Origin of the sequence: Oceanobacillus massiliensis str. N'diop (assembly GCF_000285495.1) — a bacterium.
GTDB classification, from domain to species: Bacteria; Bacillota; Bacilli; order Bacillales; family Amphibacillaceae; genus Oceanobacillus; species Oceanobacillus massiliensis.
This window is the reverse complement of the sequence record NZ_HE610976.1, coordinates 1,129,934-1,179,355: the sequence shown is the minus strand read 5'-3', so window position 1 is coordinate 1,179,355 and position 49,422 is coordinate 1,129,934. Positions and strand designations below refer to the sequence as shown.

The following is a 49,422-nucleotide window of genomic DNA, read 5'->3' as shown; positions in this document are numbered from 1 at the left end:
AAAGCGAAGACGATAAGACCCCACAGAGAGCGAACTTTGCGAGCGAGGAGGCTTAGCGCGAGCCCGCGGAAAGCGTAGTGTATTTCCGGAGTGGAGATTACCACATCATAATTTCTAATTACAATACTTACGAAAGAGCCTTTACAGAAAAAGGGCAAAATAAAAGCAGCCTTAACTTAAGGCTGCTTTTATATGATAAATTATTTTTTATCCTCTGAATCGGAATCCGAATCTTTATCACCCATGATTGGGTCGTTGATATAGCTCTTTTCTTCTGAATCCGCCTTTTCTTTCGCTTCTTCATAGGAAAGAGATTCTACTTCCTCATCATCTTTAGAATGGATATTTACCTTCACATCATCTGAATTAGTAGTCGTCACTACAACCGGATCAGGCAACTTGCCTTCATCAAATAGAGATTTGATCTGTTTCGCATCAAGTGTCTCTACTTCAAGCAATGTCTGTGCGACAAGCTCCAGCTTATCTTTGTTCTCAGTAAGTATCTTCTTGGCTCTATCATAACAATAATTGATGAAGTTCTGCATTTCTTTATCGATTTCATGCGCAATTGCATCACTATATGTTTGATCGTTCTGAATATCGCGGCCAAGGAAGACATTGCCGCCTCCGCCACTGCTGAATTGTAGTGGTCCGATTTTATCACTCATACCATATTCAGTAATCATCTTATGGGCAATGCTAGTGGCGCGCTGGAAGTCATTGGATGCACCGGTGCTTACCTCGCCGAAGATAATCTCTTCAGCAACGCGGCCACCCAATAATCCGGTGATTTTATCAAAGAGTTCCGGCTTGGTCATAAAGTAACGATCCTCTTTCGGAAGCATTACTGCATATCCGCCAGCTTGACCACGCGGTACGATTGTCACCTTATGCACTACATCCGCATCATCGAGCACCATGCCGATAATGGTGTGTCCACTTTCATGATAAGCAACAATGTTTCTTTCTTTCTTCGATATTACCCTGCTTTTCTTGGCAGGTCCTGCAATTACACGGTCAATCGCTTCATCAATATCCAATTGATTCACTGCCTTGCGGTCGTCCCTTGCAGCAATCAATGCTGCCTCGTTCAGCAGGTTCTCAAGATCTGCACCTGAAAATCCTGGTGTACGCATAGCGATTACTTTAAGATCGACAGTATCGTCCAAAGGCTTATTCTTGGAATGAACCTGTAATACTGCTTCACGTCCCTTGACATCCGGACGGTCAACCATAATCTGTCTATCAAAGCGGCCCGGGCGCAATAACGCAGGATCAAGAATATCTGCACGGTTTGTCGCTGCAATTATAATGATGCCTTCGTTAGCACCGAAACCATCCATCTCAACAAGCAACTGGTTAAGTGTTTGTTCACGCTCATCGTGTCCACCGCCAAGTCCTGCTCCACGCTGACGTCCGACAGCGTCTATTTCATCAATGAAAATGATGCATGGTGCGTTTTTCTTCGCGTTTTCAAATAAATCACGAACACGGGAGGCACCTACACCAACAAACATCTCAACAAAATCCGATCCACTGATGGAGAAGAACGGAGTACCGGCTTCGCCTGCAACAGCACGCGCAAGCAATGTCTTACCAGTACCAGGAGGTCCTACGAGCAGCACCCCTTTAGGGATACGTGCACCGACCGCAGCGAATTTGCGAGGATCTTTGAGGAATTCAACAACTTCAACCAATTCCTGCTTCTCTTCATCTGCTCCTGCTACATCTTTAAAACGGACTTTTTTCTTATCTTCAGTGTACATTTTTGCCTTGCTTTTACCGAAGTTCATGACACGGCCGCCACCGCCGCCACCTTGTGCCTGACTTAGAATAAACAGGAAGAAAAGACCAATCAATAAGAACGGAACGATTCCTGTCAAGAAGGTAAGCCATGGACTCGGCTGCTCCTCTTCAGCAACGTTAAGCACACTTTGCTCTGTTGCTGTATCTGTAATTTCAGCAATAATTTCTGTATTATCAGGAACCTGTGCAACGAAGGTAGTTTCGCCATCTGCCAATGTACCATTAAAACGGACAATTCCATTCGCAGGCTGGTATGTCAACTCTTCAATCTCACCATTATTTAAGGCTTCCATAAATTTCTGTACATTATATTGTTCTGCTTCTTCACCTTGCCCGTTGAATACTCCTATTACACCAATGATGACAAAGAAAATGAGTATCCAAAACAGGACATTACGAAATATCTGACTCATTGCCAACCTCCTCCCAAGCGGGGAAAAACTATAGTACATCGTATCACACGAAAAAGTTGAAATACAACTGATATAACTTAAATTCAGGATTTATTTCACCCTTGGTACAAATATTCCTTCGAAAGAGGAATTTTCATCATTCTGCTTTGTTTTCCATGCTGTTTAAAGCAAATTATTCGCCGCCATAGACTTCCGGTTTCAAGACACCGATATAAGGAAGATTACGGTATCTTTCCGCATAATCCAATCCGTATCCGACAACGAATTCGTCCGGTACTTCAAAGCCAATCAGATCTGCCTTGATGGATGCTGTTCTGCCTGATGGCTTATCGAGTAATGTGACAATCTTGATGGATCTTGCTTTGCGGTATTTAAACAGATCAACCAGATAACTTAGTGTAAGGCCGCTGTCTATAATATCCTCAACAATGATCAGGTCTCTGCCTTCTACCTTTGTGTTCAGGTCTTTTACAATTTTCACTTCACCTGAAGACGTTGTTCCTCCGTCATAGCTGGATACATCCATAAAGTCCATTTCGAGATGGATTTCCGTATAGCGCAGCACATCGGACATAAACGGCATTGCGCCCTTTAATACACCAATCGCAAGCGGGAATTTACCATCGTATTCCTCAGAAAGCTGCTTGCCGATCTCCTGGCATTTTGCTTTTATTTCTTCTTCTGTCACTAATATATGGTCGATTTGACCATGCATGTTGTCCTGATGCATTGTATGTCCTCCTAAATGTTCCCTTTTTCAAAATATAGCCGGATGGCTGGTCCTTGTTTCTGTTGTGTGTTTGCCTGGCCCTTTTTCAGGCCGACAAGCCAGAGAATCTCTTCCTGAGCGTCTGTTACCAGCGGCCAGGTTTCCCTTTCACTTAAAGGTATTTTTGCATCTATAAAAATATCTTTCAGTTTTTTGCTTCCATTTAATCCCTTCCAGCTCATTCTATCGCCTGGTCTTCTTGTTCTGATATGTAATGGCAGCGTAACTTGCTCTGCTGGGATGGAATGGGAAAAGTCATCTGCTTCTGTATTGTGTTCTGCGAAGTTTGCTGTAATTGTAGATCCGTCTGGCAAAGCGACTTTGCCTGGAATAGTCAACGTGTAGTGATAGGAAAGGTTAGGTTTATTATCCGTGAAATAAAAATCATTTTTCCATAATTATTTTCCAATATTAATGAAGATGGAAAATCAATCCGGGTATTTCCTTCTTCACGCTGCAATAAGGCAAAAAACTGTTGTTCATGCGCATAGGATAAGTCCTTTGGCAAGACCTCGTATAGATAGTTTAATATTAGATGATAGGCACGTCTTTGTAAAGCGCGTGCGCGGTTTTTGAATAAATTCGTCTCAAATGCCGCCATACTGTTTCCAGCTTGGAAATCAACAACCTCATTTACCATCTTTTCTGCCTCATTTCTGAGGAAGGATTCATCCTCAGAAAGTGTTTCGCTTAAATGCTGAACGGTAATATGTATATTGTTATTTTTCTCCTTTATTAATGGAATAATTCGATTGCGGAAAAAATTACGTGTGTAGTCATTATCTTGATTAGTCGGATCCACCCTGGCAGCTATCTGATGTGTCCGGCAGTATGCTTCGAGTTCCCGCTTGTTTATACAAAGAAATGGCCGAATAATGCAGCCTGCAGAAAATTTTCGATATACGGGGATTCCGGTAAAAGCGCTTGAGGATGCAGCACGTGAAAGTTTCATCAGCATCGTCTCCACCTGATCATCTCCATGATGCCCTAGCGCCAGAAAATCTGCATCGAATTTCTCCATCTGTTCTTCAAAAAAGCTGTATCGGACCTCGCGGGCAGCAAGCTCTGTACCAATACCATGCTTTTCCTTATAGGCCGGGACATCCAGTGAAGCACCCGCAAACCTAACACCCCATTCCTTGCAAATGTTTTTGACATATTGCAGGTCCTCATAGGATTCATTTCCTCTCAGCTGATGGTCGACAGATACAGCTATCAGCTTTAAGTTCCATTCGGTTTTTATACCGCATAGAAAATGCAGCAGTGCCATCGAATCCGGACCGCCCGATACGGCTACCAATACCGTGGCATCTCTTTTGAGCAATTGATGCTTTTTTATAAATGCAAGGACTTTCTGTTCCATCCGCTTCCAACTCTTTCCAGAGATTTTTATATCTATACCCTATCATACAAGCAACAGCTAAAAAAGTAGAGAAAAAAGGTAGAAAATCAGAGCAAGTATCCCAATCCCGCCCGATTCCACCAAAAATAATCTTGATGATGCTCTCTGTTTCGTCCGATGATAGGATTGCCGTTTATTGACATCATTAAGGACTGCTACAAGATCCCTTTTCATTTCGGCACTGGATTGGTAGCTTCCTTTGATTGCCTTTTTCAATATATTTCGGTAGGAATACAGGTCCTTCACATTATCAATTTTCTTAGCTAATAGCTTCTCTGGCTGGTCGCCATTCTTAACAAAACGGTTCGGATAATAGATATTTAAAAATACCATTACAAATGCAAAGAGATCATAGCTTGGTTCAGCACGTCTTGTACCAATTCCCCAATATCCGCGGTCATAAAACTCCGTGTATTCCTTAATTGCCCTGCCCGTCCGGGTTGTCCCCCCAACGTCAACCCAACGTATTTTTGGAGGGGAGGATACCACTATCAGATTCTCTGTTTTCAGGTCCCCAAAGACCCAGCCGGCTTGATGCAGGCTCTCCAAATCCTCCAGCAATTGGAGCATAAAAACACCGATCCAGGCTTTGCCGTTTGTTCGAATAAATGTGGTCAGCGACTGTCCCTGAAGATACTCCATCACATAAAAGGAAAATATGTTGCCAGTTTGCGAGGTCCAGTCATCAACATCAAGCAAAGAAGGTCCAAGACGTTTTCCTTGGACCTTTTCCAATGACTTCAGCACATTAACTTCTACGGTCATCGATGAACCCTTTTCACTGATCTTCAGCGCAGCAGGTCTTCCTTCATATTCACATAAATAAACATCCCCGATTGCCCCCGCACCAAGTTTTCTCTGAATGGTATAGCTTTTATGATGCCATTTCCCATGTATGCGGGTTCCCGGTCTAAGTTCAATAGCCTGCTTCTTCCATACCGGATTCATCTTCATGCCTGAAGCTCCTTAGTAAGCTTTTTTTGCCGAACTGGTACATTGCTTCCCTGATTGCTGGTCCTGTAGGCGTAATTCCCCCACTCGTCAATTTCGGGAAAACGGTAGAGATGGAATCCAGTTTTGGTGACCAATCAAACACCTTTTCGATATCTTTGCGTTTTCCAGGAAAACTGTAAATGCTAAAACGATTTCGTCCAATTCGTGAATTCAAACTAATGGAAAGGTCAATCAGCGCCTCTTTCACTGTTGGCAGATTACTGTGCATACTCGCACTTGTATCAACAAGGACAAGCACTTCCAGATCACTCGTCTCGCCCATATCCTCAACCACTTCCATAATCTCACCGCGTTTTTCCGGATCGAGGTCTTCGAGACTTTTGTCCGATCCAAGTATCTGTCTCAACTCCTTATTGACAAATCCCTGCAAGGTCTGTGTCATTGCCTGCCTCGTTACCATCTGCACAGTTTGAGATAAGGAAGAACTATAAACGATCTGACTGACACCTCCACCAGACAACGCAATGTCTTCCACTTCCTGTAATCCATCCGGACTCTCCGTCTGGTCATCCTCGAGGATCCCGATGACATTCACCGTAATTCCCTGCTGATAGGCAAGGGCTGCCGTGGCAGAAGGATCTTCCCCTTTATTTGAACAACCATCCGTAAGTAATAATATTTGCTTCAACGTCCCATTTTTCAATGCCCAAACCTCCCTGTTTATTCCACTACCATCATCGCCAAAACAAAAAAAGAATATACATATTAAAAGTGGAGGCGACCGGTCTGAAACGCAGGCATAAGCAAAGGCACCAAAAGCGCATGCCTTTCCGCGCTTGAAGCGTGAATTGCTTATGTCCGGAGTTTCTGGGAGCCGAAACTAGACAAGAAAAGTGGAGGCGACTGGTCTGAAACGCAGGCATAAGCAAAGGCACCAAAAGTGGAGGCAGGGCGTTCCTTCTATAGAGCTTTATTCCCGTATACCGGTACTGCCGCCCATTCCGGACTGGTCTTGGCGATCTTGGCAACAAGGACGGTCATATCATCTTTTATTTCCCCGGACCTTGTCCGAATCACTTCTTCAAGCAACAAGTCTGCTACTTCCTGTGGGTCATCAGTATCCATTTCCCGTATTTTCCGTTTTAGCCATAGGTCTATGTTTTCAACGTGTTTCGGACCTTCAAAGATTCCATCGCTCATCATGATGAGCAAATCATCCGAGCTTAGCTGTTCACTTACAATCTCGACATCAAACTCCTGAATAATCCCCATTGGAAGATTGCTTGCTTCAATTTTTATCATCTTGTATCCCCGTTTAATGAAGCTCGGTGTAGATCCGATTTTAAGAAATCGGACAGAGGCATCATGCAAGTCCATCACCGCTAAATCAAGTGTTGCAAACATCTCTTCGGTCGTTCGCAATGACAGAATGGAGTTAATGCTCTTTATTGCCACCTTTTCCGGGATTCCCGTTTGAAGTATCTGCTGCAATAATCGGAGCGTTTCCATGCTCTCTTCCCTTGCCCGCTTTCCATTGCCCATTCCATCACTGATTGCCATGGCAAACTTACCTGCCCCAAGCTCAATCGTCGTGAAGCTGTCTCCAGAAACCAGGCCACCTCCTTTTGCAGCACTTGCTGCTCCCGTCTGTACCGTGAATTCTTTTGCAGAACCGAATGCCAAATAGCTATATCCATTAGGAAACGGTGATATCTCCTCATCTTTCACAATAACCATCTCATTTAAAATATCCGATAATACTGGGGCAATCAGTTTTGCTCCTTCCCCGCGGTATTCATAAAATGTTGCCGTCATTTCTATATCCACATTCCCCTTTTCCAATTGATAAATATCCAGTTTTTCCAAGTCAATTCCCATATGCTTCAATGCATTAATGATTTGGCTTTCCTGCAGTTCGTGATGCTGACGTTCTTTTAAAATTTCCTTTGCAAAGTCTTCCATCACCTCGGAAACTCCCTGCAATTGGTCAGCAACCAGGCGCTTGCTCTCCATTACCTGCTGCCTTAATTTTCGGTTTGCTTCAAAATACGTCATTTCCTCCTTCATTGCTTCCACTACTTTTCTCGATTTTACACAATGATTCTCAAACTCCCGCATCACCTTCCTATTTGGCTCTTCCCCTTCTGTAATGTCATCTTTCATCTCCTCCATAAGGGAATAGGTCTGCTGAAACTCTTTTTGCCAGCAGCGGTCCTTCATAAAGCAATTTTGACATGTTTTTTCTGTAACCTGGCTTAGGAAATAATCTGTCTCACGTCTTGTCTCTTGCTCATCTGCCGGGGATGTTTCAGATACTGAAAAGCTCTTTGATAGTGCCTGGAATACCCCGGAAAACTGTTCAACCCTCCTGGCCGTGACATTTCTAACCTTTTGCAGGTATTGCTCTTGTTCATGGGTGTATTCTTCTGTGCCTGGTATATAGCGCGAGATCCTGCTGAACCAGGAAGCAGGTGTTAATAAAAATAATAGAATTGCAATCGATGACTCTATAAGAGAAGGAACCAATGAAACAGCATCTCCGTATATACTAATCAAAAATGTACCGACAAGCAGACCTATGGCAGTTCCGGGCTTCTTTCCCTCTTTAAGAAGCCCTCCAAGCAAACCAGAAAATGCAAGCAGACTCATTTGATAGAGATTTGCAACACTTGCAAGGGACAATATCAAGCCAGCAACGACTCCAACCGTGGATCCGATGGCAGCGCCTCCAATATAAGCGAACAACAATACAAAATAACGGGAAAAGACTTGCTCAGCTGAGGCACCATAAAACTGCCAGCCAATCATACCGGTCAGAACGGAGGCAATGAGAATAATCATACAAACGATTTCTTCATTCTTTAATGCAGGTTTATATCTTTTAGGTGATAAGAGAGGAATACTTTGCATAAATATCAATACTAGAACTGTTCCCAGTACTCCTTCAACAATTAGCAAAAGCCATTCATACGGTGTAATGGTATCCCGTACCGAATAGAGAAACATTCTTGGAAGTGCAGTCGAGACAAATACAGCAAGTGGCAGAACGATTTGCTGATGCTTCCATTTCTTGCCAAGTGCTGCAAGCAGGAGAAAAACAGCCATTGCCAGTCCTATAAAAATAGAATGTGTCATCGAGTAGCTCAACGCCCCCGCCAGGACAGCAAGCATGGATTTGAAACTCTTCTCCCGATGAATGAACCACATGGAAGCAATGAATGCCACGGCAAATGGAGAAACAGCCGATAGAATGACAGCCCGTCCGAGTAAAAAGGCTGCGATATAATAAAGCCATCCGTACTCAAGTAGAATTAACTTCATTTTCATATAGATTCCTGTTCGTATCGTCCCCTTCTTTTCTGCTTTATTTCCTATGAAGTCTCCCGATCCCACCCTTGGAATTGATCCTATCATTTTTATCCACCCCTATCTTTCAATCTAGTAAACCATATTATTCCTTCTTTTTTTGTCAAAATAGCAGAGTGAAACCCATAAATCGTTCGACGCCATTCTAGATAAGAAGCAGATTTCAACAAGAACAAGCGTTGCTTTTTCTGCTGGACAGCCTTATGCAGATGACATCGGATGATATATACAATCGGAAAGACGCTGCCAATGTTTGCCGAATTCCAAAATGTTCTGACGAAAAAATAATACTTGCATATTATGCATCGCTTATTTATACTAGCTTTTAGGTTAAATTGTTCACACGTGAACTTTTCTTATAACGAAGGAGTTTCGAAATGGATAAAGGTGAAAAAGTCGATAAAATTATTTCCTCTTTTCATGAGGTAAACAAATTTTTCTATAAGCAGATGTGGCATCTGGCAAACGAACTTGGGGTTACAGTTTCGCAGCTGCAAATACTCAAACTTATTTCTCAGGAGCCTAATTTGGGGTTGCATGAGCTTACCAAGAAAATGAAGATTAATAAAAGTGCGGTCAGCAGCACGGTGGATCGTTTGGTAAAAGCTTCCTACCTGAAGAGAGAACAGTCCCAAACTGACCGGAGGGCCATCATTCTTAATCTTACCGAGCTGGGAGAAGAGAAGGAAAGAGAAGGTCAAAAATTATTTCGCGAACGTTTGCGACATTTAAATACGATTCGTGATGAAGATATCGAGATATTATTGGAGCTTCATCAATTGGTAAAAGAAAAGATCAAAGAAAATGGAGATGAACGAATTGAAAGATAGATCAGTTTTTGTTGAAGCGTCCGAAGTGCCAAAAGGTCCGATTATCTTTGTCATGGTGCTTGGTGCGTTTGTTGCGATATTAAATCAAACACTTTTAAATGTGGCACTTCCAGTTATGATTGTTGATATGGAGATGTCAGCGAATGCTGCCCAGTCCTTAACGACCATTTTTATGCTGGTAAATGGGATATTGATACCTATTACCGCTTTTTTAATGGAGAAATTTACAACAAGGCACTTATTCCTCACAGCAATGTCACTCTTTGCACTGGGGACCTTGATTTGCGGAATATCCTTTTCATTCCCAACACTTCTTATGGGAAGGGTAGTGCAAGCGGCAGGTGCTGGAATTATGATGCCTCTATTGATGAACGTTATTCTAAGTCTGTTCCCAATTGAAAAACGCGGATCAGCGATGGGTTATATCGGACTGGCAATGATGTTTGCTCCAGCGATTGGACCTACTCTGTCTGGGTTTATTGTCCAATCCTATTCATGGAGAGTATTATTTTTTATCGTCTTGCCCATTACAGTAATTGATATTATCCTTGCTTATTTCCTTCTGAGAAATGTAACCAAAGTATCGAAACCAAAAGTAGATTATAAATCCATCGTCTTATCTACCTTCGCTTTCGGAGGACTGCTGTATGGATTCAGCAGCGCCGGTGAAAAGGGATGGACAAGTATAGAAGTTCTTCTACCTCTAATTGCAGGGGCAGGAATCATGTTCTTCTTTGTAAGCCGCCAGCTCCGATTGAAGACACCGATGCTTGAGTTCAGAGTGTTCAAATACAATATGTTTACACTAACGACGATTATAAATGTTGTAGTTACCATGTCCATGTTCGCTGCCATGATCCTGATACCAATCTATTTACAGAATATCCGTGGGTTCTCCCCACTGGAATCAGGTCTGCTCTTATTGCCAGGTGCGATCATATCGGCCTTTATGTCTCCTATAACCGGTAAACTATTTGACCGGATCGGTGCACGCCCACTAGCATTGATAGGGCTTGGCATAACAGCACTAACAACCTTTTTATTTGCTAATCTCACCGATGAAACCGGCTATTATTTCATGATGTTTGGCTATAGCTTGCGTATGGTCGGCATATCGATGATTATGATGCCGATTATGACAGCCGGTTTAAATCAGCTTCCGAGGCGTCTATATGCTCACGGAACCGCAATGGCCAACACATTACGCCAGATGTCCGGTTCAATCGGGACTGCCTTTTTGGTAACTGTGATGAGCAGCCAGACAGCAAAGCACGTAGCTGATTTTATGCCAGCTTCAGGAACGCCTTCCGAGCTGCAGCTTATTTCAATCGAAAATCTTGCCTCGATACAAGGGATAAACGATTCCTTTATGGTTGCAACAGTATTTGCTGTTTTAGGGTTTATCTTATCTTTCTTCATCAAGCGAACCGCTCCTGTAGAAGAGGATCAGGAATATAATCAACAAATGGCCACTAAATCCAGCTCGAAAAGACAGGTAAACCAAAATGTTAACCCATCACATTCGAAATAGATAAATGATTTAGGTTGTGACCTGACCGGCCGATGCGTTTGGTACTTCCCATATGGGGACAGGTTGCATCATTTTTCCCTTATCAGTAAAAGTTAACTAGCAATTAAACCTACAATAAGAACCATAGGAAAAAGACCCAAAAGGATCGCCCCCTCGTTACTTGCAGTATATTTTCCTGCAGCTAACGAAAGGGCGATCTTTTAATTTTCATGACAGACAATACAAACAGCTGCCGTTTATTAATTACCAACAACTTCTAATACATACGAATATAAAAAACACTATGTTGTCATTGTGCTTTCCGGTTATTATTATTTTTTAACTTGGAATAGGCATTTTAACAGCAACTGCCGATTTCCGCTCCGGGCAGTCGCTTTCCGCGGGCAACGCTTCAGCTTCCTCGGAAGAAACCCACTTCCTGCGGGATCTTCAGCTGTTGCTATTCCCGCTGGAGTCGACTGCCCTATGCTCCAATCCATCAGCTTAGTAATTATCAGTAATTTAATTCTGAAAGCCAAATCATAACGGAGGAAATACACGGAGACTCCTGCGGGAAAAGCGAAGACGCTAAGACCCCACAGAGAGCGAACTTTGCGAGCGAGGAGGCTTAGCGCGAGCCCGCGGAAAGCGCAGTGTATTTCCGGAGTGGGGATAAAGCATATCATCAAATTACATCGAATCGAATATCAGTAATTCGATTCAGAAGGCCAAATCTTAGCGGAGGAAATACACGGAGACTCCTTGAAATTGCATTCGCAATTTCTGCGTGCGATGTCTTGCTGAAGCAGCCTTCCTTGTCCTGCAGGAAAGCGAAGACGATGAGACCCCACAGGGAGCGAACTTTGCGAGCGAGGAGGCTCATCGCGAGCCCGCGGAAAGCGTAGTGTATTTCCGGAGCAGGGATAAAGCATTTATTTAAAAAAGCAATCTTTGAGAAAACAGTCATTTTTTATCATTTCCTATTGACATAGTGCGTTCTGTAATGTAATATATTTTTTGTTGACTTATTTGGCGGTGTAGCTCAGCTGGCGAGAGCGTACGGTTCATACCCGTGAGGTCGTGGGTTCGATCCCCTCCGCCGCTATCAAAAAAAACAGATGCTTTATTTTACTTAAGACCATGCAAGCAAAGGACCTGAAAACGGTTATGCTGCATGGTCTTTTCTTGATTCCATTCCAAAATAAAAAGCAGATGCCCTTTTCCTTGGCGCCTGCTTTTAAATATATAGTAGAGCATTGTCTATAGACAGCAACTGCTATCCTCTTTTCGCACCACGGCCTCCGCGTTTGGATTCCGTATGCTTTTTCAAAGAGGCTAATCGATCTTCTGAATCTTTGAGAAAACGATTCATTTTCGATTCAAAATTCTCAGTCCGTTCTTTTGGACTTTTTTGGCGGACTGGTCGATCCTTCGCTTTCTTGATCGATAAGCCAATTTTTCCGTCCTTTTCGACATTAATAACCTTTACAGTGACCTCGTCACCTACTGTCAAATGTTCATTAATGTCTTTGACATAGTTATCAGCAACCTCACTAATATGGACCAAGCCGGTTTTTCCTGCCTCCAGCTCCACGAACGCTCCAAAATTAGTTATTCCGGTTACCTTCCCCTGCAGCTTGCTGCCTACTTCGATTGACATAAAAAAAATGCTCCTCCTTAAAAGATTAAATGTAGTTCTTATATAGTATATTAATCCGTTATAAAAGTGTCAATAAGATGGGTCTTCATTCGGGAGCTTGAAGATTAATTCACCCTCTTTAGAGAAGAAGTAATTCGTGCGAGCGATATCGAGGACATAATCCTTATCATTTAACAGCTCTATCTCTTCCGTCATTTTCTCTTCTTCCTTTTTCAATGTTGCAAGCTTTTCTTCGAGTTGTTCATACTGCTCTATTTTTTCCGCCTGAAGTTCCCTCTGTTTCAAATGGTATACAGCCATAGTCCCTATAGTCAGTGCTATAACAATAGAAAATAACGCAAGACGACGAATCAGCCGCTGCTTTTTTCTCTTTTGTCTTTCTATGTACGCATCGTACTGCTGCATATAATTCGAGTCTAATCTTGTTATCGTTTTTTTCTTTGACGACAAAGCTCTTACCTCCTCTTAAACTTGAGATACTTCACCCATTTATAACATATATTCTTCATTGTACTATAAAATCCTGCTATTTTGTTTAAAAAGTTTTTAATTGGTTTGGGCAGCAATCGATAAATACCGATTAAAATCCACCGAAATGGGGCGAAAAGTACCTTTAATATAAACAGGATGATGGTAGTCAACAACATTATTATCGACATAATCAGGCGTATAATGAAGCGAATGCACCAAGAAATTGGCGAAATAATAAGCATATGGACCAATCTGCTGAAAAACCGATAGATAGCAGCTCCGATTCGGATTAATCTTTCCAATAGCTTCTTATAGACTGACCTTAACAAGACCTGATAAACAGAAAATCCGAGAAAACACGCCAGGAGAACATATAGCCTCACTTCCCCCGCATTCACACGAAATAACACATAATATATAATGGCGGTCTGTGTCAGCCAAAAGCAGCATTCCAGGAAATAAGTTAATAGAATCCGCTTTTTCCAGTATCGTGTAAACCGGCGGAAGGTTTCCTGTACGATACCCAAATAAATACCGCTTAAAACCATGGCGATCATTGTCAGGAACTGGATGCCAAGTGTCATCGGAACAGCTTGCTAAAAAATCCTTTAGCTTTCTCCTGCTGCTGTTCATCGACATAGGAAAGCTCATAAATCTTACCTTTTATGGTAACGACGCCTTCTGTCACATCAAGGTTTTTCAGCTGCAGATTCTGCCCCCTGATGATTAAGTATCCCATTACCGTTTCAAGTAAAAACTCTTCATTATCAAAGCTATCGACTTCCTTTACACCGGTTATCTCCAGATTTTTGCGGTTATTCAACTTTACAGAATGGTCGGTCTCGACACGGGTCGTTGTTTCTTTGTTCTCATAATAGTTCATAAAAAACCCTCCTTATCATTATTAATTTATGATAGGAGGGACAAGTATAGAACTCTATTCAACCTTTTCTTCTTTGACAATTGTATATAGTGTTTCTGCTTCATCTTTTCTTACATTTTCCCTTAGATCATTTACTTTAACAGTCACAAGCTTCTGTCCAAAGCGAATAACCAGTTCATCTCCAGGTGTAAGGACGGTGGAAGCCTTGGCCGTATTTCCATTCACGGTAATCCGCCCCTGTTCAGCAACCTCTTTTGCCAATGTTCTTCTTTTTATTATCCGGGATATTTTCAAAAATTTATCCAATCTCATGGTATCACTCTCTTTCTTTTGCTTGATTCCAGTATGCATCCATTTCTTCCAGCGTTGCCTTGTTTATGTCCTTCTCCTGCTGTTTCAATTGTTCTTCTATATACGTAAAGCGTGAAATGAATTTTCGGTTAGCCCTATTTAACGCTATTTCGGGGTTAATTTTATAATACCTTGTCAGGTTGGCCAGTACAAATAGAACATCTCCGAATTCATCTTCTATATCATCTGGTGTCTTGCTTTCGATTGCTTCCTGTACCTCTTTTATCTCCTCATCAAGCTTCTCCCAGATGTGCTGGACATCTTCCCAATTAAAGCCAACCTTTGCTGCCTTTTTCTGAAGGTTAAAAGCCTTGGCAAGCGCCGGCAGATGTGTTGGGACACCATCGAGTACCGACTGGCGCTGATCTCCCTTCTCCTCCTTCTTGAGTTGATCCCAGTTTTTGGTTACATCATCAACAGAGTTCACTTTTGTATCTGAGAAAACGTGGGGGTGGCGGAAAATCATCTTGTCTGTAATAGATCGGATTACATCATCAATCGTAAAATAGCCGGCATCGGTGCCAATTTGGCTATGCAGCAGCACATGCATGAGGATATCTCCAAGCTCTTCGATGATGTTGGCATCATCTTGTGCATCAATGGCATCAATTAGTTCATACACTTCCTCTATTGTATATTCCCGAAGAGATTCATGGGTCTGCTCCCGGTCCCAAGGGCATCCATCAGGACCCCTTAAAGTTGCCATTACTTCTTTCAGCTTCGAGAATGTATGGTGCAGCAGATATTCTGGTACAGGCGGTATGTAAACACTTGTTAAATTACTGATTTCCATGGAGTGATCGAGCTCTTCTAAGGGAACTACGGTGATTTTCTCCAGATTGCTTCCTGCAGCTTCGACAATGGTAACCTCATAATCAGGCGGAAGATCTTCCAGCAGCGCCAGTTTGACGTTAGAGGCAATAAAGCGATCATACACTTGGCAGAATATAATGTGATGCCGGTAATCCAGCTCACTTCGATTGAACGATGTACCATCGGCAAATTGAAAGCCTTCAATCGGATCTATTTTTAGCGACGTAAATAAGTCATCCAGGTAGCTCTGTCCCCCGGCAACCTTAACGTCTACGGCATCCTGTTCCAATAAGAGCTGGACCGTTTTCTCAGCGAGCATTGGATGCCCGGGAACGGCATAGATGATCGTTTGATCGGATTCCATTGCATAGCCAAGCAATGCCTCTGTAATACGTTCATACACCGCACCAAATTGTTCTTCTTCCTCATACATGGCATCAAATGAATCAAATCTGACATCCTCTGCCTTCAATGTTTCAATTACCGGATGATCAATTGTCCTAGTATATATTATTGTCTCAGACTGTGTCAGTTTTCTATAGATGCCAAGCGGAAGCTGTTCTGCATCTCCTGCACCAAGTCCAATGACTTCAATTTTACCCATGCCTGTTCCTCCCTTTATAAATACGTATAAACAGCTCCGATTTAGGCAGCATCTTCAGTTCTTGCTCTGTAAATGCTCTGCATCGCAAAAGAATGCAGATGAAGATGATGCCGCCTGTCAGCGCAATAAATAAAACATACATCAGCAATGCTAACCGGGAATCAGCTGCCACATCGGAAAACAGCCAATCAACCAGAAAGATATATGCGAGCATAGCAGCACTCGCGATAAGCAGTCCTTGCCAGTTAATCCTTCGCAGGAAATCAAGTCCAGGTAATTTCCTTTTCAGTTCATACATCACAATAATACATAAGACCAGTAAGCTGAGGACCGTTGCAATGGCACTGCCCATGATCCCCCATTCAGGTACAAGCAGCTGGTTCCCTGTCCATTTCATAAATAGGGCAACCAGAATAAATCCTGCTGTCCTCTTAATGTTGCCCAGCCCCTGAAGAATGGAGGTTGCTGTAATCGACATGGAGCAAAGGAATATCGCTAATACCAGTATTTGCAATTCCGCCGTTCCCTTATCATTTTGGAACAACAGCAGATTGGTTTCTGGGAATATAGCAATAAGACCGATTGTCGCCCCTGCCGCTAAATAAAAGCTAAAAAGCAGTGCAGCCCGAATATAATTATAAAACCCTGCCTGATCCTGATCTGCGGCCAGCTTATCCTTTGAGATAGACGGAATCATGGCCAGCGCAAAAGAAGAACCGAGTACCATTCCAAGCTGGATAAGCGGCTGTCCGCGGTCAATGACACCCTTTGCTTCCATTGCCTCCATTTGAGACAGACCGTATTGCTTCAGGCTTGGAATCAATGTAAATGCATCCGCAAACTGGATAACAAGCAGGACCATATGATTCAGTGCCGCAACAATACCAAGAATCAACAGCGTTTTCATAAAATAATTCCAAGGAATCTTATACCGCTCATTGGAAACCAAATGCGTTTTCCTAAAGAAAAATGCAAGAATGAGAATGGCTGCAGCTCCACCGCAAATTGATGCCAGTGCTGCGGCCTGCCCAATTTCATATAAAGGTTGTTTCCCGGAAGCGACATAGACAGCTGCAATAATGATGATAGACACGCGTACAAGCTGTTCGCCTATTTGAGAAAAAGCAGTCGGCTTCATATAATATTTCCCCTGATAGACCCCTCTCAGCAATGCGGAAAAGGGGATAAGCAGAAAGGCAAATGCGGCCAATCGATAGGCACGCACTAAATTATCATCCCCAGCCCAGCCGGCTATTGCCGCTGCATTCAGTGATATAAATAGAAAGATTGCTCCATTTATCGCCCCTAGAATCAGGAAAATGGGAAGATAGAATTCCCGGTAGGAAAGGTGCTTCCCTGCGGCCTTCCATTCGACCGCCATTTTTGATATGGCGGATGGGAAGCCATATAAAGATAGTGTCAGGGCTATGCCGAGCAAAGGATAGATCTGCTGATAGATATAAAATCCAATATCCCCTGTCAGATTCTGCAAAGGAATCCGATAGCCCGCACTTAGTATTTTACTGATGAGTCCTGCAAATGTCAGAAGCAATGCACCTTTCACCAGCCTATTTGTTTCGTTCCCATTCATGATTAGCGTCCTTCAAGTAAATTTTATATTAGTATACCATAGGTTACTGAATCTATCGTTTGCCAGATGGTACAGAACTTCTTTTCCATATTTTTGGCAGTAAAAAACCTGTCCCCGGCAGCATGCACTCCCGGGACAGGTTCATTAAGTACTATTCCATCTGTTTGGCCAAAAATCCAGCAGCTGTTTCTGCCGCCTTCTGCTCCACCTTGCTGACTTTTTCATCTTTGGAAAAAATCATCACACACCCGATTGGATCTCCGTTTGCAATAATTGGACTGATACAATAGGATTGCAATTCCTGCTGATGACCCTCAATTATTTCCAGATCGGCTGAGTCTACTTCAAACACTTGGGATCTTCCTTCAATCGTTTTTGTCAATTGAGCTCCAATATTTTTATTTAAGAAATCCTTTTTTGATTCTCCTGCAATGGCGATTACCTCATCTCTGTCACTGATAATAACCGGCATTTGCAGGGAGTTGAATAACGCTTCAGCGTATTCTTTGGCAAAATGACCCAATTCATTTATGGGAGAGTATTTCTTTAAAATTACTTCCCCTTCTCTATCAACGAATATTTCCAGTGGATCTCCTTCACGGATACGCAATGTTCTTCTGATTTCTTTCGGGACAACCACTCTGCCTAAATCATCAATTCGACGTACAATTCCTGTTGCTTTCATCTCTAAGCAGCCTCACTTTCTAATGATGATTACTCTTGTTATGTTTGCTCACTTAATAAAATGTTCAAATGGTCTGATAAAATGCCACCATGGCTATAAGGGATTATATCTTAATCGCCAGCAACCTTTTTCCCGAGCTTCTGAGCACATATTAAATGTGTAAAAATCACCAAGTGTGGTTTTAGTATAATTCATCCAGAAATAACTATACATTCCAAAATGAATTTTTAATTATCCCGATTGACGCCACTTAATTTATCGATAAAGCTTTCGACGACCTCATATTTGCTGTGTGCGGTTTCGTTTGACCATTTAAAGACGATTTTCAGCTTTTGGTTCTCGGTACCAAGCTGAACATTGCGGCCAAACTCATTGGCCAGTTCAAAAAGCTTCGACCCATCAATCTGCTGGCTTCGTTTATCTTCTATCAAAACAACAATCTTCTTATTTCGTTCGGTAATCGATTCGACACGCTCTTTTTTCGCATGCATTTTCAGAGAAGTAACCGTGAATAAATTATTGACTTCTGTTGGATAATCACCAAATCGGTCAATCAATTCATCCTTTAATTCCTCTATATCCTGTTTGAGACTCATACCCTGGAATTGTTTATAGATATCAATTTTCTGTTTTTCATCTTTAATATATTCATCCGGTATATATGCATCCAGATTCAATGTGAGTTCCGGTTCAAATGGCGTAATTTCCTCAATATCCTTGCCTGCTTTACGAGCATCAATGGCATCGGTTAGCATCTGGGAATACATATCGAAACCAACGGAATCAATGAAACCGTGCTGCTGTGCCCCGAGGAGGTTTCCCGCCCCACGGATGGACAGGTCACGCATTGCAATCTTAAATCCGGAACCAAGCTCTGTGAATTCCTTAATCGCTTGGAGACGCTTCTCGGCCACCTCTGTCAGCACCTTATCCTTCTGATAGGTAAAATAGGCATATGCCACACGATTGGAACGGCCGACCCTGCCTCTTAGCTGATAAAGCTGGCTCAATCCCATACGGTCAGCGTTATTGACAATCAATGTATTCACATTCGGGATGTCGACACCCGTTTCGATGATGGTTGTACTCACAAGGACATCGTATTCCCCTTCCAGAAATCCGAAAATCACATTTTCCAGTTCATTTTCATTCATTTGTCCATGAGCCACCGCAATTCTTGCATCTCCTACAAGCATACCAAGATCACGGGCAACCTTATCGATATTTTCCACACGGTTATACAGGAAGAACACTTGGCCGCCGCGTGCCATCTCCCGCTCAATCGCTTCCCGCATGAATATTGGATTATATTCCATTACATACGTCTGAATTGGGAAACGATTTTCCGGTGGCGTCTCAATCACAGATAAATCGCGGACACCAAGCATGGACATATGCAGGGTTCTTGGAATTGGTGTGGCGGTCAAGGTCAGGACATCCACATTTGTTTTTAGCTGCTTGATTTTTTCTTTGTGTTTCACTCCGAAGCGCTGTTCCTCATCAACAATCAATAGTCCAAGATCACGATACTCCACATCCTTGGATAATAGGCGATGTGTACCGATAACCACGTCGACGGTGCCTTTTCTTACGCCATTCAAGGTTTCGGTCTGCTGTTTCTTTGTGCGGAACCTGCTTAATAAGCCTATATTGATTGCATGGTCCTGGAATCGTTCGCGGATGGTTTCAAAATGCTGCTGGGCAAGAATCGTCGTTGGCACCAATATCGCAACCTGTTTTCCGTCTGCAACAGCCTTAAAGGCAGCACGGATTGCTACCTCTGTCTTACCATAGCCAACATCTCCGCAAAGCAGCCGATCCATTGGACGCTCTTTTTCCATATCCTGCTTGATTTCTTCAATACAGCGGAGCTGGTCTTCTGTTTCCTGATAGGGGAAGGAGGACTCGAACTCACGCTGCATTTCCGTATCCTCCGAAAAAGCGAATCCTTTTTTGGCTTCCCGCTCTGCGTACAGTTTGATTAAGTCATCTGCAATATCTTCTACAGACGACTGTACCTTTCTTTTTACTTTCGCCCATTCCGATCCGCCAAGCTTATATAGCTTAGGTTCTTTTCCTTCCGAACCGACGAACTTCTGAACGAGATCAATCTGGTCGATTGGAACAAATAACTTATCGTCCCCTGAATACTTAATCAGCATATAATCTTTATGCAGGTCATTTACCTCAAGCGTTTCAATGCCTAGATACCTACCCACCCCGTGATTGGCATGTACGACATAATCGCCGATTTTTAATTCCTGGTAGCTCTTGATTCGCTCGGCATTGGTGATTTTCTGCTGTCGTCTAGGACGCTTGGACCGTTTCTTAAATAATTCATTTTCCGTTATGATGGCAAGCTTATGCATCGGGAGTTCCATACCGCTTGTCAGATTTCCAATAGCAATGGTCGGTATCTCCACAGGAAGTTTTAAATCTTTGGAGATGGCCGAATCAATATCATAATCTGCCAGTATGGAATAAATTTTGTCTGCCCTTTTTTGATTGGGTGCGAGAATGACGACTGAGAATTCCCCTTTTTCCCAGCGTTTCAGTTCATTTTTGAATAAGTGCATTTGGCCATGGAATTCCTGCATGACACGTGAAGATAGATTGATAATATTTTCAGGCTGTGTATTTGGAATATGCCTTAGAAATACCGACATATAGATACGCTGCTGGTTCATCGTTTCCAGAACCGTATTCCAATCAAATGAAAATTGACTGTTCCTCACCATCTTGTTGCCTTCAAGCAAACTGCTGTACCATTCCGCCTCTTCTGTATCAAGATTCGTTGCCGTTTCCTGAATTCTGCTCATCTCATCCAAAATGATTAGTCCATCTTGGGTAAGGTAATCTAATAAACTAGCAGGCTTTGAATAGAGCAGACCGATATATTTGTACATCTCCTGAAAGCGCTCGAGATTTTTCATACGGGTAATGTCGTGTTCCATCACTTCTATTAATTGTTCTTTCGCTTCCGGTTTCTTCATTTTTTTCAGTGTAGCCGCAAGTTCATTCTCCAGTCTTTCGGAAGCAGCAAGTAAGTCCTCATCCGTCAATAGCAGCTCTGTTGCAGGACCGATTATAATCTCTTCTGCCTTATCCAAGGACCGTTGTGTCTCTGCATCGAAATAACGTATCGAATCGATTTCTTCGTCAAACAGCTCAATACGGATTGGAAGCTGCTCCGTAATCGGATAGATATCGATAATTCCGCCACGACGGCTGAATTCCCCGGGGGTAGTTACCATAGAGACCCTTTCGTATCCCATATCGACTAACGATGTGAGATACGCGTCCATTTCAATTTCTTCGCCATTCTTAAAATGCAGCTGGTAGTTACTCCAATAATCCTGAGGTGGTAATATTCGCTTTAGTGCCGCTACCGGTGCAATTAATATGCCAGACTTTCTTCTGGACCATTCTGTCAGTGCCTCTATCCGCTGTGCTCTTAATTCTGGGCTTGATATCGATATTTCCGAAGCGATTAATTCGTTAACCGGATACAAATGTACGTCACTTTCATTCATGAATTCAGTCAGGTCATCGTAGAGCTGCTGTGCTTGTACAAGCTGATGTGTTACCAGCAATACCGGTCTTTGGATGGATTGATTGATTACCGATACGAGCATGCTCCTTGCCGAGCCGGAAAGTCCGGCAATCAGTTGCTCCTTCATCCCTCCTGTTATGCCACTGACGATCGATTGAACGTCTTCTTTTGATTGTAAATAGTGATTAATGCCCTTCATTGTTAAACTCCTCTTAAATGTATATATAAGCGCAAAAATGCCTTGGTTTACATAACCAAAGCTTTTGCAGCGTATGCTATTGTATAAAAAAATCCAATTCGTGATAATGAGGATGCTGGCCTAAGGCTTGCTCACAATTCTCACAAATTGTATGTATCTGAATATCGCCATTCCGACTATAATGAACCATTTCTTCCATTTCCCGATTGCTTAGCTGATTCAAGCCCAGTAATGAGGCATCCATTACCTTTTGCTCCAGCTTTCCAATCGTTTGTCCGCAATGTCTGCAATTATAAATGATCGCCATCATCAACCACCTCGAATAATCTTTCTACATAAAAGTTTATCCGGATAATGGTATATTATACATCGACTGCTTTCATCGTGCGCATATAGAAGCCTATGCTTCAATTATTGTATTCATTCATTACTTCGATGAATGGTGTTCCCTTTAGCCAGGACTCACAAGCGTCTGCAGCATTTTTTATACTGATGATAACATCTTCCTGCTCTTCTTTAGGAAAAGCACCCAGCACATAATCAACCACCGGAATAGGTCCAACGGGTCTGCCAACCCCCAAACGAATACGCTTGAATTCTTTGGTCCCAAGATGATCGATTGTTGATCTTACCCCGTTATGGCCGCCATGACCACCCTTTTGGCGCAGACGTATCTTCCCTGTCGGTAAATCAAGATCATCATAAATAACAAGCACATCATCCAGGTCCAGATTGTAATAATCCATCAATGGACGAATGGACTCTCCTGACAGATTCATGTATGTTTGCGGCTGTAGAAGAATTACCTTTTCGCCCTCATAGTGTTCCATGGAATAGTCGCCATTAAACTTGGCTTTATCTAGGCTCCACTGATTGCGATGCAGCAGTTCTTCAATCACCATAAATCCGATATTATGACGTGTCTGTCTATATTTTCTTCCTGGATTGCCTAATCCCACAATCAATTTCATAGTATGCTTCTTCCTTTTAAAATAGTAAATACATCCATAAACAACAACCCCTCCTCTAAGAATGGCTATTCTTTTTAGATTCTTATAGGAGGGTATTGTCATTATGTTATCTATTATATTGTATTATTTATCTTCTGATTCCTCTTCGTTTCGATCAGCACCGACCAATTCTGGTTCAGCGTTCGGATCGACATCTGCTTCAAGATCCTCTTCTTTGGTTGGCGGCAGAACAGTTGCAACCGTTGTTTCCGCATCATCCAGGATTTCATAATTTCCCTTTGATGGAATGTCTGCAATCGTAAGACTGTCACCAATCTCCAGAGCAGAAATGTCCACACTGATCTCTTCCGGGATTTGGTCCGGCTTTGCCCTTACCTGCAGTTCAAAATATGGCTGCTGAAGTACGCCGCCTGCTTTTGAACCCTGTGCCTCACCTTCTAATCGAAGCGGAACTTCCACATCCATCTCTTCAGACATATTGACCACATAGAAGTCTGCATGGATTAATTGATCTTTTATCGGTTCAATTTGATATTCGTGCAGCATTACATCGATCGATCCGTCATTTTCAACGTCCAATGAGATAATTGCATTTCTTCCTTCATCCCGAACCGTTTTTACAAGTTGAATACTATCGACAGAAACATTCTTTGCTTCCTTTTCTTTGCCATAGACAACAGCAGGGACCCGCCCGCTCAGTCTAATTTCCTTAGTTGCTGATTTCGTAAGATTTTCCCGTTTCGCTGCTTTTAATTTTACTGCCATGTTTATCATCCTCCAAATTTTTTAAAACATTTTCAAAATAGGTAAGTAATCTCTTTCTATTTCATCCTTATGTTTCATCTTGAGGTAAAAAAACGGTCAATATAATTAATACCCGTTTCACGGTCTTACTAAACAAATCAATCAAATAAAATACTTACTGACTGCATTTCATGGACACGGATAATAGCTTCCCCGATAAGTGGCGCTACAGAAAGAGCTGTAATTTTTTCGCTTCGCTTTTCTTCTGGAAGCGGAATGGTATTCGTAATGACAAGCTCTTTAATCTGGGAATTATCAATCCGCTCAATTGCAGGTCCCGACAGTACAGGATGCGTACAACAAGCATAGACTTCTTTCGCTCCGTTTTCAATCAATGCATTCGCTGCAAGGGTAATTGTCCCCGCTGTGTCGATGATATCGTCAATCAGGATGGCTGTTTTCCCTTCAATATTACCGATGATATTCATGATTTCAGCTACGTTAGGGCGCGGTCTGCGCTTGTCGATAATTCCGATAGGTGCTTTTAGGCGATCAGCCATTTTACGTGCCCTTGTCACACCGCCGTGATCCGGAGATACTACAATTATATCTTCTAGATTTTTGGCATCAAAGTAATCTGATAAAATTGGCACACCTTGCAAGTGGTCAATTGGAATATTAAAGAATCCTTGGATTTGCGGTGCGTGCAAATCCAGGTTAATCACACGATTGGCTCCAGCTGTTTCGATTAGATCAGCTACCAGTTTAGCAGCAATTGGTTCACGCGACCTTGCTTTTCTATCCTGTCTCGCATAGCCATAATATGGCATGACGATATTAATCGATTTTGCTGAAGCACGTTTAAGTGCGTCAATCATGATAAGCAGTTCCATTATATGCTGATTAACGGGAGCGCTTGTCGATTGGACAACATAAACATCACAACCACGAATACTTTCTTCAATATTGATTTGAATTTCACCATCGCTGAACTGAGATACCGTACATTTCCCAAGTGTTGTTCCAATATGTTCTGCGATGTCTTCTGCCAATTTTTGATTAGAATTCAGTGAGAATACCTTCAACGATGAATCCTTGTAGCTAGATGCCATTAAATATAACCTCCGATTAATCTTTTTTTCTGCTTTTTAATTTTGCAGCATAGCCTTCTTTATTTGTCTGTCTAGCCCTTGCGACAGATAGTGCATCTTCTGGAACATCGTCTGTTATCGTCGATCCCGCTGCAACATAGGACCCCTTGCCAACTGTTACGGGTGCAATCAAATTGGAGTTACAGCCGATAAATGCATCGTCTCCAATCGTTGTTAAGAACTTATTTGTTCCATCATAATTTACTGTTATTGTACCACAACCGATGTTTACATTGCTCCCAACATCTGCGTCCCCAATATAACTTAAATGGGAAACCTTACTGTTATCGCCAAGTACGGTCTTCTTAATCTCAACAAAGTTGCCTAATTTGGCATCATTGCCTACATTGGACTCAGGACGTATATGTGCAAATGGTCCAATTTTGACACGGTCACCAATCTTGCTGTCGTTTGCTACACTTTGTTTCACAATTGTATCTTCTCCAATATAGCAATTGTTTATTTCGCTGTTGGGCCCGATTTCAGCATTGGTCTTTATCGTAGAGGCCCCTTTTATGATTGTCCCTGGATGTATGATGACATCCGACTCAATGACTACATCCGGCTCGATGTATGTATGGTCAGGATCAATTATGGAAACACCGTTACGCATATGCTTCTCATTAATACGTTTTCTCATTGTTTTTTCAGCCTGGGCCAATGCAGCACGATCATTAACCCCTAGTGTTTCTTCAAAATTGGGCGTAAGGAAAGCACTGACCTTTTCACTTTTGTTTCGTAATATCTCAATAACATCCGGCAGATAGTATTCACCTTGTGCATTATCATTGGAAACTTCATGCAGCGCTTGGAATAGTGCCTTATTGTTAAAACAATAGGTACCCGTATTGATTTCCTTAACAAGCAGTTCACTTTCACTTGCATCCTTCTGTTCCACAATCCGCTCTACTTCATTGGTCTCATTCCGTATCACCCTGCCATATCCAGCCGGATTTTCTGTCTGGGCAGTCAGAATAGTAGCGGCCGCACCTTCCCGTTCGTGATGAGCAAAAAGCTCCTGAAAGGTTTCACCGGTAATAAGCGGTGTATCTCCACAAGCAACAATCGTTGTTCCTTCCTGATCCTTCAATAGATGCTCTGCCTGTAATACGGCATGTCCAGTCCCCAATTGTTCCTCCTGAACTACAAATTCGCTTGCATCGCCAATCTGTTCTTTGACGATGTCAGCACCAAAACCTACAATTGTAACCATTTTATCAAGTTTCACTGTATTTAACTGATCTATAACATGTTGCACCATTGCCCGTCCGGCAACCGGATGCAGAACTTTATAAAGCTTTGATTTCATTCTCGTTCCTTGTCCAGCTGCCAGAATGACAGCATTACGATTCGTCATAAGGAAACCTCCATTATCTAATTATCCACTATAAAATATATCGTAAAAAAGAGATGATTTCAACAGATGTCAATGCAGGGGGCATCTCCTGAGGGGAAAATCGCAGAAGTTGTATAATTGCTGGGATTTTTTTCAATTAATCTTAGTGCAGGAATACATCAGAAAACAAAAAAAGAAGGTCAACCTGTAAGATTAGACCCCTTTTCGTCATGATATTTGAACATTCTATTAAGAAGCACCTGCTTCTTCATATTTAACTTCACTCTCACCCGCACGACGATATTCTTCCAATACGGCATCCTGAATTTTTGAACGAGTTCCTGAATTGATCGGATGTGCTATATCCCGAAATTCCCCATCAGGAGTTCTTTTTGATGGCATCGCCACAAACAATCCATTATTACCGTCGATTACGCGTATATCATGGACTACAAACTCCTGATCCAACGTAATAGATGCAATAGCTCGCATTCTGCCCTCTGTATTTACGCGGCGTAATCTCACGTCAGTTACTTCCATGATGTCTCACCACCTTTTCCCATTTGGACTTACTTTAAACTATTTCAACAAAACACATTGAAATTCCTGCCTGAAATATAAAAAAATTAAATATTTTAAGCAAGGAATGATTCCAAGTGAAAAAAAGGCTCAAATGATGCCATCAATAACCTATTCTTTGGCTTCTCTCTCCACAAAATTACCCGCCTGAATTTCGATATTATTATGTCTCATATCAACATTCGAGATTTTCACTAACGACGTATAATTGTTAATGACACGTTCTTCCTCGTCATCATCAGCTTCTGCCAGCACTCCGATCGCCTGAACACGGGCATTGAACTCTCCCAGCAGGCTGATCATTCCAGTAATCGTACCGCCCGCTTTCATGAAATCATCAATAATACAAACATTGGACCCTTCTTCAAGGCTGCGTTTTGGCAGTACCATCGTTTGTATCTTGCGCGACGACCCCGAAACATAATTAATGCTGACCGATGAACCTTCCGTCACTTTCGGATCTCTTCTTGCAATTACTACAGGAACGTTAAGGAATGAAGCAACCGCATATGCCAATGGAATACCTTTTGTTGCCACTGTTACAATGACATCAATATCCATTTTGGAAAATGCCGATGCAAATACACGGCCAATGTCCCTTACTGTTTTCGGATTGCCAAGCAAATCACTCATATATAGATATCCGCCAGGCAGAATCCGCGTTGGATCCTCAAGCTTTTCACGCAGTTCGTCAATAAAGGCAACACTCTTTGCGTAAGTGTATTCCGGTATATATTTTACACCACCGCCAGCACCTGTTGACCTTTCCAGATGGCCCATGCCCTGCTCCTTAAAAACAGCATTAATAATATCCAAATCCTCACTAATGGATGATTTCGTTGTATCACAAAGTGTTACAAAATATGGCAATTGAATATGTTTTCGCGGGTTTTCCAGGAAAAAGTCAGTTAATATAACTAATCTGTTGCTTCTTTTCATTACTACACCCCAAAACCGAATATTTAAATATTAATATATCATTAATATACGCATTTTGGCAATATTCATCCGATAAGACGGACAAGATATACTTCTTCGCAGAAACCACGCATACCATTGTATATGCGGGTTGCTTTGCTTTGCTGTTCCACTAACCCATATACGGTTGGACCGCTTCCGCTCATTAGAACGCCTGCCGCACCTGCATGGGTCATCGCTTCTTTGATATGCTGTACTTCCGGATGCATTGCAAAAGTGATTGGTTCAAGCGAATTACCGATATGATTGCATAGCTTGCTGAAATTCTTATCTTCCAACGCTTCAAGAATTGCCGCTGTATCCGGATGGAAAAGCTCTTCTACATTAATCTGACTGAATATCGTCCTGGAAGAAACACCAATGTCCGGCTTTGCCAAAATGATCCAGCAGGGAGGAGGGGAAGATAACTTTTCGATTTTTTCACCAAATCCTCTTGCTATTGCTGTATTACCATACACACAATAGGCAACGTCAGCTCCTATTGATGAACCCAGCTCCGCCAATTCATTTAGTGGAATATCCTTAGACCACAGTTTGTTAAGTCCCCGCAGTACCGCTGCTGCGTCTGTACTCCCTCCGCCAAGGCCGGCCGAGACGGGGATATTCTTATCAATAGTAATATGTACACCTTCTGTGATCCCATATTTAGTCTTAAATGCCTTTGCCGCTTTATATGCTAAATTCCGCTCATCATTTGGCACGTATCTGCTTTCAAGCGATATCTCAATCCGATCATCCTGCAGCCGCTCAAGCTCAATCCGGTCGGCCAAATCAATCGAAGTCATGATCATTTCAACATCATGATAATCATCATCCCGCTTGCTTAATACATTCAGGGACAAATTAATCTTAGCTGGCGCTTTCTCCAAAATGGTCATCTTATCACCTACCTTGCTGCATAATCCGCGCGCTAAAAATATAGATAATTGTACCATAATAAGAAAAGCGAGGCGACAAGAGTGAAGTTGAAAGGGGCTTTGCCAAGAAACGCCTTCCTTCTCACCAGGCTTGTCAATTCTGCAGATAGGAAACACCTGCCCATTACCGGTCATCATAAAACAGAGCAAAACGAGAATGCTCTTTTCGTAAGTATTGTTGTTATTTCTAACCTTGTATTTGATAAAAACTGCGACATAACAGCAACGGCCGATTTCCGCTCCGGGCAGTCGCTTTCCGCGGGCAACGCTTCAGCTTCCTCGGAAGAAACCCACTTCCTGCGGGATCTTCAGCTGTTGCTTTTCCCGCTGGAGTCGACTGCCCTGCGCTCCAATCAATCAGCTTCATAATTATCAGTAATTGATTCAGAAAGCCAAATCATAGCGGAGGAAATACACGGAGACTCCTTGAAATTGCATTCGCAATTTCTGCGTGCGATGTCTTGCTGCCGCAGCCTTACTTGTCCTGCGGGAAAGCGAAGACGCTAAGACCCCGCAGAGAGCTTACTTTGCGAGCGAGGAGGCTTAGCGCGAGCCCGCGGAAAGCGCAGTGTATTTCCGGAGCGGGGATAAAGCTCATTATCAAATTACCTCGCTGTTTATATATTTTATGTAAAAACAACAATCATAGAGAAAACAGCCAGCTTAAACGAACAAAAAGACAATCCCCTTAGGAATTGCCTTTTTGCATATTTTGTTCAGCTATTTCAATAGCACGTTTCACCATGTTACCGGCATCCCTTGCTTTGATGCCGCCCCAGCCTTCTTGTTGTACCGTGTCGTAAAACCCTAACTCTTTGGCAATTTCTTCTTTCAATTGGTCTGACATGATCCCTCTGCGTCTACCCATGAAAGAACAACCCCTTTCTGTCCTGAGCTGTTTCCTTACGACATCTATAGCTTATGCCATTTCCTAAAATAAACCCCAGTCAGATATACGCAAGAAAGGATAATGCAGTCAAATGCGGGAACGAATCCCAATTAACGACACTCGCAATTGAAAAACAAAAAGAAACAGCAGACATTGTCTACTGTTCCATAAGTATAGCTTTATTTCCGTCGAGGAAATTCAATTCCACCGTTTCTGTTAATACGTCTGCATAGCTGTATGAAACACGTTCGAATGCATTTTCGTCTTGGTCAAGCTCAACAATAAACACAGAAGGATACGTTTCTGCTAAGATTCCCGAACGAATAACCGTTTTCCTTCTTCCGCCGTTGGCTTTTAATTTCAACCGTTTACCAACATGACATTCAAGACCTTGCTTAATTTCGATTAATGTTTTAGCCACTAGACTCCACCTCACTGATTTTATTTTACCATAAACACGTCCAACAGTCAAATAAAACTTAATATTATATCAGTAAGTCTTTTTTTCTGTCAACAATAAAATTTGTCTATTTCCTATATTATTTGTAATTGTTAACAATATATGTATGTTATAAGTGAAAAAAATATGAAAACTTGTCCCAAATAAAATCGGAGGAGTCTTACCCTAATGGATAAGACAAATCCTCCCTATTCTTCTTCCTTCTCTTCAAGATACGGTATACCTGTCCGGAGTATACCCCTTGTCTCAACTCCCCCCATCCCTTTTTCACCAGTGAGGGTATTTCTCAGGACATCCCATACACCAACACTTTCCATAAACGGTGTATAAGCAATTTTTGCAGCAATATAAACAGGATCGAGTGCATGGATGTTAACCCTTGAAGGGGAACTGGCAAAATTTGCTCCTGCACGAATAAGGGACTCAAAATGGGACTGGCAGGCCCCGGCAAAAATAACAAGCTGGTCCAAATTAGGATTCATCCGTCTTGCTTCCCGGACTGTTTCAGCAAAATATTTGGAATGCCGGTATGCGCGCAGATCGTTTTTCATCCCTTTATTTTTCGAATAGGCATCATGGCCTGTAATGACAATGATATCCGGCTGAATTCTCTCGACTAGGGATGCAATCTCATTCGGCATTTCCTTTTCATTCAGATGGATACCATGTACCTGCAGACCGATACGCTGATATAAGGATATACATTTACGCAAATAGGTCTGGTCCCCGTCCAAATGCAATACCTTTGCAGGCAATTGAAAAAATTGGGCATCTTGAAGATATCCATCCGTTGCGTTGTAGTTTCTTTTTTCCTTCATCAGCTGGTAATCCTGACGAAATAGACGAAATGAATATTCTTCCTTCTCTTTTTCCTTCTCCTGTCTCATCTCAATATCCCTGCCCTCTGCCGGAATAAGATCCTCGATTGGGGCATCTGCCTCAAGCCGCATCTCTTCCCCATGCAGAACAGCTATTTCCTTTCTTATTTCAGCGACACGAAACAGGAGATCATGATGATAGGATTTGCGTGTAACAAGTTCTCCAACAGTTATACCCATATATCCACCTCTTAGACTTCAATCTCCTATAGACTATGAGGAATCATATACGCCTGTTCCTAATGGAAAGCTAAGTCACACGACGCTTGAATCTGAATACTGGACCCTTTGCCGGAATCGTTATCCGGATATATTAAAAATAGCCACTGCCTTCATAGAGACAATAGCTATTTCCTCATTTTCTATCGTTGTAAAACGCATTTGCAAGCAGGGCAAATTCCGCCATATCAAGCGATTCTCCGCGTCTTGTACCATCAATGCCGATTTCCGTAAGAAGCACATCTATTTCTTCTTTCGTATAGGTTTCCTTAAAATAACTCGTTAGATTATTGCGCAATGTTTTTCTCCTTTGGGCAAAGCTTGCCTGAACAAGGGTGAAGAAGAAATCCTCATCATCAACCTGGACTGGCGGATTATCCCGCATCACGAGATGAAGGATGCTGGAGTCAACATTCGGCTGCGGCATAAATACACTTTTGGGCACAGTCATCACAACGCTTGCCTCCGTATAATACTGTACAGCAACCGTTAAGGAACCATAGCTTTTATTATTCGGCTTAGCAGCCATACGTTCAGCAACTTCCTTTTGAATCATGACGGTTAGGCTTGTCACCGGCAATTTATCCCGGACAAGCTTCATTAGGATAGGGGTCGTAATATAATAAGGCAAATTTGCAACGACATGGACTTCCTGTTCTGGCTTGAAATGTTCACCTATCACCTCAGCAACATCGGCTTCCAGGATATCCTGATGAATGATATCCACATTTGAATAGTCCTGCAGCGTATCCTTCAGTATCGGCAAGAGCCGCTGGTCAATTTCGAATGCAACCACTTTATCGGCATGTATTGCCAACTGTTCCGTCAACGCTCCCATTCCCGGACCAATTTCAATTGCTCCTGTATGTTGATCGATTCCCGCATGTTTAATTATATTTTCCAGCACATTTACATCCACCAAAAAATTTTGCCCGAGACTCTTTTTAAAAGAAAACTTATATTTATTTAGAATTTCTTTCGTTTTTGAAGGAGTAGCTATATATTTTTTAGTCATCGTTTTCCTCCTGTTGTAATGCTTGTACTGCCTGTTCAAATTGCTTTTTGGTGATTTGAAACTGCGTTAGCCGTTTTAAAAGCTGTTTTCCATTAGTATGTCCGATTTGCAGCAGTTCACCAAGCTTTTCCCTTCGTGCGCTTGCTTGTGGTCCACCTAAAAGCCCACATGCCAGCAGGTCGGACTTATCTATCTCACTCTCGCTTATTTCAGCCAGCTCATAAACATCCTGCAGTGCCCCTCGTATGGATTCGATACTAGCATGTTCGATCCCGAGGCTTTTGTTCTTTGGGTTTTTGGCCCTCGCCTGATCCCTTGTCAGAAAAGCATGCTTGCAGCCTGGAACAGCCTGATCGACGATATGGCGAATCCGTTCTCCTGGATAATCCGGATCGGTAAAAATAATGACACCACGTTTTTCCTTTGCGTGTTTTATCTTCGTTAAGGTATCTTTACTGACTGCAGACCCATTTGTTTCAATGGTGTCCGCATCGACCGCCAGACGGATCTTCGCTGTATCGTCTCTGCCCTCAACTACAATTATTTCTTTTATTCTCAAGTTATTTCCTCCATAAAAAATAATGCTCTTATCATCATAGCATGATAAGAGCATTTTTTCCCATACTTTGTAACTGTATGATCAATCCAGTATTTTAACTTGAACCGTTTTTACACCCCACGAATAGGCTGCAGATTTGGATGGGACGTGGACATCAATACGATTTCCTTTAATATGCCCGCCACTGTCACCTGCAATCGCTTCTCCATAGCCTTCCACCCATACCTTAGTTCCTAATGGAATAACACTTGGGTCGACGGCAATTACCTTCTTATTCGGGTTGGCTTTCAGATTAATTCCTGTAGCAGTATATCCCGAACAGCCGCTGCAGCTTGCAGTAAAGGCGCTGGCAGTCATGGTAACCGTCTTGCCGCTGCTACTAGTACCGCCAGTTCCCTTATCTGACTTTGTGCTGGCTAAAGTAACGAGATTTGCTTCTTGCTTTGGTTCTTCTTTTGTTCCTACAGCAACAACACGATTGACACTGTCTGTGACTTCTTCATCCATTAATTCACGGTCAACCTCTTTGCCGTTTTCTTTGGTAACTTTATATACCTTCTTTACCGTTCCCTCTTTGCCTTCAGAAATGACTTCTTCTTTGCCTTTCAGAAGAGAATCATCCTCACGTTTCTCTGTATCAAATGCAAGTGATTCTGTAACAACCTCTTCTTCTTCCGTGACACGCACGATTGAAATATCGTTGCCCTTTTTCACCTTCGCATCCAGTGCAGGCTCAATTTTATCAGCACTGTTCTGGTCATATCTTACCTGCGCTTTGGCAAGCAATTCGCCTACTGTTTCGTCTGTTGCCCATACCTTTTTCGCTTGTTCGCCGTCATGGATGGTAACCTCGTATGCAGTTGAAACTTCTATATGTAATCCATCTTCGGTTGCTTCTGTTGCACTATGTGACATAACATCATGATCTGTGAATGAAAGATTCTCTTCTGCCAGAAACGCTTCAATTGTTTCAGCGGTAGTATAGTAAGTCTCTTCTTTTCCATCGATGCTTACAACTACTTCCTTGGCGGCATCATAATTAATTTTCATTCCGTTTTCGATTAACTGCTCCAAATCATGGGATAGAACATCATGTTCTCCAACGGTTATTCCTAGTTCATCAAGCAAGCCTTCTACAGTATTTGTGTGTGTATTAACCGTTTGCTCTTTTCCGTCCTTTGCAAAAACTACTTCCGCTTTCGTTGCTTCAAATAGTACAAATCCAGAAAATACAAGTAGCGCCATAACACCAATACCCGAAATAACCAGCTTCATTTTCGATGCCGGCATTAGCTTTGAAAAAATTCGCATGCTCCTGCCTCCTTATTCCCAATCGATTATATGGACTGTAATAGGCAAAGTCAAAGCAATTCCGTTTACGATTACTTTACAGTTTTATTACATACGCCTGTCCATTTGAGAAAATAAAGGAAAAATGTGGCGCGAATGACTGATATGGCAGGAGTTGGAGATTGTAACAAAAAATGTAAAAAAGGGATTGACTTGTGTATCAATCCCTTGATTTCCATCAAAAACAGCAGCAAATATTACATAAATTTTACTGTAAGGATGCAATAACTATCCGTTTATCCCAAAAAACTTCAGCCCGTTTTTTGTCGTAATATCACTAATTTCTTCAACATCCATTTCCCTTAATTCAGCTATCTTTTCTGCCACCAGCTTCACATAAGCTGGTTCATTTCGCTTTCCCCGATTCGGATGGGGTGCTAAAAATGGTGCATCTGTCTCAACCAATAGTCTGTCCAGTGGCACCTGTTTGGCAACTTCTTTCGGAAGCGGAGCGTTTTTAAAGGTGACAGGGCCTCCAAGGGAGATGTAGAAGTTCATATCCAAGCATTCCTGTATAAAATCGACAGAGTCGTTATAGCAGTGCATGACGCCACCTATCTCTTTTGCATCTTCCTCTTTGAGAATTTGAATGATATCCTCCGTCGCTTCCCGGTTGTGGATGATGATTGGCATACGTACTTTTTTCGCCAATCGAATTTGCTTGCGAAGCACCTCTTTTTGGATGTCCTTTGGTGACTTATCCCAGTGGTAGTCAAGCCCCATTTCACCGATTGCAACTACTTTCGGATGGCTTGATAATTCCTCTATCCAGGCTAGGTCTTCTTCTGTCATATCAATCGCATCAACTGGGTGCCAGCCGACTGCTGCATAAATCGTTTCATTTTGTTCTGCTATTTCAAGTGCAAGCGGGATTGTCTCACGGTCAAAGCCGACGACAACCATATAGTTGACACCTGCGTCAAATGCCCGCTTAATCGTTTCTTCACGATCTTCTGCAAACTGTTCTGCATTTAAATGTACATGTGTATCAAATAGCATCATGCTCATCCTTTTCCTTTTTTAATTTGGCTGTCTGGTATTTGGGAGTGCTATATAAAACGCCATACACAACAGCTAAAGAAACACCCTGCTAAGGCTTTTAGCAGGGTATGATAATCAATTATAGATTTATGGCAGAAATACCCCTGTCCCGTCCTGGAAAAAAAGGCAGATCCGATCCCTAACAAGTGCAAAAACTGGCGGATGTTAAGCTATTTCCGACCCATTCGGAACATTATCCGGTGCTTCAATCACTTGTAACTCCCCATCTTTTTCAGCTGAAAGGATCATACCTTGACTGATTTCGCCTCGCATCTTCCTAGGTTTTAAATTGGCGACAATAACGACTTTTTTACCAATTAGATCTTCTGGATTCGGATACCATTCTGCAATACCCGACAAGATTTGACGATGTGCCTTGTCACCAGCATCAAGACGGAACTTCAATAGCTTGTCCGCCCCTTCCACTTTGCCGCAGTCAATGACTTCCGCTACCTTCAATTCAACCTTATCAAAGTCATCATATTTAATTTGTTTATCTTTTGCAGACAGCAATTCTGTCTCCGTCGGGTTCCAGTCATTCTCCTCTTCATTATCCTCAGGGGCTGTTGGTCCGCCAGCCATTTGCGCACGAATATAGGCAACTTCCTCTTCCACGTCTAAACGAGGGAAGATCGGTGTTCCTTTTTTCACTACTTTTGTATGCTGCGGGAATCCACCGAAGCTGACTGTTGACCATTCACCCGCCGCATCACCTTCCACGCCAAGCTGCGTGAAGATTTTTTTCGGAGCATGTGTAAGGAATGGCTGAAGCAAAATAGCGGCAACGCGCAAGCTCTCTGCCAAATGCGCCATCACACTTGCCAGTTCCGCTTCTTTTCCTTCTTCTTTAGCCAATTTCCATGGTTCTGTTTCATCAATATATTTATTAGCACGTGAAATCAATGTCCAAATGTGTTGGAGTGCACTACTGAATTGCATAGTTTCCATTTCATCCTGGTAATCTTTAATTGATTGCTCTGCAGTCGCCTGCAGATCCTTATCGAAAGCTGTCACAATACCATTATAGGCAGGTACTTCTCCGCCAAAGTATTTGTTGATCATCGCAACGGTACGGTTCAGCAGATTACCCAAGTCATTGGCCAGATCATAGTTCATCCGTGAGATGAAGTCTTCTGGCGTAAATACGCCATCACTGCCAAATGCCACTTCACGCATTAAGTAGTAACGTAAGGCATCCAGGCCATAGCGATCCACCAGCATTTCCGGATAAACGACATTTCCTTTGGATTTCGACATTTTTCCGTCTTTCATTAATAGCCATCCATGTCCGAAGACCTTTTTCGGTAGCGGGATATCAAGGGCCATTAGCATGATCGGCCAATAAATCGTATGGAAGCGCACGATTTCCTTCCCTACCATATGTACATCTGCCGGCCAGTATTTATCATAGAGGCTAGTGTCCTCTGTTCCATAGCCAAGTGCTGTAATATAGTTGGCTAATGCGTCAATCCATACATAGACAACATGCTTCGGATTGCTCGGCACTTTTATTCCCCAGGAGAAGACCGTCCGGGATACCGCCAAATCTTCCAGGCCTGGTTTAATAAAATTATTTATCATCTCATTTTTACGGGATTCAGGCTGAATAAAATCAGGATGACTATTGTAATAATCCAATAGACGATCGGCATATTTACTCATCTTGAAGAAGTAGGACTCTTCCTTGATCAATTCAACTGGATGTCCGCTATCAGGCGATTTACCGCCGATTACATTGCCATCTGCATCACGTTCCACATCAACTAGCTGTGTTTCTGTATAGAATGTTTCATCAGGGATGGAATACCATCCTTCATACTGATCTAAATAGATATCCCCTTGAGCCAAGAACCGTTCAAAAATATCTGCTACCACTTTTTTATGCACCGAATCTGTTGTCCGAATGAATTTATCATTACTGATTTCGAGCAATTTCCATAAATTCTGCATGCCCTCTGCCATACCATCAACATATTCCTTAGGGGTTATCTTCAGTTCATTCGCTTTTTGTTCAATTTTCTGCCCGTGCTCATCACTACCTGTCAGGTAAAAAACATCAAAACCCTTCATTCTCTTATAACGTGCCATTACATCACAGGCAATCGTTGAATAGGCATTACCGATATGTAACTTACCGCTCGGATAATAAATTGGTGTAGTGATATAGAAAGACTTTTCTTTCTCTGACATACATGTACCTCCTTATTCCATACCATCATTTATATTATAAAATCTATTGTAGCTATTATAACGCAATTTGCCAAATACTGTGCAGTATCAGGCAGATATACAGTTTCATATGAATCAGTTTGCCGCATACAATAGATTGAAAAAATTTTCAAAATACTGGAAAATTATGTTGACATATGAAAATATTGTTGGTATTCTATTTCTAATATAGATGTCGAACAATGGCGATTTTTTTTAATTACAAAAATATTAATGGTAAAATAGGAGCAAAATCTTTATTTATTAAATGAATCGTGTTTTACCAGCCTTAGGGGAGGAAACAATGAAGTCTACTGGAATTGTACGTAAAGTCGATGAACTGGGTCGGGTGGTCATACCTATTGAACTTCGTCGTACACTGGATATCCATGAAAAAGATACAATGGAAATCTACGTGGATAACGACAGGATTGTCTTAAAGAAATACAAACCTAATATGACTTGTCAGATTACAGGTGAAGTTTCAGACGAAAATCTGACGTTGGCCGATGGCAAGCTAGTCCTCAGTTTAGAGGGTGCAAAGACACTGTTGGATGAAATACAAACCCGGATAAAATAAGTATTGCCATTTTTTTAAGCAAAATAAACGAAATAAACAAAATACGAACTCGCAAAAAGAGCTGATACAGTACGCGTCAGCTCTTTTTATGCTTTCCCTTATTCAATATGGTAGGCTTGATAGACATCCCTTTTCGGAACATTCCTGTCGACAGCTACTTGCTTAATCGCATCTTTACTCGATAGTTTGTCCAATTCGATATAATAGTCGACATGTTCCATAATGGTCATTTCTCTCCACCATTCCGCATCCTCTGCCGATTGTTCACTTTCATCCCCGCCTTCAACGATGATCACAAATTCCCCCCGCATCTCATTCGCTTCCGCCCATATGAGCAGCTCGTCTGTCGTTCCGCGGATAAATTCTTCAAATCGCTTTGTGAGCTCCCGGGCCAGTGCAATTCTCCTGGAACCAAATACGTCCTGAATCGCCTTCAAGGTATCCTTTATTCGATAAGGTGATTCATAAAATAGCAGGGTTGCGCGCAGACCCTTAAGCCGGTCCAATTCTGCTGTCTTATCTTTCTTCTTCCGGGGCAGAAATCCATAGAAATAAAATTCTTCTGCGGGAAGACCGGAACCGACAAGTCCGCATAACGCAGCATTTGCTCCAGGCAGAACGACGACTTTCAGCTCCCTTTCAATAGCTGCCTGAACAATCTCAAAACCCGGATCCGATATAGCCGGCATGCCGGCATCACTGACAACAGCAATCAGCTCCCCATTTTCAATCCGTTCGAGTAATTGATCCTCCCGTGCCAGCTTATTGTGTTCATGGTAGCTGATTAATGAAGTTGGAATATCAAAATGATTCAGGAGCTTCCTCGTATTCCTCGTATCCTCTGCAGCAATTAGATTAGCAGACCGCAAAATATTCAATGCTCGATATGTAATATCCTCCAGGTTTCCGATTGGAGTGGGAACAACATAAAGTGCACCCTGTGTTTCATCGTCAAAGCTCTTTTGTACGTTCATATGTCAGACCTTCCTTTAACAATCTTGAATGAGTTGCATTTTTTCTTTTCGGGAAAGCTGTTTTATCTGGTATTCCTTCTGCATCGCCGCTTCTTTCGAGGAAAATCTTTCAACAAAAACGACTTTAAACGGACCTCTGCCTCTAGTATACTTCGCACCTTTACCACTTTCATGCATCTTCAACCGGTGTTCGAGATTATTCGTGTAGCCGGTATAGAGCGAATCATCCTTGCAGCGCAGCATATATACAACATGCTCATTTTCCATAAATGATTCCCTCTGCTTCCTTCGTATAAGAACCATCATTTTCATAAATATATAATGGAGGCAATATCTTTAAGTCGGCTTTCCCATCACGCACACCTTCTATCAAAAGCATATTGGCTTCCTTGCCTCTTTTTGGATAGACCAGTCTCATCCGCTTCGGTTCCACATTATATTTTCGGAAAAGCTCCATGATATCTACGAGGCGTCCCGGCCTGTGTACCATTGCAACCTTCCCACCTGGCCGAACATGCAATTTACAGGCTTTAACGACATCCTCTAACGTGCAATAAACTTCATGTCTGGCAATCGTCAGGAATTCATTATGATTATGTTCCGTTACAGAAGGGGTTTTAAAGTAAGGGGGATTGCAGGTTACGACATCAAAACAGCTCTGCCCCAGTACAGGCTGCATTTCTTTTAAGTCGCCATGAACGATATCTAATTGGGCATTAAGTCCATTCAGCTCAATATTGCGTGCAGCCATCTGATAGATTCTCTCCTGAATCTCTACACCAGTAATATTAGCCCGCGTTCGTTTGGATAAAAGGAGAGGGATAACCCCATTTCCTGTACACAAATCCAATATCGAACCCCTTTTTGCCGGTACATATGCGAAATTGGCAAGCAAAACGGCATCAAGGGAAAATGCAAATGCCGTCGGACTTTGAATAATTTGCATATGTTCATCATTCAATAAATAATCAAGTCTTTCATCATCAAATAACTGTACCATCATTAACTCCTTATATTGTTTCCAGTTGCTTACCTATATCGTTAAGCTGATATTCAATCTTTTGGAAATCACCGAATTGAAAAGAAAGCTGCCTCTATATGAGACAGCAGGGGAGGCCCTCTAAAGGTGAGTGGCGTATGCCCTTCCCTTTTAGAAAACCTGTCTATTTTGTTTTGTCAAAAAAATCAAGACAGAATATACAATCCTCATTCCTTCTTGGACTGCCAAATTCCAGATTACAAATATGAAACCCTTCTTCATAAAGCCTGGCCAGATTATCGTAACCCTCACCTGGATGGTTTCCTTTGGAAGATCCAGACCCTTTTGTGGCAGTTTTTTCACTTATCGCTTCTGTATGGTCTTCCAGATGGTGACGTAAATTATGATTTTCAACGGCAAGCCGGTGATTTTCCTCAAGCAGATCACTTAGCTTGCCCTTCAAATCACCCAATTGCTCATATAGCTCACCAATCTGCTTTTCCATATCAGAGACCTGGTCAAAAATTTCTCTGTTTCCCACGCCCACTCACCTCATCATTCTGTGGCTTGCGCTAAAATTCCTTCTTCTATTAATTCATCTAATGTATATTCAACGACGCGTTCTTTCTCTGGTATTTCAATTTGGACGAGGCGTTCAAGTATATTTAATCCAACTACTTTCCCTTTTCCAAATGGGGTTTTTATCGATTTCCCAATATCCGGCAAATCACGCTTCGCTGTTTCATAGTCATCATTTTCATACTTGAGGCAGCACATTAATCTGCCGCATAAGCCGGAGATTTTTGCCGGATTCAAAGAAAGATTTTGGTCCTTTGCCATTTTAATGGATACCGGTTCAAAGTCTCCCAGAAAAGTTGAGCAGCAAAGCATTCTGCCGCATGGGCCAATCCCGCCAAGCATTTTCGCTTCATCACGCACACCAATCTGACGAAGTTCAATCCGTGTTTTAAACATGGAGGCTAGGTCTTTCACCAGGTTTCTGAAATCAACACGACCATCAGCAGTAAAATAGAAAATAATTTTATTGCGGTCAAAAGTGTATTCTACCTCTACCAGATTCATTTCCAGCTTATGCTGTTTGATTTTATCTGAACAGATGTGGAAGGCCTTTTCAGCCTGTTCCTGATTCTCCACCACCGTTAATTTATCTTTCTCATCGGCAACGCGGATTACCTTTTTCAAAGGAAGGACAACATCCTCTTCATCCACATGCTTATTGGTTATGACAACCTTTCCAAATTCGATACCGCGAACGGTCTCAACAATAACGTAACTATCCAGGGAAATAACTTCTTTTCCTGGATCAAAATAATATATTTTACCCGCTTTTTTAAAACGGACACCAATAACCTCTATCATTATTTTTCACCTCTGTATTTGAAGTGCCAGCTGTTCAATCACAAGTGTTGGTTGAACATTTTGCTTCAATTTCCTTTTTGCCTTCAGAACGAGATTCAAAATATTCACCAGATGTTCCTGCGAAAAGGTCATTGCAGCCTTTTCAACGAGCGCATCATCCGGGGCGAAAAATACAAAAGCCGTTTCATTCCCTATATGATAATAAAGGATATCCTTAAAAGCCAGAAGCATTAGATCCATTCCTTGCTCTTGCTCTTTACGATTTTTAAAATGAGTCACCCACCGATTGTGAATAAAGATATAGACGTCTTCAGGCTTTATTGTATACATTTCAATCAATTGTACCACTAAATTTCTTGCTTCTGCAAACCACTCATCTTCATTCCATTGCACTGCATCATCATAATTATTGGTTAGTGCACTCATCAGCACTGCATTATTTTTTGTCATTCCATTTTCAATCAGCTGTTTTTGAAAAGCTGCGGTATTCAGCGGCTGTAAATCAATCACCTGACAGCGTGAACGAATGGTCGGTATAATCGACTGGCTGTTCTCTGTCAGCATGATTGCCGTTGTCTCTTTACTCGGTTCCTCCAGAAATTTGAGGATTCGGTTCGCTGCATTTACTGTTAATGTGTCTGCGTCTTTAATGACATAAACCTTCTGATTCGATTCCAAACCAGAATAGGTGAATTCTTTTTGGAGATTTCTTACCTGTTCTATTTTAATCGATTGTCCATCCGGCTCGATCCAATGCACATCGGGATGATTGCCGGAAGCAATCCGCTTACAATTATTACATTCGTTACAGGGCTCGGTACCCTGTTTATTACTGCAGAACAGTCCTTTTGCAATCAGTAAAGCAATTGCTCCTTTTCCTGTTCCGCGTTCACCATGAAGCAAATACGCATGAGAAATCCGGCCTTTTTTTATACTATTCGTTATAATTCTGCTTGCTAACGGCTGCACCTGGGCAACCTCAGACCATGTCTTCATAGTACCCGCCCTCATAGTATAAATTTCCATTGGGCGCTGTATCATCATCCCCGCCATTTGGAAACTTACGTATATATGTTAATCAGCAATCCCTTTATTTCTCCGATTAGCCCAAGGATATCCACTGTCTTCTTTTCCTGGTTCATAATTTCTTCTGTCAGTTCAATCAGTTTCTCATCCACTTGTTTGACAATGGATAAATTGCGATTGCCATTCAAGCCAAAACTATGTGATTTCTGCATACTATAGCCATTATGGACCGTTTCCTGCAGAAAACCTTTCACCATCCGTTTAAACTTCGCCAACTCCCGGAATGACCGGTAACGGGCGAGTTTATTGCCTTGATTGGTTATATTTTTAATAAGCTGCTGTAATTCCTGCTGTTTTAGGCTTTGCGTCTGGGACTGAACCATCTTACCGAAAGCTGGATTGTCTGTACTCACTTGTCGTGTGTACTTCGGCTCGGTCTTCGCTTGCATTTCGTTGGAGATTTTCACCAGTTCAGCCCCCTTTTACATGATGATTATACTTAATACTGGAAAAACGATTCAATTGGCAAGATAAATACCGTTGCCCCGCCAACTTCAACTTTAACTGGTTTTGGAATATAGGAATCTGCATTTCCTCCCATTGGAGAGATTGGGGCAACCATTTGTTCACGATGGGAGCAGTTGTCCTTGATAATTTTGAGGGCATTATCTACATCATCATCATTACAGCCAACCATTAGCGTTGTGTTTCCCTCTTTCAGAAATCCACCTGTTGTCGCGAGCTTGGTTGTCTTGAAATCTCCTTCACCCAAAGCATTGATTAGCCGATTGGAATCCTTATCCTGAATAACAGCGATGATTAATTTCATGTGCTTTTGCCCCCTCTATTTTAATTTAGATATAATACGATCAAACGCGGCCTTTTCAACAGCCTCCATGGATTGGTCTGCATTTATCGTCTGAATCCGATTGGGAAATCGTTCCGTAAGAATCTGGTAGCCTTCATATACCAATTGATGGAATTGAAGATTTTCCAAATCCAGCCGATTTCTCTCCCTATCTTTATTCGCCGCGATGCGGTCCAAACCCTTTTTTGGATCGATATCAAAAAACAAGGTTAAGTCCGGCATGCAATCCTTAATGGCAAATTGGTTAATGGTAAATACCTCGTCAATTCCCAATCCGCGTGCATGCCCCTGATATGCCAGACTGCTGTCGATAAAACGGTCACAAAGAATAATTTTCCCTTGCTTAAGCGCCGGTGCCACTTTTTCCACTAAATGCTGTCTGCGCGCTGCTGCATATAAAAGGGCTTCTGTGCGCCCTTCCATTTCGGTATTGTTCGGATCAAGAATGATGCTGCGAACCTTTTCTGCAATGTTAATGCCCCCAGGCTCTCTTGTCATGATCACATCGTACCCCGAATCCTTAAGCTTGTTGTATATTGCATGGAGAATCGATGTTTTACCCGCACCCTCGCCGCCTTCAAATGTTATAAAATACCCACTCATGTATGTGTCTCCTTCATCAAATCAATAAACCCTGATGCCTGATTCGCGCTGCTGGATGCGTACACCCTGGCCGCGAAGCTGTTCGATTGCTTCAATATGTGCTGCTGTGATTTTTTCTCCTTTTAAGATGAAAGGAATTCCCGGCGGGTAGGGAATTACCGCCTCAGCTGCTATATGTCCAATACCTTCTGTGAAGGGGACTTGTTTGTATGGTAATTTGTTCATTGCCTCATAGGACAAAGCTAATTCCTGAATTGGCTCGGCAAAAAGCTTTGCTACATTCATTGTAGCATGATTTGAATGATTTTTTAATTGTTCCATTACGCTTTTTACCGTTTTTTTCAACACATCGGTCTTTTCAAATGAGGAAAGACCATGGATAAATAGGATTTGATTATGTGTAACAAGCTCGGGATAGATATTTTCATTTTCAAATAATGTCGCTATTTCTCTGGCAGAATGTGATTGTTTCACGTGAAACGTTATTTTCAGTGGGTCATCCGACGGCAGTATATCCCAGTATGCCTCCTGCTTTAATATATCCCTTATACCCTTAACACTTTGCAAAATAACCACGACATCTTCTGGCTTTAGGGTTGCCAGGAAAGAACGGGCAATATCCAGCGAGGCCATAATCGGATAGGATGGGCTGCTGGACTGTATCAGTTGCAGGAAGTGGGCGATTCTCTCCTTTGAAACCAAGCTGGAATTTATATGTAAAAAGGATGCCATCGTCATCGCTGGAGCCATTTTATGTGCGGACTGTACGACAACATCTGCACCTAATTGCAAGGCAGAAGGCGGAAACGGGCCCCCCAATGCAAAATGAACGCCATGTGCTTCGTCAACAAGTACAGGTATATTGTAGCTATGTGCCAATTGAATCATTTCTTCAATCGAATAGGTCTTTCCAAAATAGTCTGGATAGGTGAGAACAATTGCTTTTGCATCCGGATGTACCCTAAGGGCTTCCCTCAATATGGATAGTGAGGGGTTCGTATGCCGACGCATCTCGTCATCATACTCCGGGGCAATAAAAACAGGCTTAGCGCCGCTTAACTCCAGACCATTCATAATGGATTTATGGCAGTTGCGCTGAACAATCACCTCATCGCCCGCAGAACATACCCCTAATATCATGGCCAGATTTCCGGCGGTACTTCCCCCAACCAAAAAGAAGGTTTCCTCCGAACCGAAAAATTCAGCAGCAAGCCCCTCTGACTCTGCAATCGATTCTGCAGGAGCATGGAGGTCATCCAAACCAGGTAGTTCTGTCATATCCAGTTTGAGGATTTGTTCAAAATAGTTCCTTGCAGCATCGGGAATTATGATGCCATTCTTATGTCCCGGAACATGAAACGATGTTGGTCCTTCTGATGCGAATTGCTTCAGTTTTTCAAAAAGCGGCATCCTAAGCTGATCCTTATTCATTGGTTAATCCCTCTCTGCATGTAATACCTACATCTTAATGCAACAAAAAAAGCCTTTGCAAGCAAAGACTTTTCCTTTTTGGGGAAGGTAATTGCGTTTGATTGATTGCGGACCATATCGGTATAGCTGGCCGCCTCCCCTTTTATCGCTGTATGGTGCTCCATCTAATTTATGAATATAAATGCTTCTATGAATATAATTTTGGTTGATTGATATTTTTTAACTTTTGCAGGTAGTAATTGTATTTATCTTCTCTTGGCTCTGTATGAATCATATTATACTCGCAGTCTGTACAGATGAACATCGTGTATAAATGAATTCCGGTTGCCTTTTTTTCTTCACAAATGCCACATTGCTCATAGGAATCATACTGTTTCATTTCCCCACCTCCGTTTGGAAATTAGTATCTCCTAATCTAACGAAAAGTATACAAGGAAACTTATTAGAATTTTAGAGTATGAATAAATGGATAGCGGCAAGGGAGGCAAGGCCAAACAGTCCAAGGAACCCAGACACTACCGCAGTAAAAAGATTAATAGGAATGTGCAATCCAAGTACACCGCCGAAAACATTAAAGAAGAATAAAAACAGAATGCCTATACCAAGTTTAACCGTAGCCTGTCCAATAAACTTCATCGGTTTAACCGGTGCACCGACGAATAGCAAAATAATAATCAACCCGACAATGATGGAAATGACAATTGAAGAATTCAATTCGAATCAACCCTCTTCCTGGACCTCTTTTTAGTAAACTATGAAAAAAAGGCATAAAAAAGAACCAATTCAAAAGCTGTCCTTCGTTTTTTGTTTGATTTGCGCCTACTGGGTTAATGGATATTGCAGATATTAAAAAAACAAGGGAAATGGCTTGCCGGCTCCCTTGTCTTTAACGACTGCTGCTGAACTATTAAACTCGCATTGCGCTGATTTTACGATGTCTGGCTTCACGCAGAAGAAATAGATACTTCGCACGTGTCAGAGCTTCCTGATGGATTCCGCTCTGTGTCGGTTCAATGCTTTTTGCCACAATCAATTGCAGTTGTTTCCATTCCCGTTCAACGACAAAGATTGCATCCAGCAAATCACTATCCACATCTGTTTTTTTAATCCTTTTCCCCATGTTCTTCACCCAAATTCTACAATATGCTCAGATAAATCTCTTGAACAAAACGCTATAAATCTCTTCTACCCTCTAATGCCTTGGATAATGTCACTTCATCTGCATATTCCAAATCTCCGCCAACTGGAAGGCCATGGGCAATTCTTGTCGTACGAATTCCTGATGGTCTAACAAGCCGTGAGATATACATTGCTGTTGCTTCCCCTTCAATGTTCGGATTGGTGGCAAGAATAATTTCCTTCACCTCTTCATCCTGCAATCGATTGATTAAATCAGGGACATTGATATCCTCGGGTCCAATACCGTCCATTGGTGAGATTGCACCGTGAAGAACATGGTATTTTCCGTGATATTCTTTCATCTTTTCCATTGCGATGACATCTTTCGGATCCTGAACGACACAAATGATGGAATTATCTCTTGAGGTATCCCGACAGATGGCACATGGATCCTGGTCGGTAATATGGCCGCAAATGGAGCAATGTGTTAGTTCTCTCTTAGCATTGACTAACGCATTTGCAAAATTAAGCACATCATCATCTCGCATATTTAACACAAAAAACGCCAGACGGACAGCAGTTTTCGGTCCAATCCCCGGCAATTTAGTAAAACTGTCGATTAACTTTGATATCGGTTCTGGATAGTACATCAAGCTTGCCTCCTACAACATTCAAAAACGAAGGGCGCCCGGAAAATCTGCTGCCGGACGCCAGTACTTCATGCGGATAAGTGATTTACACTCCTATCACTTTTCTTATCCGTTTTATTAAAACATTCCAGGCATGTTCAAGCCTTTCGTGAATTGTCCCATGGTCTGGTTTGTCTTATCATCAATCTGCTTCAGAACCTCATTGGTTGCTGCGATGATAAGGTCCTGCAGCATTTCAATATCATCCGGATCCACAACTTCTTCTTTAATTTGAACGTCTGTTATTTCCTTTTTCCCGTTTGCAGTAATTGTAACCATTCCGCCGCCTGCAGTCGCTTCGAATGACATCTCATGTAACTCATCCTGTGCCTGCATCATTTTCTTCTGCATTTTTTGCATTTGCTTCATCATATTGTTCATATTTCCCTTCATGGAAATACCTCCTCGTAATTGTTGTTTGATTTGCAGGACGATACCTGCTGCTTGCTTTTTTCTGCCGCTGACCCGCTATCCAATTTGCTATGGGACGGCTTTACTTAATCATGTATTTCCAAAAATTCGTCTCCGAAAAGCTTTCGGGCCTCTTCCACTACCGGATCGGCCTCTTCCTTCTCGTCTTTTGGTTTTTCCTGTTTACTTATATATTCTGTACGCAGCTCCGTCCAGTCCTTATCAGGGATCGGAATAATGGTTAATGACCTATCCATTACACTGCCAAGTACAGATTCAACTGTCTCCCTATTGTCCAGAAACAGGGAACAGTGGATTTCGTATTTAAATGCGACAACAAGTGTGTCTGCTGATGCTGCTGCCGGTTTACTGTCCTGAATGGTAGCATGTGCTGGAGCGTTTGCTGTTTTCAGCTTACTTAAGAAGTTTGCCCATTGTGACTGCACCTGTTTTAAGGCAGGTTTTTCTGCCTGTCCCAGTACATCACGAATGCGCTCAAACGGAATCTTATAACCATTTTTTGACGTTCTTGCCGGCTGCTGTCTCCGTTTTTCCGCTGGAACAGCTTGTGCCTGGCCTGTTGCTGCCGGCTGCTGTTTAAGCATAGTAAGTTCTTTTTCCAGCTTGGCCATTTTATTGGAAAGCCTTGTAACTGCTTCAGAATCGATAGCACCAGAATCAGCTGGCGATGGCTCCTGTGTATGATAGCGATTTGTTATCGTCAAAATAGAAATTTCAATGAAAACCTTTGGACTATTGGTCCATTTGATTTCCTGCTGGCACTGATTGAGCTGCATGATCGCATCCTGAATCCATTCGGTCGATACCGATTCTGCCAATGCAAGGAAACTCTCATCGGCTCTTGCCCGCTCCAGCAACCCTTCCAAGGATGGGGCACTTTTGAATAGAAGCAAATCCCGCATGAAATAAATGAGATCATATACAAACCTTCCCGGATCCTTACCGCGCTGAATCAAATCATCCAAAAGTTTTAATGCATGCTCCACATCTTTTTCATACATCGCTCCGACAATCTCTGTCAGGATGGCCTGTGAGACTCCCCCGGTAACTGCCAATACATCTTCAAGTCCCACCTGGTCTTCACTATAGGAAATGGCCTGATCAAGGATACTCAACGCGTCACGCATTCCACCTTCAGCGGCCAATGCAACCGTTTCAAAAGCCTCCGGTGATACAGAGACATTTTCTGCTCCTACAATAGTTTTCATCCGTTCCACAATCGCTTGATTGGATATTGGTTTGAAGTCGAAGCGCTGACATCTGGAAATAATCGTCAATGGGATTTTATGTGGTTCTGTTGTTGCCAGAATGAAGATGACATGTTTTGGAGGTTCCTCCAATGTCTTCAGTAAAGCATTAAAGGCATTGATGGAAATCATGTGTACCTCATCGATGATATATACTTTATAAGGTACAGAGCTTGAAGCGTATTTTACTTTGTCACGAATTTCGCGGATATCATCAACACTTGTATTGGAAGCAGCATCAATTTCGATGACATCTGAAATAGACCCGTCCTGAATGCCGCGGCACGCAGAACATTCATTACACGGTTCCTTTACTGGTGCATGCTCACAGTTAATTGTTTTGGCAAAAATCTTGGCAGCACTCGTTTTTCCTGTACCTCTTGGGCCGGAAAACAAATAGGCATGCGAAAATTTCTCCTGAACAATGGCGTTCTGCAGTGTTCTTGTTATATGTGATTGTCCTACAACGTCTTCAAATGTTCTTGGACGCCATACACGGTATAAAGCCTGATAGCTCATAATACAGATTCCCCTCTATGATCTATTTCTAATTATACCCGATTTTAGGGTCGAATGTGAACCTTGGAACAATAAATATCACTATTTTTTGCAGTGTAACCGTTTTGTCCATTCATTCATTTTGAGCCGCCTTTTAAAAACGCTATTTTGCAAGTGCTTGATATTTCTAAACGTCGCATTTGAAAGAAACTGCGACACAACAGCAACCGCCGATTTCCGCTCCGTACAGTCGCTTTCCACGGCGGGCGCTCTCAGCTTCCTCGGAAGAAACCCACTTCCTGCGGGATCTTCAGCTGTTGCTTTTCTTCCTGTACTTCCCTGGTTTCTATCAGCCGTCTAAAATTATTTATGGATTTATTCTAATACAATCGAATAAGAATAAAACTCAATAAATACGATAACTGCTCCGGCCGATTTCCA

The 49,422-nt window shown here is 42.2% G+C and carries 52 protein-coding genes and 1 tRNA gene; 5 read left to right on the top strand and 48 right to left on the bottom strand.

Going from position 1 to position 49,422, the window contains the following annotated elements:
* Positions 1 to 200 precede the first annotated feature (200 nt).
* The 7 genes from ftsH to spoIIE form a co-directional block, all read right to left on the bottom strand.
* On the bottom strand, positions 201 to 2,219 hold the full coding sequence (gene ftsH, locus OMHG_RS05600) for an ATP-dependent zinc metalloprotease FtsH (protein WP_010649033.1): 2,019 nt from the start codon (positions 2,217 to 2,219) through the stop codon (positions 201 to 203).
* A gap of 172 nt (positions 2,220 to 2,391) precedes the next feature.
* Positions 2,392 to 2,949 (bottom strand): hypoxanthine phosphoribosyltransferase, encoded by a 558-nt coding sequence (hpt, locus tag OMHG_RS05595; RefSeq protein ID WP_147629005.1) that lies wholly within the window; start codon positions 2,947 to 2,949, stop codon positions 2,392 to 2,394.
* Between the two features lie 11 nt (positions 2,950 to 2,960).
* The gene (tilS, locus tag OMHG_RS18980) at positions 2,961 to 3,326 is read right to left on the bottom strand and encodes a tRNA lysidine(34) synthetase TilS (protein ID WP_237566138.1); all 366 of its coding nucleotides are present in this window, start codon (positions 3,324 to 3,326) and stop codon (positions 2,961 to 2,963) included.
* The gene (gene tilS, locus OMHG_RS05590) at positions 3,323 to 4,351 is read right to left on the bottom strand and encodes a tRNA lysidine(34) synthetase TilS (RefSeq protein WP_237566137.1); all 1,029 of its coding nucleotides are present in this window, start codon (positions 4,349 to 4,351) and stop codon (positions 3,323 to 3,325) included. The genes tilS (OMHG_RS18980) and tilS (OMHG_RS05590) overlap by 4 nt, the downstream gene beginning before the upstream one ends.
* 57 nt (positions 4,352 to 4,408) lie before the next feature.
* Entirely contained in the window at positions 4,409 to 5,344 is a 936-nt protein-coding gene (locus OMHG_RS05585; protein ID WP_010649027.1) for a protein kinase domain-containing protein, read from the bottom strand.
* Positions 5,307 to 6,047, bottom strand: a complete 741-nt coding sequence (locus OMHG_RS05580; protein WP_010649024.1) for a VWA domain-containing protein — start codon at positions 6,045 to 6,047, stop codon at positions 5,307 to 5,309. The genes OMHG_RS05585 and OMHG_RS05580 overlap by 38 nt, the downstream gene beginning before the upstream one ends.
* 257 nt (positions 6,048 to 6,304) lie before the next feature.
* A complete protein-coding gene (gene spoIIE, locus OMHG_RS05575; protein WP_010649023.1) occupies positions 6,305 to 8,758 on the bottom strand; it encodes a stage II sporulation protein E in 2,454 nt (817 codons plus the stop codon).
* A 329-nt stretch (positions 8,759 to 9,087) separates the two neighbouring features.
* Between spoIIE and OMHG_RS05570 the strand changes: the two genes are divergently transcribed.
* The 3 genes from OMHG_RS05570 (at position 9,088) to OMHG_RS05550 (ending at position 12,155) form a co-directional block, all read left to right on the top strand.
* Positions 9,088 to 9,540, top strand: coding sequence for a MarR family winged helix-turn-helix transcriptional regulator (locus OMHG_RS05570; protein WP_010649021.1), 453 nt, complete (start codon positions 9,088 to 9,090; stop codon positions 9,538 to 9,540).
* A complete protein-coding gene (locus OMHG_RS05565; protein ID WP_044476802.1) occupies positions 9,521 to 11,071 on the top strand; it encodes a DHA2 family efflux MFS transporter permease subunit in 1,551 nt (516 codons plus the stop codon). The genes OMHG_RS05570 and OMHG_RS05565 overlap by 20 nt, the downstream gene beginning before the upstream one ends.
* A gap of 1,010 nt (positions 11,072 to 12,081) precedes the next feature.
* Positions 12,082 to 12,155: transfer RNA gene (locus tag OMHG_RS05550), tRNA-Met, on the top strand.
* Positions 12,156 to 12,326: 171 nt separating this feature from the next.
* Here OMHG_RS05550 and OMHG_RS05545 read toward each other — a convergent pair.
* The 17 genes from OMHG_RS05545 to ispE form a co-directional block, all read right to left on the bottom strand.
* Positions 12,327 to 12,710, bottom strand: coding sequence for a S1 domain-containing RNA-binding protein (locus tag OMHG_RS05545; RefSeq protein ID WP_010649017.1), 384 nt, complete (start codon positions 12,708 to 12,710; stop codon positions 12,327 to 12,329).
* A 69-nt stretch (positions 12,711 to 12,779) separates the two neighbouring features.
* Positions 12,780 to 13,160, bottom strand: a complete 381-nt coding sequence (locus tag OMHG_RS05540) for an FtsB family cell division protein (RefSeq protein WP_010649016.1) — start codon at positions 13,158 to 13,160, stop codon at positions 12,780 to 12,782.
* A 5-nt stretch (positions 13,161 to 13,165) separates the two neighbouring features.
* Positions 13,166 to 13,765: a spore cortex biosynthesis protein YabQ gene (gene yabQ, locus OMHG_RS05535; RefSeq protein WP_010649015.1), complete on the bottom strand. Its 600-nt coding sequence runs from the start codon at positions 13,763 to 13,765 to the stop codon at positions 13,166 to 13,168.
* Positions 13,762 to 14,064: a sporulation protein YabP gene (gene yabP / locus OMHG_RS05530; RefSeq protein ID WP_010649014.1), complete on the bottom strand. Its 303-nt coding sequence runs from the start codon at positions 14,062 to 14,064 to the stop codon at positions 13,762 to 13,764. The genes yabQ and yabP overlap by 4 nt, the downstream gene beginning before the upstream one ends.
* A gap of 54 nt (positions 14,065 to 14,118) precedes the next feature.
* Complete coding sequence (locus OMHG_RS05525) at positions 14,119 to 14,376, bottom strand: RNA-binding S4 domain-containing protein (protein WP_010649013.1); 258 nt, start codon at positions 14,374 to 14,376, stop codon at positions 14,119 to 14,121.
* 4 nt (positions 14,377 to 14,380) lie between these two features.
* Positions 14,381 to 15,832, bottom strand: a complete 1,452-nt coding sequence (yabN, locus tag OMHG_RS05520; RefSeq protein ID WP_010649012.1) for a bifunctional methyltransferase/pyrophosphohydrolase YabN — start codon at positions 15,830 to 15,832, stop codon at positions 14,381 to 14,383.
* On the bottom strand, positions 15,825 to 17,423 hold the full coding sequence (locus tag OMHG_RS05515; protein ID WP_010649009.1) for a putative polysaccharide biosynthesis protein: 1,599 nt from the start codon (positions 17,421 to 17,423) through the stop codon (positions 15,825 to 15,827). The genes yabN and OMHG_RS05515 overlap by 8 nt, the downstream gene beginning before the upstream one ends.
* Positions 17,424 to 17,574: 151 nt before the next feature.
* The gene (gene spoVT / locus OMHG_RS05510) at positions 17,575 to 18,108 is read right to left on the bottom strand and encodes a stage V sporulation protein T (RefSeq protein ID WP_010649007.1); all 534 of its coding nucleotides are present in this window, start codon (positions 18,106 to 18,108) and stop codon (positions 17,575 to 17,577) included.
* Between the two features lie 227 nt (positions 18,109 to 18,335).
* Positions 18,336 to 21,860 carry a transcription-repair coupling factor gene (gene mfd, locus OMHG_RS05505; protein WP_010649005.1) on the bottom strand — a complete coding sequence of 1,175 codons (3,525 nt, stop codon included), beginning with the start codon at positions 21,858 to 21,860 and terminating at the stop codon, positions 18,336 to 18,338.
* Positions 21,861 to 21,936: 76 nt separating this feature from the next.
* Complete coding sequence (locus OMHG_RS05500) at positions 21,937 to 22,167, bottom strand: anti-sigma-F factor Fin (protein ID WP_010649002.1); 231 nt, start codon at positions 22,165 to 22,167, stop codon at positions 21,937 to 21,939.
* A gap of 100 nt (positions 22,168 to 22,267) precedes the next feature.
* Positions 22,268 to 22,831, bottom strand: coding sequence for an aminoacyl-tRNA hydrolase (gene pth, locus OMHG_RS05495; protein WP_010649000.1), 564 nt, complete (start codon positions 22,829 to 22,831; stop codon positions 22,268 to 22,270).
* Positions 22,832 to 22,954: 123 nt separating this feature from the next.
* Positions 22,955 to 23,596: a 50S ribosomal protein L25/general stress protein Ctc gene (locus tag OMHG_RS05490; RefSeq protein WP_010648998.1), complete on the bottom strand. Its 642-nt coding sequence runs from the start codon at positions 23,594 to 23,596 to the stop codon at positions 22,955 to 22,957.
* A gap of 137 nt (positions 23,597 to 23,733) precedes the next feature.
* Positions 23,734 to 24,687, bottom strand: coding sequence for a ribose-phosphate diphosphokinase (locus OMHG_RS05485; protein WP_010648997.1), 954 nt, complete (start codon positions 24,685 to 24,687; stop codon positions 23,734 to 23,736).
* Between the two features lie 16 nt (positions 24,688 to 24,703).
* Positions 24,704 to 26,083, bottom strand: a complete 1,380-nt coding sequence (gene glmU / locus OMHG_RS05480; RefSeq protein ID WP_010648995.1) for a bifunctional UDP-N-acetylglucosamine diphosphorylase/glucosamine-1-phosphate N-acetyltransferase GlmU — start codon at positions 26,081 to 26,083, stop codon at positions 24,704 to 24,706.
* Positions 26,084 to 26,311: 228 nt separating this feature from the next.
* Positions 26,312 to 26,602: a septation regulator SpoVG gene (gene spoVG, locus OMHG_RS05475; RefSeq protein ID WP_010648994.1), complete on the bottom strand. Its 291-nt coding sequence runs from the start codon at positions 26,600 to 26,602 to the stop codon at positions 26,312 to 26,314.
* Positions 26,603 to 26,752: 150 nt separating this feature from the next.
* Positions 26,753 to 27,580, bottom strand: a complete 828-nt coding sequence (purR, locus tag OMHG_RS05470; RefSeq protein WP_010648991.1) for a pur operon repressor — start codon at positions 27,578 to 27,580, stop codon at positions 26,753 to 26,755.
* Between the two features lie 65 nt (positions 27,581 to 27,645).
* Positions 27,646 to 28,497 carry a 4-(cytidine 5'-diphospho)-2-C-methyl-D-erythritol kinase gene (gene ispE, locus OMHG_RS05465; protein ID WP_010648989.1) on the bottom strand — a complete coding sequence of 284 codons (852 nt, stop codon included), beginning with the start codon at positions 28,495 to 28,497 and terminating at the stop codon, positions 27,646 to 27,648.
* Positions 28,498 to 28,578: 81 nt separating this feature from the next.
* Here ispE and OMHG_RS18260 point away from each other — a divergent pair, with 81 nt between their 5' ends.
* Positions 28,579 to 28,905, top strand: coding sequence for a hypothetical protein (locus OMHG_RS18260; RefSeq protein WP_010648986.1), 327 nt, complete (start codon positions 28,579 to 28,581; stop codon positions 28,903 to 28,905).
* Between the two features lie 319 nt (positions 28,906 to 29,224).
* Here the strand turns inward: OMHG_RS18260 and OMHG_RS05455 are convergent, their stop codons facing one another.
* The 8 genes from OMHG_RS05455 to metG form a co-directional block, all read right to left on the bottom strand.
* A complete protein-coding gene (locus tag OMHG_RS05455; RefSeq protein WP_010648984.1) occupies positions 29,225 to 29,404 on the bottom strand; it encodes a small, acid-soluble spore protein, alpha/beta type in 180 nt (59 codons plus the stop codon).
* Between the two features lie 178 nt (positions 29,405 to 29,582).
* The gene (gene veg, locus OMHG_RS05450; RefSeq protein WP_010648982.1) at positions 29,583 to 29,846 is read right to left on the bottom strand and encodes a biofilm formation stimulator Veg; all 264 of its coding nucleotides are present in this window, start codon (positions 29,844 to 29,846) and stop codon (positions 29,583 to 29,585) included.
* A gap of 227 nt (positions 29,847 to 30,073) precedes the next feature.
* The gene (gene yabG, locus OMHG_RS05445; protein WP_010648980.1) at positions 30,074 to 30,943 is read right to left on the bottom strand and encodes a sporulation peptidase YabG; all 870 of its coding nucleotides are present in this window, start codon (positions 30,941 to 30,943) and stop codon (positions 30,074 to 30,076) included.
* 175 nt (positions 30,944 to 31,118) lie between these two features.
* Positions 31,119 to 31,997, bottom strand: a complete 879-nt coding sequence (gene rsmA, locus OMHG_RS05440; protein ID WP_010648979.1) for a 16S rRNA (adenine(1518)-N(6)/adenine(1519)-N(6))-dimethyltransferase RsmA — start codon at positions 31,995 to 31,997, stop codon at positions 31,119 to 31,121.
* Complete coding sequence (gene rnmV / locus OMHG_RS05435) at positions 31,990 to 32,556, bottom strand: ribonuclease M5 (RefSeq protein WP_010648977.1); 567 nt, start codon at positions 32,554 to 32,556, stop codon at positions 31,990 to 31,992. Before rnmV ends, rsmA begins: the two co-directional genes overlap by 8 nt.
* Before the next feature lie 81 nt (positions 32,557 to 32,637).
* Positions 32,638 to 33,867: a G5 and 3D domain-containing protein gene (locus OMHG_RS05430; protein WP_010648975.1), complete on the bottom strand. Its 1,230-nt coding sequence runs from the start codon at positions 33,865 to 33,867 to the stop codon at positions 32,638 to 32,640.
* A gap of 267 nt (positions 33,868 to 34,134) precedes the next feature.
* On the bottom strand, positions 34,135 to 34,905 hold the full coding sequence (locus OMHG_RS05425) for a TatD family hydrolase (RefSeq protein ID WP_010648974.1): 771 nt from the start codon (positions 34,903 to 34,905) through the stop codon (positions 34,135 to 34,137).
* Between the two features lie 207 nt (positions 34,906 to 35,112).
* Positions 35,113 to 37,137: a methionine--tRNA ligase gene (gene metG / locus OMHG_RS05420; RefSeq protein ID WP_010648973.1), complete on the bottom strand. Its 2,025-nt coding sequence runs from the start codon at positions 37,135 to 37,137 to the stop codon at positions 35,113 to 35,115.
* 322 nt (positions 37,138 to 37,459) lie between these two features.
* On the opposite strand from metG, the gene OMHG_RS05415 reads away from it, so the two are divergent.
* Complete coding sequence (locus OMHG_RS05415; protein ID WP_010648972.1) at positions 37,460 to 37,735, top strand: AbrB/MazE/SpoVT family DNA-binding domain-containing protein; 276 nt, start codon at positions 37,460 to 37,462, stop codon at positions 37,733 to 37,735.
* Between the two features lie 98 nt (positions 37,736 to 37,833).
* Here OMHG_RS05415 and rsmI read toward each other — a convergent pair whose 3' ends face one another.
* The 16 genes from rsmI to dnaX all read right to left on the bottom strand — a co-directional run bounded on the left by rsmI (position 37,834) and on the right by dnaX (position 49,002).
* Positions 37,834 to 38,709: a 16S rRNA (cytidine(1402)-2'-O)-methyltransferase gene (gene rsmI, locus OMHG_RS05410; RefSeq protein ID WP_010648971.1), complete on the bottom strand. Its 876-nt coding sequence runs from the start codon at positions 38,707 to 38,709 to the stop codon at positions 37,834 to 37,836.
* A 15-nt stretch (positions 38,710 to 38,724) separates the two neighbouring features.
* Positions 38,725 to 38,976 carry a GIY-YIG nuclease family protein gene (locus tag OMHG_RS05405; protein WP_010648970.1) on the bottom strand — a complete coding sequence of 84 codons (252 nt, stop codon included), beginning with the start codon at positions 38,974 to 38,976 and terminating at the stop codon, positions 38,725 to 38,727.
* The gene (locus tag OMHG_RS05400; RefSeq protein WP_010648969.1) at positions 38,966 to 39,709 is read right to left on the bottom strand and encodes a tRNA1(Val) (adenine(37)-N6)-methyltransferase; all 744 of its coding nucleotides are present in this window, start codon (positions 39,707 to 39,709) and stop codon (positions 38,966 to 38,968) included. The genes OMHG_RS05405 and OMHG_RS05400 overlap by 11 nt, the downstream gene beginning before the upstream one ends.
* A gap of 163 nt (positions 39,710 to 39,872) precedes the next feature.
* Complete coding sequence (yabA, locus tag OMHG_RS05395; RefSeq protein ID WP_010648968.1) at positions 39,873 to 40,229, bottom strand: DNA replication initiation control protein YabA; 357 nt, start codon at positions 40,227 to 40,229, stop codon at positions 39,873 to 39,875.
* 14 nt (positions 40,230 to 40,243) lie between these two features.
* Positions 40,244 to 41,068, bottom strand: coding sequence for a PSP1 domain-containing protein (locus tag OMHG_RS05390; protein WP_010648966.1), 825 nt, complete (start codon positions 41,066 to 41,068; stop codon positions 40,244 to 40,246).
* Between the two features lie 6 nt (positions 41,069 to 41,074).
* Positions 41,075 to 42,064 carry a DNA polymerase III subunit delta' gene (gene holB / locus OMHG_RS05385; RefSeq protein WP_010648965.1) on the bottom strand — a complete coding sequence of 330 codons (990 nt, stop codon included), beginning with the start codon at positions 42,062 to 42,064 and terminating at the stop codon, positions 41,075 to 41,077.
* A 65-nt stretch (positions 42,065 to 42,129) separates the two neighbouring features.
* A complete protein-coding gene (locus OMHG_RS05380; protein WP_010648963.1) occupies positions 42,130 to 42,561 on the bottom strand; it encodes a YaaR family protein in 432 nt (143 codons plus the stop codon).
* Between the two features lie 32 nt (positions 42,562 to 42,593).
* Positions 42,594 to 42,923 carry a cyclic-di-AMP receptor gene (locus OMHG_RS05375; protein ID WP_010648960.1) on the bottom strand — a complete coding sequence of 110 codons (330 nt, stop codon included), beginning with the start codon at positions 42,921 to 42,923 and terminating at the stop codon, positions 42,594 to 42,596.
* Between the two features lie 15 nt (positions 42,924 to 42,938).
* Positions 42,939 to 43,565: a dTMP kinase gene (tmk, locus tag OMHG_RS05370; protein ID WP_010648958.1), complete on the bottom strand. Its 627-nt coding sequence runs from the start codon at positions 43,563 to 43,565 to the stop codon at positions 42,939 to 42,941.
* Positions 43,566 to 43,586: 21 nt separating this feature from the next.
* Positions 43,587 to 44,996 (bottom strand): aminotransferase class I/II-fold pyridoxal phosphate-dependent enzyme, encoded by a 1,410-nt coding sequence (locus OMHG_RS05365; RefSeq protein WP_010648956.1) that lies wholly within the window; start codon positions 44,994 to 44,996, stop codon positions 43,587 to 43,589.
* A 187-nt stretch (positions 44,997 to 45,183) separates the two neighbouring features.
* The gene (locus tag OMHG_RS05360; RefSeq protein ID WP_010648955.1) at positions 45,184 to 45,375 is read right to left on the bottom strand and encodes a sigma factor G inhibitor Gin; all 192 of its coding nucleotides are present in this window, start codon (positions 45,373 to 45,375) and stop codon (positions 45,184 to 45,186) included.
* A 71-nt stretch (positions 45,376 to 45,446) separates the two neighbouring features.
* Entirely contained in the window at positions 45,447 to 45,710 is a 264-nt protein-coding gene (locus tag OMHG_RS05355) for a pro-sigmaK processing inhibitor BofA family protein (protein WP_010648953.1), read from the bottom strand.
* Between the two features lie 193 nt (positions 45,711 to 45,903).
* Positions 45,904 to 46,116, bottom strand: coding sequence for a YaaL family protein (locus OMHG_RS05350; RefSeq protein ID WP_010648952.1), 213 nt, complete (start codon positions 46,114 to 46,116; stop codon positions 45,904 to 45,906).
* Between the two features lie 52 nt (positions 46,117 to 46,168).
* Positions 46,169 to 46,765 carry a recombination mediator RecR gene (recR, locus tag OMHG_RS05345; RefSeq protein ID WP_010648951.1) on the bottom strand — a complete coding sequence of 199 codons (597 nt, stop codon included), beginning with the start codon at positions 46,763 to 46,765 and terminating at the stop codon, positions 46,169 to 46,171.
* Positions 46,766 to 46,882: 117 nt separating this feature from the next.
* Positions 46,883 to 47,197, bottom strand: coding sequence for a YbaB/EbfC family nucleoid-associated protein (locus OMHG_RS05340; protein WP_010648950.1), 315 nt, complete (start codon positions 47,195 to 47,197; stop codon positions 46,883 to 46,885).
* 104 nt (positions 47,198 to 47,301) lie between these two features.
* Positions 47,302 to 49,002 (bottom strand): DNA polymerase III subunit gamma/tau, encoded by a 1,701-nt coding sequence (gene dnaX, locus OMHG_RS05335; protein WP_010648948.1) that lies wholly within the window; start codon positions 49,000 to 49,002, stop codon positions 47,302 to 47,304.
* Positions 49,003 to 49,422: the final 420 nt, after the last annotated feature.

Coding starts and splice junctions, on each gene's coding strand:
- ftsH (WP_010649033.1), bottom strand. CDS start 2,219: ATGAGTCAGATATTTCGTAATGTCCTGTTTTGGATACTCATTTTCTTT.
- hpt (WP_147629005.1), bottom strand. CDS start 2,949: ATGCATCAGGACAACATGCATGGTCAAATCGACCATATATTAGTGACA.
- tilS (WP_237566137.1), bottom strand. CDS start 4,351: ATGGAACAGAAAGTCCTTGCATTTATAAAAAAGCATCAATTGCTCAAA.
- OMHG_RS05585 (WP_010649027.1), bottom strand. CDS start 5,344: ATGAAGATGAATCCGGTATGGAAGAAGCAGGCTATTGAACTTAGACCG.
- spoIIE (WP_010649023.1), bottom strand. CDS start 8,758: ATGATAGGATCAATTCCAAGGGTGGGATCGGGAGACTTCATAGGAAAT.
- OMHG_RS05570 (WP_010649021.1), top strand. CDS start 9,088: ATGGATAAAGGTGAAAAAGTCGATAAAATTATTTCCTCTTTTCATGAG.
- OMHG_RS05565 (WP_044476802.1), top strand. CDS start 9,521: ATGAACGAATTGAAAGATAGATCAGTTTTTGTTGAAGCGTCCGAAGTG.
- OMHG_RS05545 (WP_010649017.1), bottom strand. CDS start 12,710: ATGTCAATCGAAGTAGGCAGCAAGCTGCAGGGGAAGGTAACCGGAATA.
- yabQ (WP_010649015.1), bottom strand. CDS start 13,765: ATGACACTTGGCATCCAGTTCCTGACAATGATCGCCATGGTTTTAAGC.
- yabP (WP_010649014.1), bottom strand. CDS start 14,064: ATGAACTATTATGAGAACAAAGAAACAACGACCCGTGTCGAGACCGAC.
- OMHG_RS05525 (WP_010649013.1), bottom strand. CDS start 14,376: ATGAGATTGGATAAATTTTTGAAAATATCCCGGATAATAAAAAGAAGA.
- yabN (WP_010649012.1), bottom strand. CDS start 15,832: ATGGGTAAAATTGAAGTCATTGGACTTGGTGCAGGAGATGCAGAACAG.
- OMHG_RS05515 (WP_010649009.1), bottom strand. CDS start 17,423: ATGAATGGGAACGAAACAAATAGGCTGGTGAAAGGTGCATTGCTTCTG.
- spoVT (WP_010649007.1), bottom strand. CDS start 18,108: ATGAAAGCAACAGGAATTGTACGTCGAATTGATGATTTAGGCAGAGTG.
- mfd (WP_010649005.1), bottom strand. CDS start 21,860: ATGAAGGGCATTAATCACTATTTACAATCAAAAGAAGACGTTCAATCG.
- OMHG_RS05500 (WP_010649002.1), bottom strand. CDS start 22,167: ATGGCGATCATTTATAATTGCAGACATTGCGGACAAACGATTGGAAAG.
- pth (WP_010649000.1), bottom strand. CDS start 22,831: ATGAAATTGATTGTGGGATTAGGCAATCCAGGAAGAAAATATAGACAG.
- OMHG_RS05490 (WP_010648998.1), bottom strand. CDS start 23,596: ATGGCAGTAAAATTAAAAGCAGCGAAACGGGAAAATCTTACGAAATCA.
- OMHG_RS05485 (WP_010648997.1), bottom strand. CDS start 24,687: ATGGCATCTAGCTACAAGGATTCATCGTTGAAGGTATTCTCACTGAAT.
- glmU (WP_010648995.1), bottom strand. CDS start 26,083: ATGACGAATCGTAATGCTGTCATTCTGGCAGCTGGACAAGGAACGAGA.
- spoVG (WP_010648994.1), bottom strand. CDS start 26,602: ATGGAAGTAACTGACGTGAGATTACGCCGCGTAAATACAGAGGGCAGA.
- purR (WP_010648991.1), bottom strand. CDS start 27,580: ATGAAAAGAAGCAACAGATTAGTTATATTAACTGACTTTTTCCTGGAA.
- ispE (WP_010648989.1), bottom strand. CDS start 28,497: ATGACCATTTTGGAGAAAGCGCCAGCTAAGATTAATTTGTCCCTGAAT.
- OMHG_RS05455 (WP_010648984.1), bottom strand. CDS start 29,404: ATGGGTAGACGCAGAGGGATCATGTCAGACCAATTGAAAGAAGAAATT.
- yabG (WP_010648980.1), bottom strand. CDS start 30,943: ATGGGTATAACTGTTGGAGAACTTGTTACACGCAAATCCTATCATCAT.
- rsmA (WP_010648979.1), bottom strand. CDS start 31,997: ATGACTAAAAAATATATAGCTACTCCTTCAAAAACGAAAGAAATTCTA.
- OMHG_RS05430 (WP_010648975.1), bottom strand. CDS start 33,867: ATGCGAATTTTTTCAAAGCTAATGCCGGCATCGAAAATGAAGCTGGTT.
- OMHG_RS05425 (WP_010648974.1), bottom strand. CDS start 34,905: ATGCTATTTGATACACATGTACATTTAAATGCAGAACAGTTTGCAGAA.
- metG (WP_010648973.1), bottom strand. CDS start 37,137: ATGTCAGAGAAAGAAAAGTCTTTCTATATCACTACACCAATTTATTAT.
- OMHG_RS05415 (WP_010648972.1), top strand. CDS start 37,460: ATGAAGTCTACTGGAATTGTACGTAAAGTCGATGAACTGGGTCGGGTG.
- rsmI (WP_010648971.1), bottom strand. CDS start 38,709: ATGAACGTACAAAAGAGCTTTGACGATGAAACACAGGGTGCACTTTAT.
- OMHG_RS05405 (WP_010648970.1), bottom strand. CDS start 38,976: ATGGAAAATGAGCATGTTGTATATATGCTGCGCTGCAAGGATGATTCG.
- OMHG_RS05400 (WP_010648969.1), bottom strand. CDS start 39,709: ATGGTACAGTTATTTGATGATGAAAGACTTGATTATTTATTGAATGAT.
- OMHG_RS05390 (WP_010648966.1), bottom strand. CDS start 41,068: ATGATAGAGGTTATTGGTGTCCGTTTTAAAAAAGCGGGTAAAATATAT.
- holB (WP_010648965.1), bottom strand. CDS start 42,064: ATGAAGACATGGTCTGAGGTTGCCCAGGTGCAGCCGTTAGCAAGCAGA.
- OMHG_RS05375 (WP_010648960.1), bottom strand. CDS start 42,923: ATGAAATTAATCATCGCTGTTATTCAGGATAAGGATTCCAATCGGCTA.
- tmk (WP_010648958.1), bottom strand. CDS start 43,565: ATGAGTGGGTATTTTATAACATTTGAAGGCGGCGAGGGTGCGGGTAAA.
- OMHG_RS05365 (WP_010648956.1), bottom strand. CDS start 44,996: ATGAATAAGGATCAGCTTAGGATGCCGCTTTTTGAAAAACTGAAGCAA.
- OMHG_RS05360 (WP_010648955.1), bottom strand. CDS start 45,375: ATGAAACAGTATGATTCCTATGAGCAATGTGGCATTTGTGAAGAAAAA.
- OMHG_RS05350 (WP_010648952.1), bottom strand. CDS start 46,116: ATGGGGAAAAGGATTAAAAAAACAGATGTGGATAGTGATTTGCTGGAT.
- recR (WP_010648951.1), bottom strand. CDS start 46,765: ATGTACTATCCAGAACCGATATCAAAGTTAATCGACAGTTTTACTAAA.
- OMHG_RS05340 (WP_010648950.1), bottom strand. CDS start 47,197: ATGAAGGGAAATATGAACAATATGATGAAGCAAATGCAAAAAATGCAG.
- dnaX (WP_010648948.1), bottom strand. CDS start 49,002: ATGAGCTATCAGGCTTTATACCGTGTATGGCGTCCAAGAACATTTGAA.